This window comes from Nocardioides sp. NPDC006303 (genome assembly GCF_040613175.1).
Classification (GTDB): Bacteria; Actinomycetota; Actinomycetes; order Propionibacteriales; family Nocardioidaceae; genus Nocardioides.
The window spans coordinates 1-56075 of record NZ_JBEXRR010000033.1 but is presented as its reverse complement, the minus strand read 5'-3'; the positions used below and the strand labels follow the sequence as shown (position 1 = coordinate 56075).

Below are 56075 nucleotides of genomic sequence, written 5' to 3'. Positions count from 1 at the left end.
GAGATTTGGGTTGGGCGGGGGATTGGGAGCTCGGGCGGTCGGGTCGACCAGTGGAAAGAATTTTCTTTCCGCCCGGGGACCAGCTCGGCAGACGGGTCGGGGAGGCGAACGAATTTTCGTTCGCCTCCAGATGCTGCCTCGGCTGGGGTGGGGTTGGCGGGGTGGAAGAAATTTTTCTTTCATGCGGAGACCCCATGATTGGCGTAGGCGTGGAAGGGTCACCTTCCGTGGGTGAGTGTGCCGTGGCCACACCCGGGCCGCCGCCCCGATAGCCAGCCAAGTCTTTCTCGATCTGGTCCGGTGTCAAGGACCGCGAAGCGGCCGGCGAAGCCGGCGCCCGAAGGGCGTCCTTGACGCCGGTCCAGATCGAGAGACCCTCAAAGAACGGGTCGGCGGCCCAGACCAGCCACAAAATCTCGGTACCAAAGCGCGCCGGTACGAGAAAGACTCGCCCTCAAGGCTGATAGCGCGGATCGACATCCTCGGCGGCGATCCCGAGCAGGTCCGCGATCTGCTCGACCACGACCATGAGCACCATCGCCTCGACCTCGGAGCGGGTGTTGCAGCGGTGCTCGATCGGCCGCCGGTAGATCACCAGCCGCGCGGGTTTCGCGCCCGAGCCGCGCTCGAGCGACCCGAGCGGGATGTGGTCCTCGACGGTCCACTCCTTGGGGATGTCCGGCGACTCCTCGACGGCGTACTCGATCAGGCCCAGCCGTGACTGCCAGCGACCATCGATCTCGGTGACGATGGCGAGCGCGATGTCGTCGAAGCGCTCGCGGCGGGTGCGCAGGACCGGCACCTTCGGGTCGGTCGGGACGGCCATCGGCCCGCGAGTCCCACGGCCGTGCCGATCCCTGTGCCTGGTCATGTACGCGAGCCTAACTGCGCGGCTGGCCTCAGGGGAGTACGGTTCACCCGTGACTGCTCGTCGTTGTTCGCGTACCGCCTGCCAGCGTCAAGCCGTCTGCACGCTCACCTATGTGTACGCCGACCAGACGGCCGTTCTCGGCCCGCTGGCGACCTATGCCGAGCCGCATGCCTATGACCTGTGCGAGGAGCATGCCGAGCGGCTGTCCGCGCCTCGGGGCTGGGAGGTCGTCAGGCTGGCCCGTGAGCCCGTCGACCCGCAGCCCAAGGGCGATGACCTGCTGGCTCTGGCCGATGCCGTCCGTGAGGCCGCGAGGCCGCCGGCTCCGTCCCCGCGAGGACCCGTCGGGGCACCCGCGCAGGACGACGCCGACGAGCCGGGGGCGAACGACGGCCAGCCCCGCCCCGGCGGCACCCGCCGCGGGCACCTCCGCGTGCTGACGTCGGAGTAGGACGACTAGAGTTCCGGACATGCCGGAGAGAGTCGACCCCGACATCGCCAACGCCGTCTTCAAGGCGTACGACGTCCGTGGCACCGTCCCTGACCAGATCGACGAGAACCTCGCCCGACTCGCCGGGCGGGCCTTCGTGCACGTCGTCGGCGCCCGCGGTGGCGAGATCGTCGTCGGCCACGACATGCGCCCCAGCTCTCCGGCGCTCTCGGGAGCCTTCGCCGACGGTGCGACCGAGGCGGGCGCCGACGTGACGATGATCGGGCTGGCTTCGACCGACGAGCTCTACTTCGCCTCCGGTCACCTCGGCCTGCCGGGCGCGATGTTCACCGCGAGCCACAACCCGGCGCAGTACAACGGGATCAAGCTGTGCCGGGCCAACGCGGTCCCGGTCGGCGCCGAGACCGGGCTCGACGAGATCCGCGACCTGGTCATCTCCGGCGAGGCCCCGATGGCCGACGTCTCCGGCGACATCAGCGAGACCGATGTGCTGGAGGCGTACGCCGCGCACCTGCTCGGCCTGGCCCCGGTCAAGGGTCGCCGGCTCACCGTCGTCGCCGACGCCGGCAACGGCATGGCCGGCCACACCGCGCCCGCGGTCTTCGGCCGCCTGGGTGAGGAGGCCGTCGAGCTGATCCCGATGTACTTCGAGCTCGACGGCACCTTCCCCAACCACGAGGCCAACCCGCTCGACTCGACCACGCTGGTCGATCTGCAGGCCAAGGTGCGCGAGACCGGCGCCGACGCCGGCCTGGCCTTCGACGGCGACGCCGACCGCTGCTTCCTGGTGGACGAGAAGGGCGACGTGGTCAGCCCGAGCGCGATCACCGCCCTGATCGCCGAGCGTGCCCTGGCCCTGGAGCCCGGCGCGACGATCATCCACAACCTGATCACCTCCCGCGCGGTTCCCGAGATCGTCACCGAGCTCGGCGGCACCCCGGTGCGCACCCGCGTCGGCCACTCCTACATCAAGGCCGTGATGGCCGAGTCCGAGGCGGCCTTCGGCGGCGAGCACAGCGGCCACTTCTACTTCCGCGACTTCTGGCGCGCCGACTCCGGCATGCTCGCCGCGCTGCACGTCCTCGGCGCCCTCGCCGAGACCGACAAGCCGCTGAGCGAGCTGCTGGCTGCTTACGCTCGCTATCCGATGAGCGGCGAGATCAACTCCACCGTCCCCGACCAGGCCGCCACCGTGGCCGAGATCGAGAAGGCGTACGCAGGTCGCGACGGTGTCACCGTCGACAAGCTCGACGGCCTGACCCTCTCTCACGCCGACTGGTCGTTCAACGTACGCGCCTCCAACACCGAGCCGCTGCTGCGGCTCAACGTGGAGGGCAAGGACACACTCACCATGGAGCGCGTGCGCGACGAGGCGCTCGCGATCATCCGAAAGACTCCACCGAACGAAAGGCGAGGCGCATGACTGGCGCAACGACCCCTCTGGGCCTGAGCGAGAAGCTGCTCGAGATCATCGTCTGCCCGCAGTGCCACGGCGACCTCCTGCCCGTCGAGGCCGACAGTGAGCTGGTCTGCCAGGGGGAGTGTGGGCTGGCCTACCCGGTCCGCGACGGCATTCCCGTCCTGCTCATCGACGAGGCCCGTCCCACCAAGGGCGAGTGAGGCCGCGATGACCTGGTTCGACGAGTCCAGGCTGGACGACGAGCGGGCGCTGGCCGGTATCGACCTGCTGCTGCGGTCGCTGGCCGAGTCCGGAGCCCGGGTCCGCCGGGAGGCTGCGGGGGCCGCAGAGCCCCTGCAGGAGGCCGTACGCCGCGCCGCGGAGACCGGCCGACCCCGGGCCGTCGTCGCCGCAGGTCCCGACTCGCGCCTGCTGCGCGCGGTCCTCGAGCCGTTCTGCCCGGTGCCGTTCGTTGCCTGGCCGGCCCCGGGCCTGCCGGGCTGGGCCGGGAGCCTCGATCTCGTGGTCGTGCTGGCCCCGACCGGCTCCGACCCGGGGGAGGCCTCGGCCGCCGCCGAGGCCGTCCGCCGTGGCGCCCAGCTGGTCGTGGCCGCTCCGGAGAAATCGCTGGTCGCCCAGCACGCCGAGGGGCGCGACAGCACCCTGCTCCCGGTCGAGGGCGGCGACACGCTCGCGATGGCGATCCTGATGCTCACCTATCTCAACTCGGTCGGTCTCGGTCCGGAGGCCGACGCGGACAAGGTGGCCGACGCACTCGACGACGTCGCCACCGCCTGCTCGCCGCATCGCGACATCTCGGTCAACCCGGGCAAGATCCTGGCGATCTCGCTGGCCGACTCGCTCCCGGTCGTGTGGGGTGGCTCCGTCCTGGCCGCCCGCGCCGCCCGGCGCGTCGCCGAGAACCTGCGCCGGGCCAGCGGCCGCGGTGCCATCGCCGGTGACGCCGACGACCTGCTCCCGGTCCTCGAGGCGGCGCGGCCGCGCAACGTCTTCGATGACCCCTTCGCCGAGGAGGAGGCGTCCGTACGTCCCGTTCTGGTCATCCTCGACGACGGCGCGACCGATCCGATCATGGTCGAGCAGCGACGCCTGCTCACCGAGGCGGCGGACACGCGCGGCGTACGGGTGGAGGTCGTCGAGGCGAACGCGACCACGGAGGTCGCCCGCTACGCGTCCCTGCTGCTCCAGGGCACATACTCCGCGGAGTATCTTCGTTTGGGTCTGGTTAACGACGGTTAATTCCGAATGACGGACCGAACCGTGTGATCTGGCTCATATCGCACGGTCAGGGTCGTTGGTGACGTCTCGCTATGGGCTGAAGACCCTGGACGTCGGGGAGTGGCCTGCTGTTCGATTTGGCAACAATTCAGCCACATCGAAGGCTGGCCCCCTCCCTGGAACAGGATCCCCCTCCCATGAGCCAGACCAAGTTCGTCGTCGCCGGTGCCCTTGCCGTCCTGGGCGCGTTCGTCTTCAGCGGACGACTCTCCGACCCCGCGCCGCCCGCGGCCGACGAGGCGAGCGCGGCGGCCGGCGGCACCCTCCGGATCGGCGTCGACAGCGCCGAGCCGGCGTACTACAAGGTCGACGGCGTCACCAAGGGCTTCGACTACCAGATGGCGCGCAGCGTCGCCGAGGGCATGGGCGCGGAGCCGGAGTTCGTGGAGATGGAGTTCAACGAGCTCTTCCCGGCCCTCGAGGCGGGCAAGATCGACATGATCGGCGCCCAGGTCACCAAGACCGACGAAGCGGAGAGGAAGTACGACTTCAGCGCTCCGTACTTCGTGACGTACGTGTCCTTCCTCGCCCCGAAGAACTCGACCATCAAGAGCCGCGACGACATCGACGGCAAGAAGGTCGCCGTCGTCGAGGGCACCGTCCAGGAGCGCTACCTCGAGGAGCAGTACGAAGACGTCACCGTCATCAAGACTCCGAACGCGGACGCCGCGGTCAGGTCGATGGGGCGGGGCGAAGCCGACGCGTTCTTCTACGGCGCTCCCTACTCCGAGTCGGTCATCAAGGGCGCGCCGATCCCGCTGACCGAGCCGATCGTCTACCAGGCCGAGGACGCCCCGATCGGGTTCGTGGTTCGGGAGGGTGATCAGCGCAAGGAGCAGATCGACGGGGTCATCGAGGACATGGTCCTCGATGGGGAGTGGGTGAAGATCAAGACGGACTACTTCGAGGCGGTCCCGCTCTCCGAGGTCTTCAGGGAAAAGGGCGCCTGATGCGCGAGTGTCTGTGTTTGATTCCGTTCACCTGGGCCGGCTTCTCGAAGGTGAATGATGCGCGTGATCTGTGTCACGCACTGCGGTGAAGGTTGGGTCACGGATCGTGACCGATCGTGACGACGATGGACGAAAACCTGGACGCGGGGGAGCAGACAGGTGTTTGATGCAACATCGTCCGGCCACTTGTGGCCAGCACGTCTCGGATTCTCGGCGCCGACGTGACGGGCATGCCCCACCATCCCGAAAACACAGGACTTCCGCATGAATCACATCAAGTTTGTCGTCGCCGGCGCCCTGGCCCTCCTAGGGGTCCTGGTCATCGGCGGCTACTTCGCCGACCCAGCCCCGAAAGCGACCGACGAGAAGAGTGCCTCCGCGGGAGGCACGCTGCGGATCGGTGTCGACGGCACCGAGCCCGCCTTCTACAAGGTCGACGGCGTGACCAAAGGGTTCGACTACGAGATGGCGCTCGGCGTCGCCGAGGGTCTGGGTGCCAAGCCGGAGTTCGTGGTGATGGACTTCAGTGACCTCTTCACCGCCCTCGAGGCCGGCGAGATCGACATGATCGGCGCCCAGGTCACCGAGACCGCGGAGCGGAAGCAGGACTTCGACTTCACCGCGCCCTACTTCGTCACCTACCTGTCCTTCCTCACCCCGGAGGGCTCGGCGATCAAGACGCGCGACGACATCGACGGCAAGAACATCGCGGTCGTCGAGGGCACGATCCACGAGCGCTATCTCGACGAGCAGTACGACAACGTCAACGTCGTCAAGGCCAAGGACGAGGACACCGCGGTCAAGGCGATCCAGGACGGCAAGGCGGACGCGTTCTTCTACGACGCCCCCTACACAACGCCGATCATCGCTCGCTGGCAGGACAGGTTCCCGCTGAAGGAGGCGATCGTCTACCCGGCGGACGATGCTCCGATCGGGTTCGTCATGCAGAAGGGTGACGAGCGCAAGGAGACGATCGACGGGGTCATCGAGGAGATGATCCTCGATGGGAAGTGGTTGAAGATCAAGAAGGAGTATTTCAAGGAGTACCCCCTCTCGGAGGTCTTCAAGGACAAGGGCGCCTGAGCCTGACGCGGCTCGCCCCACTTTGGGGCGCCTGAAGTCCAGTAGCCTACGATGCCCGCTGGCCCGGCTCAGCCAGGTCACAGTGTCTCGGCGCACCCCTCCCCCCAACCAGGACGTCGTATGAAATCCCTGAAGTTCATCCTTGCGGGCGCGGTCACCCTTCTGGTGATCCTGATCGTGGTCTCCAACACGGTTGAGACGACCGGCCCCTCCTCCGCCAGGCGCAGCAGCGCCGCCGATGACGGCCAGCTCAAGATCGGTGTGCTGGACAGCGCGCCGGTCTACTACACCGATGGCTCCACCGTGAAGGGCTTCGACTACGAGGTGGCCCTCGGCGTCACCGAGTCGCTCGGCATCAAGCCGTCGTTCATTCCGATGGACTTCGCCGACCTGTTCACCGCGCTCGACGAAGGCAAGATCGACATGATCGCCTCTCAGGTGAGCGTGACCGAGGAGCGCGAGGAGGCGTACGACTTCTCGCACCCCTACTTCGTCACCTACCTGTCCTTCACGACGCCGAAGAACTCCCCGATCAAGAAGCTCAAGGACATCAACGGCACCCGGGTCGCCATCGTGGACGGCACCGCGCAGGAGAGCATCCTCAAGGCCCGCTTTCCCAAGGCCGAGATCGTGAAGCGGAAGAACGAGGCGGCCGCGCTCGAGGCGGTCGCCGAGGGCAAGGCGGACTCGTTCTTCTACGACGCGCCGTTCACCGAAGGACTGATCAAGAGCGCCCCGATCACGATGGAGGAGCGGATCGTCTTCCCCTCCGACAAGGCACCCATCGCCTTCGTCTTCCGCAAGGGCGACGGGCTCAGGGACCAGGCCGACAGCGCGATCGACGAGATGATCGTCAACGGGGACTGGCTGCGGATCAAGACCGACTACTTCAGGGAATACCCGCTCTCGGAGCGGTTCCGGGAGCAGGGCGTCGAGTAGCACGACCCGCCCGCTAAGGTTCGAGTTATGAGCGCCGGACTCTTCGCACTCCTCGACGACGTAGCCGCCATCGCCAAGCTGGCGGCTGCGTCCGTCGACGACGTCGGCGCTGCCGCCGGCAAGGCCTCGGCCAAGGCCGCCGGTGTCGTCATCGACGACACCGCGGTGACGCCGCAGTACGTCCACGGCATCGCCGCAGAGCGCGAGGTGCCGATCATCAAGAAGATCGCCTTCGGCTCGCTGCGCAACAAGCTGCTGATCATCCTGCCGGTGGCGCTGATCCTGGCGCAGTGGGCGCCGTGGGCGATCACGCCGATCCTGATGCTCGGTGGTGCGTTCCTCGCCTTCGAGGGTGTCGAAAAGGTCCTGGAATGGGTCCGGCCGCGCGAGGAGACCCACGAGACGCCGGTCGTCCTGGAAGGGCCCGAGGCCGAGAAGACGATGATCGCGGGTGCCGTACGCACCGACCTGATCCTCTCCACCGAGATCATGGTGATCGCGCTCAACGAGGTCATCGACCAGGGCTTCTGGATGCGGCTCGGCGCCCTGGTGGCGGTCGCCTTCCTGATCACGATCGTGGTCTACGGCGTGGTCGCCCTGATCGTGAAGATGGACGACGCCGGCCTGTCGCTCTCCCAGCGCCCCGGTGCCTTCGCCCAGCGGCTCGGCCTGGGCATGGTCTCGGCGATGCCGAAGGTGCTCGCCGTGATCTCGGTGGTCGGCACCATCGCGATGCTCTGGGTCGGTGGCCACCTGATCCTCGTCGGTGTCCACGACGTCAACGGCCTCGCCGCCGGCCACCCCGGCTGGGCGTGGCCCTACGACACCGTCCACCACCTCGAGGAGGAGGTCCACCACGCCCTCGGCGCCGTCGGCGCGGCCGCGGCCTGGCTGGTCAACACCTTCTTCTCCGCCCTTGTCGGCCTCATCGTCGGCTCGGTCGTGGTCGGCGTACTCCACCTGCTGCCGATCAAGAAGAAGCACTGACGCCACCTGCATCTACCCGGCCGCGGCTGCTCGTGCCTCGCCGGCCTCGATCTCGGCCATCAGGTCGATGACGTAGCGGGCGAAGTCGATCTGGATGGTGTGGCGTGGGGCGGCGTAGTACTGCTCCAGGTGAGCCTCCTCGTCTGCCTTCAGGATGCGCTCCTGATCCTCGACGGGTGGAAGCACATAGCTCCCGGTGAGCAGGCGGGCCAGGAGCTTGGACTGCTGCTCGGCGAGGTTGACGATGGTGGGGGAGGACTGGGCGAGCCCCATGAAGTAGAGGTGGTCGGCGCCCGGCTTGATCATCCGCTTGAACAGCGGATAGCGGTGGTCCGCGTCGGGATGCAGCGAGACCTCGGCGGGGTCGAAGAACGGGAACGACATGTCGTAGCCGGTTGCCGCGATCACCACGTCCGCCTCGACCGACGAGCCGTCGACGAGGTGCACCGTCGATCCCTCGAACCGAGCGATCTCGGGGAGCATGTGGATGTCGCCCGAGCCGGCTTTGGTCAGGAAGTCGGCGCTGACCGACGGATGCGCGGACAGCGGCTCGTGGTCGGGCTCCGGGAGCCCGTACGTCGACATCGACCCGACCAGCCCGCGGATCAGCTCGCGGGAGGCCGCCAACGCCTGTTCCTTGGGGATGTCGGGCGGCGCCATCACCTTGTCGGCAGGCTGCCCGTTGCGATACTTCGGCAGCACCCACACGCCCCGTCGCGCGGAGACGTACAGCTTCGACGCCATCCAAGGCGAGGACAGCTCCGAGGCGATGTCCATCGCCGAGTTGCCCATCCCGACCACGATCACCCGCTTGCCGCGGATCTCGACGGGCTCGAACGGGGAGACGTAGGAATGGCTGTGGACGATCTCGCCGGCGAACTCGCCTTCCCACGCAGGCAGCCGCGGTGACCAGTGGTGGCCGTTGGCGACCACCAGATCGGTGTAGGAGCGGGTCTCCCCGGTCGACAGGGTGACCTCCCAGGACCGGTCCTCGCGCTGCGTGGCTCGTTCGACTCCGGTGTTGAACGTGATCTGCTCCCGCAGCCGGAAGTGGTCGGTGTAGTCGCGGAAGTACTGGTGGATCAGGGTGTGGTGCGGGAAGTGCGGGAACGACTCCGGCGCGGGGAAGTCCTCGAACTCCAGCCGGCTGGTCGAGGTGTCGATGTGCAGCGACTCGTAGACCGAGGAGAGCCCGTTGGGGTTGCGGAAGTACCAGTTCCCGCCGACGTCGTCGGAGAGCTCGAACTGGTCGTAGGCGACCCCGAACTCCTTGAGCCGCTTGGCCGTCGTGATCCCCGAGCAACCGGCGCCGATGATGCAGACTTTGACCTCGCTCATCGGGCCACCTCCGTGCCGGCCGCCCCACGCACTCGAAGGCGATGCGTTCGTAGGCGTCGGTGGTCGGGTGTGGGTGCTGTCATGTCCGCCAATAATAGGAACTTGTTCTAGTTTTCGACAGGGTTACGGGCGAACTGTTGGTTCCGGATTACCGCTCCCGTCAACCAGCGCTTGTAGTCTGAGAGCAACCTGCGTGGGAGATCCCGCTGATGCGCAGATGCGCGACGCAGGCCCGCATTAACTTCGGTAAGGAATAACCATGGACTACAAGGTTGCCGACCTGAGCCTGGCCGAGTTCGGCCGCAAGGAGCTCTCCCTCGCCGAGCACGAGATGCCGGGCCTGATGGCCATGCGCGAGCGCTATGGCAAGGACCAGCCGCTCAAGGGCGCCCGCATCGCCGGCTCGCTGCACATGACGATCCAGACCGGCGTCCTGATCGAGACGCTGACCGCGCTCGGCGCCGACGTGCGCTGGGCCACCTGCAACATCTTCTCTACCCAGGACCACGCCGCCGCTGCCGTCGTCGTCGGCAACGGCACCGCCGAGGACCCCCAGGGCACCCCGGTCTTCGCCTGGAAGGGCGAGACCCTGGCGGAGTACTGGGACGAGGCCGAGAAGGTCTTCGACTTCACCGACGCCGACGGCAACAAGGTCGGCCCGAACATGCTCCTCGACGACGGCGGCGACATCACGCTGCTCGTCCACAAGGGTGTCGAGTTCGAGAAGGCCGGCGCCGTGCCGGGCCAGGACTCCACCGACAACGAGGAGTTCAAGGAGGTCCTCCGGGTCCTCGACCGCTCGCTGAAGAACGACCCGCAGCGCTGGACCAACATCGCCAACGGCATCAAGGGCGTCACCGAGGAGACCACCACCGGTGTCCTGCGCCTCTACGACCGGTTCAAGGAGGGCTCGCTCCTCTTCCCGGCGATCAACGTGAACGACTCGGTCACCAAGTCGAAGTTCGACAACAAGTACGGCTGCCGCCACTCGCTCATCGACGGCATCAACCGCGCCACCGACGTGATGATCGGCGGCAAGGTCGCGGTCGTGTGCGGCTACGGCGACGTCGGCAAGGGCTCCGCGGAGTCGCTGCGCGGCCAGGGTGCTCGCGTCATCGTCACCGAGATCGACCCGATCTGCGCGCTGCAGGCGGCGATGGACGGCTACGAGGTCCGCCGCCTGGAGTCGGTCGTCGAGACCGCCGACATCTTCATCACCACGACGGGCAACTTCGACATCATCCGGGTCGAGCACTTCGAGAAGATGAAGAACCAGGCCATCGTCGGCAACATCGGCCACTTCGACAACGAGATCGACATGGCCGGCCTCGCGAAGATCCCGGGCATCGTCAAGGACGAGATCAAGCCGCAGGTCCACCAGTGGATCTTCCCTGATGGGAAGAAGATCATCGTGCTCTCCGAGGGCCGCCTGCTCAACCTGGGCAACGCCACCGGTCACCCGAGCTTCGTGATGTCGAACTCGTTCACCAACCAGACGCTGGCCCAGATCGAGCTCTTCACCAAGACGGACGAGTACCCGATCGGCGTCTACGTCCTGCCCAAGGCGCTCGACGAGGAGGTCGCCCGCCTCCACCTCGGCGCCCTCGGTGTCGAGCTCACCGAGCTCAAGCAGGAGCAGGCCGACTACCTCGGCGTCCCGGTCGAGGGTCCCTACAAGTCGGACCACTACCGCTACTGATCAACCCTCGCCGAGTCGGCTCGTTCTGACCGAAAACCTCGCCGAGTCGGCTCGTCATGACGAGCCGACTCGGCAGGGAATCGGGTCAGGACGAGCCGACTCGCGCGTTGTGGGGTGGCTCATGTGACGCGTCGCACGCACTGGGTGACAGAATCGGACACATGGCCGATCGCAGCGCTCCCGACCAACCCGCCAAGGGAAAGGTCCTCGTCGTCGATGATGATGCCTCGCTGAGCGAGATGCTTGCGATCGTGCTGAGACAAGAGGGGTTCGACTCACAGCTCGTCGCTCGTGGTGACATGGCGCTGCCGGCGTTCCACGACTACAAGCCCGACGTGGTGCTGCTCGACCTGATGCTTCCCGGGATGGACGGCATCGAGGTGTGCAAGCAGATCCGCAAGGAGTCGGGTGTGCCGATCGTCATGCTCACCGCGAAGGGCGACACGGTGGACGTGGTGGTCGGGCTCGAGTCCGGGGCCGACGACTACGTGGTCAAGCCGTTCAAGCCCAAGGAGCTGATCGCCAGGATCCGGGCGCGGGTCCGCAGGCACGGCGACGCCGTGCCCGAGGTGCTGGAGATCGGCGACCTCACCATCGACGTGGCCGGCCACCAGGTGACCCGTGGCGAAGAGCAGATCCAGCTCACGCCGCTGGAGTTCGACCTGCTGGAGTGCCTGGCCCGCAAGCCCCACCAGGTCTTCTCCCGCGAGGTGCTGCTGGAGCAGGTGTGGGGCTACCGCCACGCCGCTGACACCCGGCTGGTCAACGTGCACGTCCAGCGGCTGCGCTCCAAGGTCGAGCACGACCCGGAGAACCCCGAGATCGTCGTCACCGTCCGCGGCGTCGGCTACAAGGCAGGGCCCGTGTGACACTCCAGCAGGTCGTCCGCACAGCATCCCGGACGCCCAAGAAGCTCCTGACCACCTGGCGCCGGTCGATCCAGACCCGCGTCGTGGTCTACACCGTGCTCCTCACCGCGGCCGCCGTCAGCCTGGTCGGGCTGATCCTGCTCGAGCAGATCGGCGACGAGCTGGTCCAGGACCGCGTCGCCGCGGCGAAGGCGGAGGCCTCCGAGGAACTCTCCGCGGCCCGCGCCAGCATCGCGGAGACCTCAGGCGCCAACGGCGGCACCCCGCTGCAGCGCAACGACCTGGGCGACCCGATCATCCAGCGCAGCGTCTCGCGCGGCTACGGCGTCGTCATGGCCGGTCCGGTGACCTCGACCTCCGGCCGGATCAGCGACGACGGTGTCGAGTGGACACCCGGTGTGGACGTACGCAGCGTCCCGCGCACCCTCGAGGACCGCTTCCAGACGATCCGCGCCGAGCCGGCCTGGACCTACACCCGGATTTCCTACGACGACGGCGAGCGGTCCACGACCCCCGGCATCGTGATCGGGTCGCAGCTGGAGCTGCACGACGACACGTACAACATCTACTTCCTCTTCCCGATGGACCAGGAGCAGGAGACGCTCGGCGTCATCACGCGCGGGCTGCTGGCCGCCGGCGCGATCCTGATCCTGTTGATCGGTGTCGGCAGCTGGATCGTGACCCGCCACGTCGTCACACCGATCCGGATCGCCCGCAGGACCGCCGAGCGGCTCGCCGCCGGCCGCCTCGAGGAGCGGATGGTCGTCCACGGCGAGGACGACCTCACCGGCCTGGCGCTCTCGTTCAACCAGATGGCCAGCGGGCTGCAGAACCAGATCCGGCAGCTCGAGCACCTCTCCCGGGTCCAGCGACGGTTCAGCTCCGACGTCTCCCACGAGCTGCGTACGCCGCTCACCACCGTCCGCATGGCCAGCGACGTCCTCTACGAGGCCAGGGACACCTTCGACGCCCCGACGGCCCGGGCCGCCGAGCTGCTGCAGACCGAGCTGGACCGGTTCGAGACCCTTCTGAGCGACCTGCTCGAGATCAGTCGCTTCGACGCCGGAGCGGCCGTGCTCGACCTCTACGACACCGACCTGACCGCTTTGGCCCACGCCGTCGTCGAGGCCTACACGCCGCTCGCCGACAAGCGTGACATCGAGCTGAAGGTCGTCGCTCCGAGCCATCCGTGCATCGCCCAGGTCGACCATCGCCGGGTCGAGCGGATCGTACGCAACCTGGTGGCCAACGCCACCGACCATGCTCTGGTGGGGCAGACCGTCACCATCCGGATCGACAGCGACGAGCACGCGGCGGCGCTGACCGTGCGCGACCACGGTGTCGGGCTGGCCCCGGGGGAGACCGCCCTCGTCTTCAACCGGTTCTGGCGTGCCGACCCCGCCCGGGACCGTTCCAGCGGCGGCACCGGCCTGGGCCTGTCGATCTCGCTCGAGGACGCCCATCTCCACGGAGGCTGGCTGCAGGCCTGGGGCCGCCCGGACCAGGGTGCGCAGTTCCGGCTCACGCTTCCGCGCTATGCCGGCGCGGCGCTCAGGCACAGCCCGCTCCCGCTCGTCCCGGCGGACGCCCGCGACACCGTGGAGGCATCGTGAGACCCGTCTTCGCCGTCTTCCTGGCCGCGCTCGCGCTCCTCGTCTCGGCATGCTCGGGCGTGCCCGACTCCGGCCCCGTCCAGAGCGTCGACCTGGCCGCGCCGGACGCGCAGGAGGAGGTCATCCCCTACAACCCCGGCGCCCCGCGCGCGGGAGCGTCCCCGGGCGAGATCGTCGACGGGTTCCTCGACGCGATGAAGGCCACCCCGATGAGCACGGCCTATGCCCGCCGCTACCTGACCAAGGACGCGGCGATGAACTGGGCACCGGCCGGCCGCACGCTGGTCTACGGCGAGCTCGGCAGCCACGTCAGCTCCTCGCCGCGGGTGTCGGTGGAGCTGGAGGACGCCGGCTGGCTCGACGACCGGGGCGTGTGGCGCGGCAAGCTGGCCGCCTCGCAGGCGATCCTCGACTTCGAGCTGACCCGCGCCGAGGGCGAGTGGCGGATCAGCTCGGCGCCCAACGCTCTGGTGGTCGAGGAGGACTGGTTCCTGACCCACTTCGCCCGCAGCAACCTCTACTACGTCGAACCGACCGGCCACACCCTGGTGCCGGAGCCGATCTTCGCCCCCAAGGGCACCTCCTACGCCACCACCCTGGTCTCCAGCCTGCTGAGCGGCCCGGGGGAGGAGGCGCAGGGCGTGATCCGCAGCGCGCTCCCGCCCGAGGCGGACGAGCCCCGCTCGGTGGACGTACGCGACGGGGTGGCCGAGGTCGACCTCGCCGGCGACCTGGACGACCACAGTTCCGAGGACCTCCAGCTCATGGGCGCCCAGCTGGCCTGGACCCTGCGGCAGGACGCCAGCGTGGAGCGCATCCGGCTCACGATCGACGGCGAACCGGTGGTGCTGCCGGGCTACGGGGAGACGTTCGACGTCGACAGCGGAGGCGGCTACGACCCCAACGGCAACACCGCGAGAGTCGACCTCTACGCGCTCCGTGGCGGAGCGCTGGTGACCAGCACCGGCGAGAACGGCGACCCGTGGGTGCCGGTGCTCGGCGCCTGGGCGAAGTCCCACGGCGTCACCGATGTCGCCGTCGACGCCGACGGATCGACCGCCGCCGCGATCACCGCCGACCGCACCGGCGTCGTCGTCGGCCAGCTGACCAGCGACGGCGAGCTGACCAGGGCTCCGGTGAAGGGCACGCGCCTGCTGAGGCCCTCCTGGGACCTTGCCGGCCGGCTGTGGCTGGTCGACAAGGACTCGACCGGCGCCCGGGTGATGTACGTCGACGGCGACCGCCGCGTCCGCGTCGCGGTGCCCGGCGTGACGGGGGAGAACGTGACCCGGTTCCTGGTCTCCCGCGACGGCACCCGGTTCGTGGCGGTGATCGACGGCGAGTCCTCGGACCGGATCGTGGTCAGCCGCCTGCGGGCCAGCTCGAAGGGCGAGATCACCACCGCGACGTCGGCCGTCCTGCTGCCGCACCCGGACTCCGCGACGATGCGGGTCACCGACATCGCCTGGACCTCGCCGACCACCATCGTCGCGGTCCAGCAGATCAGCTCGACCGCGCTCTTCCAGTCGGTCTCGCTCGACGGCGCCCCCAGCGGCGAGCGCTACACGCTCAGCGACCGGGTCACCGGCGTCGTCGGCTCCCCGGTGGCCTCGGCCCGCCTCTACGCGATCTCGGGCTGGACCCTCCTCGATCCCCTCGACAGGTTCGACCTGGGCCTACCCTCCGACCTCTCCGACGTCACCTACCAGGGCTGAGTCTCCACAGCCTTATCCACAGGTACGCCGCCCCTGGTTGCCCCGTGGCACGCACCCTGGTCGACTCGGGCCCATGGGCTTCGCAGTGCTTGATCGTCTCGGGCTTCGCTTCGCTGCGCTTGATCGTCTCGGGCTCCGCTTCGACTTTGCCGACGCGTGGCACGACCTCGTCGTCGGCGGCCGCTGCGTCGGCTGCCGACGACCCGGCAGGCTGCTCTGCCACGACTGCCGGGCCGACCTCCCGGACACGGCCCGGCCGAGCCCGCCGAGCCCGGCGCCGACGGGGATCGCCCCGGTCTTCGCGGCAGGGCCCTACGACGGCACGCTGAAGCAGCTCGTCATCGGTCTCAAGGAACACCAGCTCCTCGGCCTCCGCGTGCCTCTGGCCGGCCTGCTCGCGCTCTCCGTCCTCGAGGCGATGGCGACGACCGGTGCCGGCCCGACCGTCCTCGTCCCGGTCCCGTCACGCCCGGCCTCCGTGCGCGAGCGCGGCCTCGACAGCACCGCGGCGATCACACGCGGGGCAGCCGCGATGCTGAGGCGGCACGGGCTCGGCGTACGCCATCACCAGCTGCTCCGCACCAGACCGGGCGTCGCGGACCAGGCCGGCCTCGACTCCCGGCAGCGACAGGCCAACCTCGACGGTTCGATCACCTGTCCTGCGTCCGGCATCCGGACACTTGCCAGGAAGATCCCGCGAGCGACGCTCATCGTCTGCGACGACGTGATCACCACCGGCGCGACCGCGCGGGAGGCTCAACGAGCGCTGGAATCGGTCGGTCTCGGCGTGAAAGCGATCGCGACCGTAGCGGCCACCCAGCGTCGGTCTCGCGTTCAAATGTAGGAAACCGTCATGTAATTCTGTTGAAGGGCTTTCGTGGCGCAGATCGGCGAACTACCGTCACTACATGGAGTCCGCCTGGGTCCGTGGTTGCGTCGCAGAGAGGTCCGCATTGCGGGCATCCGAGCGGCAAGCCGATGCCAGTCGCAGGCGAAACGGTCCACGTAACCCTGGAGACAGGGGATCACGGTGCGGCTTAGAGATAAGTCCTGCCCTTGCCCTCCCGTCAGATACGGGAACCAGCAAGGAGAAGGTGGAGTGGCATCAAGCTGCTAAGCCTCAGCAGGCGATTGTGGGGTCGAAGACCAGGTCGGCCGGGCGGACTCCGTACCCCGGAGGTCACATGCGCTGACTGTCCGGGATCCCGCCAACCCCGAAACACCGGGAGGTACCGATGGAAGTTGTCGTCACGGCTCGCAACGCCGAGGTCTCAGACCGCTATCGCGCTCACGTAGCAGAGAAGCTCGCGAAGCTCGAGAAGCACGACCACCGCATCATCAGGATCAACGTGGAGGTCGACAACGAGCCCAACCCGCGCCAGCACAAGGGCGCCGTACACGTCGAGCTCACCGCATACTCGAAGGGTCCGGTCATCCGGGCCGAGGCGTGTGCCGAGGACAAGATGGGGGCGCTGGACCTGGCTGTCGACAAGATGGCTTCGCAGATGCGCCGGGCCGCCGACCGCCGCAGAGTCCACCGCGGCCGTCGTACGCCGGTATCCGTCGGACAGGCACTCGCGGGCATCGAGCCCGACGGCCTGGCCAGGACGTCCGAGTCGGAGCAGCTCGAGGAGGAGACCGTACGCGAGCACCAGGTCGGTCCGATCACGGTGACGGGGGAGGGGCCCTTGGTGGTCCGGGAGAAGACGCACACCGCGGAGCCGATGACGCTCGACCAGGCCCTCTACGAGATGGAGCTGGTCGGACACGACTTCTACCTCTACATCGACAAGGACTCGATGCGGCCGGCGGTCGTCTACCGTCGGCGGGGATACGACTACGGGGTGATCGCGCTCAACCGCGCAGACCTCGTCTGACGGCTGTGACGAGCAACCGCTCGTAAGCACGTCGGCCGGGACTTATCCATCCCTCAGGTGGATGAGTCCCGGCCATTCTCTTTGTCATCATCAGTTACGTGCCATGATGCATTCGTGTCATCTACATCTGGTGCCGATCGTGAGCCGGTCCGCGTCTTGGTTGTCGACGACCAGGAACTCTTCCGAAGGGGCCTGGTCGCGCTGCTGGCGAGCGAGCCCGGCATCGAGGTCATCGGAGAGGCGACCAACGGCATCGAAGGCACCGAGCGCGCCGCGGCTTCCGCTCCTGACGTCGTGCTGCTGGACGTACGCATGCCGAAGCAGACCGGACTGGAGGCCTGCGTCGCCATCAAGGAGGCCGTCCCCTCGGCCAACATCATCATGCTGACCGTCTCCGACGAGGAGGCCGACCTCTACGACGCGGTCAAGGCCGGTGCCATGGGCTACCTCCTCAAGGACTCCTCGATCGACCAGGTCGCCCAGGCGATCCGGGTCGTCGCCGACGGCCAGTCGCTGATCAGCCCCTCCATGGCGGTCAAGCTGATGGAGGAGTTCAAGCAGATGTCCCGGCCGGACCGCTCCCCGGTCCCCGGTCCCAAGCTCACCGACCGCGAGCTCGAGGTCCTCGGCCTGGTCGCCAAGGGCCTCAACAACCGCGAGATCGCCAAGCGGCTGTTCATCTCGGAGAACACGGTCAAGAACCACGTACGCAACATCCTGGAGAAGCTCCAGGCCCACTCGCGCATGGAGGCGGTCATGTACGCCGTGCGCCAGAAGCTCCTCAACGTGGACTAGGCTGACGCCAGCGTCGCGTGTCGGTGGCAGACCGTGTCAGGCATGGAGGCGCCGGAATCGAAGGAGCACGACTGATGTTGTCGTCCCCTTCGCCCTCACGTGACTGAGGGCGAGAAGACCAGGCTGATCGCCTGGAGCAACGAGATGCGCGACGTGCACGAGCGTCTGCGCAAGGCCCTGCGGGTGGCGCAGGAGGCCATCGCCGCGGGAGATCCCGCCGAGCCGGCGGCTCGTGACCTGCTGCTGTTCTGTCATGGGTTCTGTGCGGCCCTGACCGGCCATCACGAGGGCGAGGACCGGGAGCTCTTCCCGGCGATCGCCCGGTCGCACCCGGAGCTGCGCGAGACGATCCGCTATCTCGAGCAGGACCACTCCATGATCGGCCACCTCCTCGGCGGCCTCCAGGCCGCCGTCGATCGGGCCGCAACCCCCGAAGACCTCGGGAAGCACCTCGAGGGCATCGCCGCGATCATGGAGTCCCACTTCCGCTTCGAGGAGCGCAAGCTGCTGAGCGTGCTCGACACCTTGAGGCTCGATGCGGACGTCGGCGAGGTCTTCGGCCCGCTGTGAAAGAAATTTTTCTTTCACCGGCCGAGCGCTGCGACCGTTCGGCGGGCATCGTTCCAGGCGATCCACGCCGTACGCAGGCGGGGCAGCGGCGCCGGGTCACCCCGGCGCCGTGCCCGGAGCCGGTCACGTAGCCACGCCGGTGCGTCGACCTCCTCGATCGCTGCCGTCTTGGTGAGCAGCCGGCCCTGGTCGGCCGCGTGACGGCCTCGGGCCATCGCGGTCAGGCTCAGCTCTGCGATCTCGGGCTCGAGGACCCACCAGGTGGGATGTCTGACCGCCCGCGCCCAGTAGCCGCATACCTCGCTGCGCGCGGCTTCGCGGATGTCCTCCTCGCTGGCGGGTGGGAACGCCGTCCGCACGTCGTCGCCGAACACCGTCTGGCCGTGGACGGCCAGCTCGACGCGGGGGATCGTGGTCAGCGGCCGGTGCACCAGCCGGCCGTGGGTCCACGTCGGGTGCGGCGCCTCGTGCTCATGTCGCCGGTCCAAGGCGACATAGGCACAGCCGAGATCGGCGCCCGCCGCGACACCGGCGTCGAGGTCACTGTGGATGGACGAGATCAGGTCCGTGTCCGGCGGCCCGTCGGTGAGCGCGACCAGGTCCAGGTCGCTCACGCCCGGGACGTAGTCGCCGGTGGCGAGGGATCCCGCGACGTACAGGCCGGATACCCAGGACAGGGTCGCGAGCCGGTCGGCAAGAGCTGCGATCGCGGGGTGGCTTGCAGGGGCTCCCATCGTTCGCACCGTACCCCGATTCAGGTCGGCGAACGTCCGGAACCGGCTCTAGAGTCGGACTCGTGCCCCGCTCTCAGACACTCAGCCGCTCCCAGGCCCGCCGGATCGCGCTGGCGGCGCAGGGGTTCGCCGACAAGCCCCACACGACGCCGACGATGCGTACGTTCCAGCGCACGCTCGAGCGCACCGGAGTCCTCCAGGTCGACTCGGTCAACGTCCTGCAGCGCGCGCACTACATGCCGCTCTACAGCCGGATGGGGGCGTACGACACCGGGCTCCTGCACCGCGCCAGCAAGGGGCTCGAGGACCGCCGGATGGTCGAGTACTGGGCCCACGTGCAGGCGTTCATGCCGGTCGAGCTGTGGCCGCACATGCAATGGCGGATGGACCACTACCGCGCCCAGAAGGGCTCGAAGTGGTGGGGGAGCGTGCCGGACGGGATGAAGGAGAAGGTGCTGGCGCTGGTGGCCGAGCAGGGAGCGCTCACCGCGCGCGAGGCGGCAAAGGTGCTCGACGACGCCGGCCCGCAGACCAAGGACCACTGGGGCTGGAACTGGTCCGACTCGCGCAAGACCCTCGACATCCTCTACATGTTCGGCGAGCTGGCGATCTCGCACCGCAACGACCAGTTCGAGGTCGCCTACGACCTGCCCGAGCGCGTCATCCCGCGGATCCACCTGGACGCGCCGACGCCGTCGAAGGAGGAGGCCCACCTCGAGCTCGTACGCCGCGCCACCCGGTCCCACGGGGTCGGCACCGCCAAGGACATCGCCGACTACTTCCGGATGCGCGTCGACGACACGACACGCGCGCTCAACCAGCTCATCGACGCCGGCGAGGTGGAGCCGGTCGCGGTCCAGGGCATCCGCAAGCAGGCGTACCTCTTCTCGGGGTCCCGCCTCCCGCGGCGCGTCGAGGCCCGCGCGCTGCTGAGCCCGTTCGACCCGCTCGTCTGGGAGCGGGAGCGCACCGAGGCGCTCTTCGACTTCTTCTACCGGATCGAGATCTACACGCCGGCGCACAAGCGGATCCACGGTTACTACGTGCTGCCGTTCCTCCTCGGCGAGCACATCGTCGGCCGCGTCGACCTGAAGGCCGACCGCAAGAGCGGAACGCTCCAGGTCAAGGGCGCTTATACGGAGGAGGGCGCGCCCGTGGAGACGGCCATCGAGCTGGCGGCCGAGCTCGAGCGGCTCGCCGGATGGCTCGGCCTGAGTGCCATCGAGGTCGAACCCAAGGGCGACCTCGCGCCGGCCCTGGTCACGGAGATCGTCCGCTGAAGGCGGCGACCGGATCCTGCTCGGGGGATTAGTCTGCGGGCATGTCGTTGCGGTTCACCACGCGGGAGTCCGAGTCGCCATGGGTCGACTCGGTGTGGACCTGCGAGAGCGACGGCGTCGAGACGATGACCTCGGTGGCCGCCAGCCGATGGGGGCTGGTCTTCTGGGAGCAGAACGGCGAGACGTACGCCTCGGTCACCGGCCCTGAGACGGCCACCGGTCGTGCTCCGGTGCCTGAGGGAGCCAGGTTCGTCGGCATCGAGTTCGCCCACGCGACGACGTTGCGGACCATGCCGACGAGCGGGCTCGTCAACGGCGGGATACTGCTCCCCGATGTGACGGCCAGACGGTTCCGTCTCGACGGCAGCTACTGCGAGACTCCGCAGCCGGACGACGCCGAGGCTCTGGTCGACCGGCTCGTACGCGACGGGGTGATCCTTCGCGACCCGCTGGTCGCCGGGGTTCTGCGCGGTGACCGGGCCGGTGTCTCCGACCGCACCGTGGAGCGCAGGTTCCGCGCGGCTACCGGTCTGTCCCGCGGAGCGCTCCACCAGATCGACCGCGCCCGTGAGGCGGCGACGTTGCTTGCCACCGGTGCGATCACCGCCGACGTCGTCGTCAAGCTCGACTACTTCGACGAGCCGCATCTTGCCCGGGCTCTGCGGCGCTATGTCGGCCGGACGGCGGGGCAGCTGCGCGAAGGCTCCGGCGGAGCCATCGCGCTCGATCTCCCTCAGCCGACGGTGTAGACCAGCTTCACGACGCCGTTCGCGTAGGTCTCGCTGTCGGCGAGCGTCAGCTGCTGCTTGTCACGGTCGGCGTCGCTGAACGGACTCCGGCCCGCGCCGAGGAGCACGGGGAACATCAGCAGGTGGTAGCGGTCGACCAGGTTCGCGTCGGAGAGCCGCCGTGCGAGCTCGAGGCTGCCGTGGATGTAGAGCGACCCGCCATCTTCCTTCTTCAGAGCCGCGACCTCGTCGACCGTACGCAGGATCGCCGTCGGCCCCCAGCCGTCCAGGAGGTCGTCCTCCTCGAGCGACGTCGACACGACGTACTTCGGCAGGTCGCGGTAGACCGCGTGGTCCTCTGAGTCGCGCCAGACCGGCGCGAAGATCTCGTAGCTGTTGCGCCCGAGCAGCAGGGCGGAGGTGTCCGCCATCTCCTCGCCCTTGAGGGCGAACGCCTCGGGCAGGAACTCCGTGGCCATCACCCAGCCCCCGCTGCGGTGCCCCTCCGCTTCGCTGCCGGGGGAGTCGGCCACGCCGTCCAGCGATACGAACCCGGTCCAGACGATGTCGCGCATGTGCTTCTCCTCGTGTGTTCTCTGCCTCTGAGCAAGCACCAACCTAGGGACGTACGGGCCACGCGTCTTGTACAAAACCGACAGACCCGATCCGGCATCCGGGCAAGCGACCAGACATCGAGATCAGGTCGTTGTGGTCGTCGCCGTACGGTGACGACCGGCAGGTGGGTAGAGTGAGCGTGCTATCTGTCTGCCGCTAGTAGGAGCCCGCCACCGTGGCAATTCTCGACAAGATCCTTCGCCTCGGCGAAGGCAAGATCCTTCGCGAGCTCGAGGCCATCTCGAAGGCCGTCAACGCGATCGAGGACGAGTTCGTCGCGATGAGCGATGACGAGCTGCGCGGGATGACCGACGAGTTCAAGCAACGCCTGGAGAACGGCGAGGATCTCGACGACATCATGGCCGAGGCCTTCGCCACGGTCCGCGAGGTCACCAAGCGCGTCCTGGGCCAGCGTCACTACGACGTGCAGATCCAGGGCGGCGCGGCGCTCCACCTCGGCAACATCGCCGAGATGAAGACCGGTGAGGGCAAGACCCAGACCGCGGTGCTCCCGGCCTACCTCAACGCGTTGGCCGGCAAGGGCGTCCACGTCGTCACGGTCAACGACTACCTGGCCAAGTTCCAGGCCGAGATGATGGGCCGCATCTACGGCTTCCTCGGCCTCACCGTCGGCGTGATCCTGCCGCAGATGACCCCGGCGCAGCGCCGCGAGGCCTACAACTGCGACATCACCTACGGCACCAACAACGAGCTCGGCTTCGACTACCTGCGCGACAACATGGCCTCCTCCATGGCCGACCTGGTTCAGCGCAGCCACTTCTTCGCGATCGTCGACGAGGTCGACTCGATCCTGATCGACGAGGCCCGAACCCCGCTGATCATCTCGGGCCCGACCGAGGACGACGTGAAGTGGTACGACGAGTTCGCCACGATCGCCAAGACGCTGACCAAGGACGTCGACTACGAGGTCGACGAGAAGAAGCGCACCATCGCCGTTCTCGAGCGGGGCATCACCCGGGTCGAGGACCACCTCGGCATCGAGAACCTCTACGAGGCGGTCAACACCCCGCTGATCTCGTTCATGAACAACTCGATCAAGGCCAAGGAGCTCTTCCGCCGCGACAAGGAGTACGTCGTCGCCAACGACGAGGTCCTGATCGTCGACGAGCACACCGGCCGCATGCTCGCCGGTCGCCGCTACAACGACGGCCTGCACCAGGCGATCGAGGCCAAGGAGGGTGTGAAGGTCCGCGAGGAGTACCAGACCCTGGCGAGCATCACCCTGCAGAACTACTTCCGCCTCTACGAGAAGCTCTCCGGCATGACCGGTACGGCGATGACCGAGGAGTCGGAGTTCGACAAGATCTACAAGCTCGGCGTGGTCCCGATCCCGACCAACAAGCCGATGATCCGCAAGGACCAGCCCGACCTCGTCTACCGCACCGAGGAGGCGAAGTACGAGGCCGTCGCCGACGACCTGGTCGAGCGCCACAAGAAGGGCCAGCCGGTGCTGGTCGGCACCGTCTCGGTGGAGAAGTCCGAATACCTCGGCAACATCCTCAAGAAGCGCGGTGTCCCGCACACCGTCCTCAACGCGAAGTACCACGCCGACGAGGCCAAGATCGTCGCGCTGGCCGGCCACAAGGGCGCCGTCACGGTCGCCACCAACATGGCCGGTCGAGGCACCGACATCATGCTCGGTGGGTCCGTCGACTTCCTGGCCGACCAGGAGCTCCGCAAGCAGGGCCTGGAGCCCACCGGCGAGACCGCCGATGCGTACGAGCAGGCCTGGGCGCCGACCGTCGAGCGGATCAAGGCGCAGGTCGCCGCAGAGCACGAGGAGGTCACCGAGCTGGGTGGTCTCTACGTCCTCGGTACCGAGCGCCACGAGTCCCGCCGCATCGACAACCAGCTGCGTGGTCGTTCCGGCCGTCAGGGTGACCCGGGCGAGTCCCGCTTCTACCTGTCGCTGGAGGACGACCTGATGCGCCTGTTCAAGGGCGAGTGGGTCGACCGCATCCTGACCACGCTGAAGATCCCCGACGACGTGCCGATCGAGGCCAAGTCGGTGACCAAGTCGATCGCCAACGCGCAGACCCAGGTCGAGGGCCAGAACTTCGAGTCCCGCAAGAACGTCCTCAAGTACGACGACGTCATGGACCGCCAGCGCAAGGTGATCTACGCCGAGCGCCGCGAGGTGCTCGAGGGCGCTGACCTCGAGGACCAGATCCGCACCTTCATCGACGACGTCGTCACCGGCGTCGTCACCGGCGCGACCCAGGACTACGCCGAGGAGTGGGACCTCGACCAGCTGTGGACCGACCTCAAGCAGATGTGGCCGGTCTCGGTCGAGCCCGAGAAGCTGATCGCGGACGCCGGTGGCAGCAAGGACGACCTCGACCGCAACGAGCTGATCGAGATCCTCAAGAAGGACGCCCAGGAGGCGTACGACCGCCGCGAGGAGGAGATCGGCTCCGAGGGCATGCGCGAGGTCGAGCGCCAGGTCGTCCTCTCGGTGCTGGACCGCAAGTGGCGCGAGCACCTCTACGAGATGGACTACCTGCGTGAGGGCATCGGCCTGCGGGCCTACTCGCAGCGTGACCCGCTGGTGGAGTACCAGCGCGAGGGCTACGACATGTTCACCGCGATGATGGACGGCATCAAGGAAGCCGCGGTCGGCTACCTGTTCAACCTGGAGGTCCAGGTCGAGCAGGCGGAGCCGGAGTTCCACTACCACCCCGACGGCACCCGTCACGCCGGTCCGATGCACGAGGGCGCGCTCGCCGAGCCGCCCGTCGGTGTCGGTCAGGCCGGCGGTCTCCAGGACATCTCCGAGGCCCTGAAGGCACAGCCGGCCGCCGCTCCCGTGAGCAGCCCCGGCGCGCCCCAGATCCACGCCAAGGGCCTGCAGAAGCCTGCCACCCCCAAGCACTTGGCCTTCTCCGGCCCGGACGAGCAGGGTCAGGCCGAGGCGCAGGGCAACACCGTCAGCAACGCCGACGACCCCTACGCCAAGGTCGGCCGCAACGAGCAGTGCCCGTGCGGCTCCGGCAAGAAGTTCAAGCAGTGCCACGGCCGCCCCGGCGGCCCGACCGGCCTCACCACTCGCGTCAACGGCTGAGGCCCCTCAGCGCACAACCCGTGGAGCGCTGTACGTACCCAGGTACGTACAGCGCTCCACGGGTTCATGTGTACGGCCCGAAGTTGAGGACCGTGCAGATCCAGTTCTCGCTGCTCTGCTCGAAGCGGAGGGCCATCGCACGGTAGCCGTGGCCGTACTTGATCGTGGCGGTGGCCTCGACGATGGTGTCGGTGACGACGTGAAGGTGCCACCGATAGACGCGGGGACGGACCGGCTGGTGGCGGCCCAGGCCGGGCTCGTACGCCCCGCTACGGGCGGTCAGAGCGGCGCGGTAGCGCAGGTCGGCGACGACCTCCTTGGTGGTCCAGCGGACCAGCTGGCTCGCCGGACGGTCCCCGCCGACGACCTCGGCGATCTTCTGGGCGAACTGTGGGATCCACGCGTTCAGATGGCCGCGGGCGGGGACGATAGGGATCGGCTCGGCCAGCAGGGCGTCATCCTGCCCGCTCCGGTCCGGCTGCGGCGGGTCCAGGCGTGGCTGTAGGTCGAAGGCGAGCGTGCCCTGGACATCGGCCAGAGGCACCTCGGCAGGGCGTTGCGGATCCGGCTCCGCAGGATCAGGGTCCCGAGATGGTAGAGCGCTCATGGGCGCAAACTCCTTTCTACGCAGGCAACCTTCTCTTACCCGTTATTCGTCGTTCTAAACCGGCGAGTAACAGAAGGTTCTGCTGTGACAAAGGAGACTGGAGGGACGGGCTACGTTGCCTGGTCGTCGTAGGGCGGCTTCTCACCGGCCAGAAGAGGCCTCGGCGCCTTGGCGCGCGCCTCTTCCTCCTCGATGTCGGCGAGAGCTTCCTGGATCTGTCTGCTGACGATGCGACGCGGGTCGAGGTCGCGCAGCTCGAGGTCCTGGTAGGCGGGCCCGAGCTCTCCGCGCAGATCGTCTCGCGCGTTGTTGGCCAGGTTGCGCACCTGGTGGAGGAGGCGGGCGATCTGCCGTGCCATGTCGGGGATCTTGTCCGGCCCGAAGACCAGGATGGCGATCACGACGATGACGGCAAGCTCCGCGAAGCCGATGCCGAACACGGAGGTGAACCTACAGGCTCAGAGCTTGGAGGTGGGAGTGAGGCCCAGTTGCATGCCCGCGAGCCCGCGGCCGCGGCCCGAGATCGTACGTGCCACCTCGGCCAGGACCTTGGCTGACTCGGCGGTCGGGTCGGACTCGACGATCGGCTTTCCGGCGTCGCCGGCCTCGCGCAGGGTCTGCTCCAGCGGGATCTGGCCGAGCAGCGGCACCTTCGAACCGAAGCGCTGGGAGAGGGTGTCGGCGACCCGCTGGCCACCGCCGGAGCCGAAGACCTCCATCTTGGAGCCGTCGGGCAGCACGAGCCAGGACATGTTCTCCACGACGCCGACGACGCGCTGGTGCATCATCTCGGCCATCGTGCCGGCCCGCTCGGCCACCTCGGCGGCGGCCTCCTGCGGGGTGGTGACCACGACGATCTCGGCGTTGGGCAGGTGCTGGCCCAGCGAGATCGCCACATCGCCGGTGCCGGGGGGCAGGTCGAGCAGCAGCGCGTCGAGGTCGCCCCAGTAGACGTCGGAGAGCATCTGGACCAGGGCCCGGTCGAGCATCGGTCCACGCCAGGCGACGACCTGGTCACGGCGCGGCTTGAGCATCCCGATCGAGATCACCGAGACGCCGGAGGCGGTCGGGACGGGCATGATCAGGTCGTCGACCTGGGTCGGCCGGGAGTCGGCCACGCCCAGCATCGCGGGCACCGAGTGGCCGTAGATGTCGGCGTCGACGATGCCGACCTTGAGACCCTGGCTGGCGAGCGAGACGGCCAGGTTGACCGTGACCGACGACTTGCCCACACCGCCCTTGCCCGAGGCGATCGCGAAGACCTTGGTCAGCGAGCCCGGCTGGGCGAAGGGGATCTCCCGCTGCGCCTGGCCGCCGGTGAGCCCGTTGCGCATCTCGGTGCGCTGCTCGTTGGTCATCACACCCAGCTCGAGGTCGACGCCGGTGACGCCGTCGACCTTCTCGAGCGCCGCGGTGGTGTCGCGGTTGATGGTGTCCTTGAGCGGGCAGCCGGCGACGGTCAGCAGCACCTTGACGCTGACGAGACCTGCGTCGTCGATCGACACGGAGTCGACCATCCCCAGCTCGGTGATGGGACGTTTGATCTCCGGGTCCTGAACGGTCGCCAGGGCTGCGTTGACACGGTCGAGAAGCGGGCTACTCACGGTATGCAAGCCTACGTCGTACGTGGGGAGTCTCCAGCATCGCCCGAGGGCTGGTCGATCGGGCCGCGGTGACGGTCACGCTCGTCCAGCTCCTCGAGGAGCAGCCGGAGCTCGGAGCGGAGGTAGTCGCGGGTGGCGACCTCGCCGAGGGCCATCCGCAGCGACGCGGTCTCGCGGGCGAGGAACTCCATGTCGGCCTTCGACTGCGAGGCGATGCGTCGGTCCTGCTCGGCGATGGCCCGGTCGCGGTCCTCCTGGCGGTTCTGCGCGAGCAGGATCAGCGGCGCGGCGTACGAGGCCTGCAAGCTCAGAGCCAGGGTCAGGAAGATGAACGGGAACTCGTCGAAGCGCCACTCGTTCGGAACCAGGAGGTTCCAGGCGACCCAGATGACCACGACCATGGTCATCCAGGCGATGAACCGGGCGGTGCCCATGTAGCGGGCGAAGGCCTCGGCGAAGGAGCCGAAGGCGTCGGCGCGGAAGGTGGGCCGCCGGACCAGCGGGCGGCGCAGCTCGCGCGGGGTGTCGAGGCGGCCGCGGGCGGCGCGGGTGTCAGCCACGGCGCACCATCTCCGGCGTGATCACCTTGTTGGGACGGGTGTCGGGCCTGGTGTCGGGCCGCGGCTCGGTGGGCGACTCCTGGCGGGCGAGGTTCTCGCGCCAGTTCTCCGGGAGCAGGTGGTCGAGCAGGTCGTCGACGGTGACCGCGCCGGCCAGATGGCCGTTCTCGTCGACGACGGGAGCGGCGACCAGGTTGTACGTCGCCAGGTGCGCCGCGACCTGCTCGGTGCTGTCCTCGGGGCGCAGCGGCTCCAGGGACTCGTCGAGCGCGCCCGCCACCAGCGTGGACGGCGGCTCGCGCAGCAGCCGCTGGATATGGGCGATGCCGAGGAACTTGCCGGTCGGCGTCTCCAGCGGAGGGCGGCAGACGTAGACCAGGGCCGCCTGGGCCGGGGTGAGGTCGGGGTTGCGTACGAGCGCGAGCGCATCCGCGATGGTCGCGTCGGGGCCGACGATGACCGGCTCGGGGGTCATCATCGAGCCGGCGGTGTCCTCCTCGTAGGACATCAGCCGGAGTACGTCCTTGGCGTCCTCGGGCTGCATCAGGTCGAGCAGCAGGGTGGCGGTCTCCTCGGGCAGCTCGGCGATGAGGTCGGCGGCGTCGTCGGGCGACATCTCCTCGAGCACGTCGGCGGCACGCTCGGAGTCCAGGGCCCGCACGATGGCGACCTGGTCGTCCTCGGGCAGCTCCTCGAGCACCTCGGCGAGGCGCTCGTCGTCGAGGGCGGCGACGACCTGTCGCTGGCGCTCGGGCGGGAGCTCGTGGATCATCGTCGCGGCATCGGCCGGGCGCATGTCGTGGATCGCCTGGACCAGATGGGTCGCGGCCTGCGTGGGGGAGCGGCTGGCCAGCCCCTCGGTGTCGCTCCACTCGACCACGTGGGTCTGGCCGCGGCGGCGCAGCGCCTTGGAAGGCTCCTGGACCGCGACCCGGGACAGCAGCCAGTCGCGGTTGCGGGCCTGCTCCATGCCGACGTCGTAGACGGTCCCGACGACGCCGGTGGGGCGGATGGTGACCTGACGGTCGAACATCTGGCCGATCACCAGGGTCTCGGTCGAACGCTGCTGGAAGCGGCGCATGTTGAGCAGACCGGTCGTGTAGATCTGCCCGGCGTCGATGCTGGTCACCCGGGTCATCGGCACGAAGATGCGCCGGCGCCCGAAGACCTCGACGACCAGCCCCAGCACGCGCGGCTGCCGGGCGTCGGATCTGACCGTGACCACGAGATCTCGCACCTTGCCGACCTGCTCACCGAGCGGGTCGAAGATCGGAAGGCCGACCAGGCGTGCCGCGTAGACGCGGTTGGGCGAGGTGCTCACGGCCCAACGTTATGACATAGGCCCCAGCAGGTCGCTTCGACGCTCAGCCGGTGGCACTGAGCGTGAATTCGATGAGCTATCAGAACTGCACCGGAAGGGGAACCGCGATCCAGGTGAGGCTTGTGTTACAAAAGTTATCTATGTGACCAGCGTGATCGGTCACCGCTGCTGTGAAAGGGGTCCGAACGGATGCGTACGCAATCTCCCGTCACGTCTCGCGGGGGCCGGGTGGCCAAGGCCCTGCTCTCCGCAGGACTTGTCATCGGCCTCTTCGGCGGGGCTCTCGTCGCCGTGCACGACCCGTCCGATCCGGTCGAGACAGACCTGGAGACGGTCGCATACTCGCCGCCGCGCTACCGGATGGTCCAGGCCAACATCAGGGCGAGCATGAGCACGGCGAGGTTCAAGAAGGACGTACGCGAGGTGGTCGGCACCTCGCCCGACTTCATCACCTACAACGAGGTGAACGGCCGCCGGAGCGCGAGTCTCGAGCCGGGGCGCTATCGCGTCTGGCGCAAGGGTGGCGACGCGTACAGGTCGGCGACGGCGGTGGCCTGGGACAACGACGAGTGGGCAGCGACCTCGAAGGGCATCCACCAGATCAGCAACAAGCGCGGCAAGCCGGCCGACCAGAAGCTGCACTGGGGCATCAGGTTCGCCAACTGGGTCACCCTCGAGAACCGGGCGACCGGCCGGAACGTCTCGGTGGTCGCGGTGCACTTCGCGCCCAAGTCCAAGTACTACGGCGACCTGGTCCGTCCCTCGGCCCGCGCGCTCAACGTGCTCGTCAAGGCGCTGGCCAAGCGTGGGCCGGTGATGGTCGGCGGCGACCTGAACGTGCAGTACGAGGGCTCTCGCTACCCGACCGACATCTTCGCCGCGCAGCACCTGACCCCGAGCTACGACGTCACCCAGCAGGCACCGGTCACGCACGGCCGGGCCTCGACCATCGACTACGTGCTGGCCCGCGGGATCGCGCGGTTCGCCACCGGCAACCAGCGCGCCTTCGGGCTCGAGTCCGACCACCACGCGGTCCGCGTCGACTTCTCGCCGCTGCCGGTCACCTCCACCGAGGGCTCCTCTCGGGTCCGGTTCGGGCCGGGTGTCGTGGTCACCGACCCGGGACTGAGCACCGCCGAGGAGCAGAGTGTGCTGCGTACGGTCCTGAAGTCGATCAACAGCACCAAGCGGGGTCAGGTCGTCCACCTGGCCACCCGTGCGCTGAGCAACGCCAAGGTGCTCCGGGCGCTGAAGCGGGCCAAGTCCCGCGGTGCACGGGTCCAGGTCGTCACCGCGGAAGGGACCACGACAGCCGAGATGCGCTCGCTGCAGCGGATCCTCGGCAAGGACGTGAACAAGGAGAGCTGGGCCGTGCGGCGCCCGAGCGGCTATGACCGCGCCGGCCTGCGAGCGACCGTGCTGCTGATCAGCAGGACCGGTGCGACCCCGGCGTTCGCCTTCAGCTCCAGCACCCAGATGTCCGCCTCGGCCGGCACCGGCAAGCGGTCGGGCTACGTGAGCGTCACCAAGGCGTCGTACGACAAGCTCTTCAAGCCGTTCTTCTCGGCAGTCGGACGGCGGGTTTGAGGGACGTAGGATCGCGATGTGGTGGGAGTCACCCTGTCACTGATGGTTACTGATTGGTAACCTGCCGCAGTGACACGTACGCGTGGTCTCGTCGGGTCGAAACGTTGTGGCCCCGACCACCGAGAGTAGGAGTGAAGCATGGGTCGCCTTGCCGAGACCGAAGGTCTCACCGATATTCAGGAAGAGATCCTGAAGACCGTCCGTCAGTTCGTGGACGAGAAGGTCATTCCGGTGGCCCAGGAGCTGGAGCATGCCGATGAGTATCCGACCGAGATCGTCGAAGGTCTCAAGGAGCTCGGCATCTTCGGTCTGATGATCCCGGAGGAGTACGGCGGGCTGGGTGAGTCGCTGCTGACCTACGCGCTGTGCGTCGAGGAGATCGCGCGCGGCTGGATGTCGGTCTCGGGTGTGATCAACACCCACTTCATCGTTGCCTACATGCTGATGCAGCACGGCACCGAGGAGCAGAAGCAGAAGTACCTGCCGAAGATGGCCACCGGCGAGGTACGCGGTGCGTTCTCGATGTCCGAGCCCGGTCTGGGCTCCGACGTGAGCGCGGTGTCCACGAAGGCGACCAAGCAGGCCGATGGGTCTTACGAGATCACCGGCCAGAAGATGTGGCTGACCAACGGTGGCTCCTCGACCCTGGTCGCGGTGCTGACCAAGACCGATGAGGGCGCCGAGAGCGTCTACAAGAACATGACCACCTTCCTGGTGGAGAAGACCCCGGGCTTCGGTGAGACCGCGCAGGGCGTGACCGTGCCCGGCAAGATCGACAAGATGGGCTACAAGGGCATCGACACGACCGAGATGATCTTCGAGGCTCACAAGATCTCGGCCGACCAGATCCTCGGTGGCACCCCGGGCAAGGGCTTCTTCCAGATGATGGACGGTGTCGAGGTCGGCCGCGTCAACGTCGCCGCCCGCGCCTGCGGCCTGGCGATCCGTGGCTTCGAGCTCGGGATCGCCTACGCCCAGCAGCGTCAGACCTTCGGCAAGAAGATCGCCGAGCACCAGGCCATCCTGTTCCGCCTCGCGGAGATGGGCACCAAGGTCGAGGTCTCCCACAACATGATGGTCCGCGCCGCGCGTCTGAAGGACACCGGCAAGCGGATGGACGTGGAGGCCGGGATGGCCAAGATGGTCGCCTCCGAGTACGCCAACGAGGTCGTGGAGGACTCCTTCCGCATCCACGGCGGCTACGGCTACTCCAAGGAGTACGAGATCGAGCGGATCATGCGCGAGGTCAAGTTCATGCTGATCGGTGAGGGCACCAGCGACATCCAGAAGATGATCATCGGCCGCAGCCTCCTGAAGGACTACAAGTCCTGACCCTCCAGCCGGACCTTCCGCCGAATCTGTAGAAGTGGGCGACGAGACAGTGGTTTCGTCGCCCACTTCTGCTGTCTCGGGTGCATGCTCAGCCGGCGGAACCGGACCGGAGGGTCGCGTTGTGGCGGCGATTCGTGGCGATCAGCTCGTCGAGCATGTCGCGGGTCTGAAGCAGGCCCTCGATGTGCGCGCTGAGCCGGTCGCGCTCGCTGACCATCATCTCGAAGGCCGACTCGGAGGTGTCGGCGCTCGGCCGGTCGACGCAGGGAAGGACCTCGCCGATCGTACGGCTCGAGAGTCCGCCCGCGTAGAGCCGCTGGAGGAGGATCACCCGGTCGACGGCCGCCTCGGGGTAGTGCCGCTGGCCGCTGCCGCTGCGTTCGGACACGAGCAGCCCCTGCTCCTCGTAGTAGCGCAGTGAGCGGACGCTCACGCCTGCCCGACGCGCGAGCTCTCCGATCCGCATCGAACTCCTCCTGGGGTGATCTCCGGCACAAGACTTGCCTCTGACGTCAGTGTCAGGTTCTAGCGTACGTGGCGAACCACTGCCACTCCCAAGGAGCTCACCTGTGACCAGCCTCTTCGACCGCCACCACCTGGGCCCGCTGACACTGCCGAACCGGATCGTGATGGCGCCGATGACCCGCGCCCGAGGCACCGCGGACGGCCTGGCAACGCCGTCGATGGCGACGTACTTCGCTCAGCGGGCGACCGCCGGCCTGCTCATCTCCGACGGGATCGCCCCCAACCACGTCGGCACCTCGAACCCCAACACCGCGGGACTGCGTACGGAGGAAGAGGCCGCCTCCTGGCGGCAGGTCACCGACGCGGTCCATGTCAACGGTGGCCGGATCTTCGCCCAGCTGATGCACGGAGGCCGGATCTCGCACGTGTCGATCTCCGGGCACCGACCGGTGGCCCCGTCAGCTGTCGCCGCGGCGGCCGACGTCTTCACCCCGACCGGGCCCCAGCCCGCGCCGGTGCCACGTGCACTGGAGACCGCAGAGATCGCGGAGCAGGCCAAGTCCTACGCCGAAGCCGCCCGCCGCGCGGTCGGCGCCGGGTTCGACGGTGTCGAGCTGCACGGGGCCAACGGCTACCTGATCAGCCAGTTCCTCTCGACCAACGCCAACGTGCGCACCGACCGCTACGGCGGCACGGTGGCAAACCGCATCCGGTTCGCCGTCGAGGCAGTCGAGGCGACGGTGGAGGCTGTCGGCGGCGACCGCACCGGCATCCGGCTCTCGCCCGGCGCCGGGATCTGGGACGTGACCGAAGCCGACCATGCCGAGCTCTATGCGGCTCTGGTCACCGAGCTCAACCGGCTCGGGCTGGCGTACGTCCACATCGAGGCCACCACCGAGGAGGAGACCATGCTCGACCTGCGCAAGCGATGGGACGGGACCATGATCGTCAACCCGAGCTCCTGGTTGACCCGCGGCGAGGCGGCGTTCGGGGCCAGGCCGACGGATCTGGACTCCGCGGACCGCTGGCTGGACCTGGGTGCTGACCTGGTGAGCTTCGGCCGGGCGTACCTAGCCAATCCGGACCTCGTCGAGCGCCTTCGTCGTCGGCTTCCTCTCGCCGAGGCCGACCCGGCGACCTACTACACCGGTGGTGACGCCGGCTTCCTGGACGTCCCCGCCCATCACCAGGTCGCCTGACTCGCCTCGATCGAGTCCGCACGAACGGACGCCGATTCCGTAGTTGTGGGCGACGAAAGTAGACCTTCGTCGCCCACAACTACGGTCTCGTCCGGAAAACCTGAGGTTTTCGCCGTTGTCGTTGTCGTAGGTTGGGGTTTACCCGACCAACGATCCAGCAACGCAGATTTAGGGAGAGCGATGACCAACGACGATCTCAAAGCCAAGATGCGCGAGGCGCTGGAGAAGAAGAACAACCACGACCACGCACGCGCCGAGAGCGCGGGGGCCAAGGAGAAGGCGCACGGGTCCGAGGTAGTCGGTGGCGCACCGAAGATGCACCGCCGGAAGGCGGGCGGCGGCGGGTCCTGACGCTACGATGCCCCTTCGGGGGTGTCGGGTCGGTCTGGTCGAGAGGTATTGAACGTTGGCGCGCCGCGTAGTGCTCCATGTCGGGGCGATGAAGTCGGGGACGACATATCTGCAGGGTGCCCTGTACAAGAACAAGGCTCTCCTCGCGGAGCGTGGGTTCCTGGTCCCCGGCGCGCGCTGGCGCAACCAGATCGAGGCCGTTCTCGACGTGAAGGGCCGCCGGAAGCACCCCCAGGGGAACTCGGTCGCCGGAGCCTGGGACCGGCTGGTCGCCGAGGTCGACGAGTGGGACGGCACAGCGCTGATCTCCGTCGAGCTGCTCGCGCCGGTCGGGCCGGAGACGGTCGAGCGGGTGGCGACGAGCTTCAAGGGCGTGACCCCCGAGATCGTGCTCTCGCTGCGTGACATCAACCGGCAGATCCCGTCGATGTGGCAGGAGCTCGTCCAGAACGGCGTGGACTGGACCTGGGGGGACTTCCTCACCGCGGTCAACAAGAGCCGTCCGGGCTCTCCCGAGCGCCGTCACTCCGTGCCCGGTAAGCGGTTCTGGTCCGAGCAGGACATGGTCGCCATCGCCCGGCGCTGGGCCCAGGCCGGGCCTCTGCACCTGGTCACCGTGCCGCCTCCGGGCAGCCCGGCGACCCTGTTGCTGGAGCGTTTCGGTGTGGCGATGGGCTTCGATCCCGAGGGGATGAAGAGCCCGCCGCCGAAGAACACCTCCCTCGGCTCCGCGACCGTCGAGGTGCTGCGCTGCCTCAACGCCGAGCTGGACCGGCGAGGCCTGGCCTACCCGGCGGCGATGGGGCTGCGCAAGCACGTCCTCGGCAAGCGCCTGATGCCGGAGCTGACGGTCGACGACCCGCGTATCGGGCTCCAGGCACCGCGCTGGACCGCATCGTTCACCCGCGACCAGGCAGCCGAGCTGAGCGGTCTGGACGCGACCATCCACGGGGATCTCGATGACCTGGCTCCTGTGGACGTACGCGGGATCGACCCGCGCAAGGTCACCGACAAGCAGGTTCGAGACGCCGCGGTGGCCTCCTATGCGGCGCTGCGTACGGACCTCAACAAGAAGCTCGCCGACCCGACCATCCCTGGTGAGGCCATCGACCCGGGGGAGGGCCGCAAGGCCCCGGCGCGCGCCGTCTCCGCTCTGGCCGACCTCGTGGAGTGGTCCGTCCGGCGAGAGGAGCTGGTCCGCACGTAGGGCCTCAACACACACATATTCGGGGGAACTCTTTGTCAAGCAGCTGGAGCCTGCGCCGTCGTCGCAGACTCGTCGAAGAGGCGAGCGGCACGTCGGCCGCGCCGCCACGGATCGCGGTGCTCACCATCGCCCGCGACGAGGGGGAGATGCTCGCCCGCTGGGTCGACCACTACGGCCGAGCGGCGGGTCACGAGAACCTGATCGTCTTCGACGACGGTTCGACCGACGGTTCCACCGACGACCTGTCGTGCACGGTCCAGCGCCTGCCGGGCTTCCGGAAGGGCAACTTCGAAGCCGGCCGGATGGGCCTGGCCAGCGGGGTCGCCCACGGTCTCCTGGGGATCTACGACGTGGTCATCTTCACCGACGTGGACGAGTTCCTCGTCCCGGACCCGGCGAAGTACGCCAACCTGTCCGACTACCTGAGCCGGCGGCCCGAGCGGGTGATCGCCCCGTTCGCCCTCAACGTCGTCCACCACACCGCGGTCGAGGGACCGATGGTCAGCGGCAAGCCGATCGTCGGCCAGCGGGCGTACGCCCAGTTCGCGCCGTTGATGTGCAAGCCGTCGGTCAAGCGGGTGCCGGCCGCCTGGACGCTCGCCTCCCACGGGATCAAGGCGCAGTACGTGCCCGATCCCGGGCTGTTCATGCTCCACATGAAGTTCGCCGACCTGGATCTGCTGCGCCGACAGGCCGACCGCCGCAACGAGCTCGCCAAGGCGGTGGGCCGCGGCAAGGGCAGCTCCTGGGGACGCTCCGGTGACGATCTCGCCGGCCTGCTGACCACCGCGACCGCCTCGGTGAGCGCTGACGTCGAGGAGTTCGACCCTGCCTCGGTCCTGCCGGCCAGGCTCGTCCGTGAGGAGGACGGAGTGCACCGCGCCGTCGGCCCGGGCCACATCGACAACCTCCGCAACCAGCCGCTGTTACGCATCCCGGAACGCCTCCACGGGATCGTCTGAACTAGGTTACCGTCCGGTAATCCACGCACCGCCAGACTCACCGACGAGAGGCCGCAGATGAGCAAGACGAACCCCGGCAACTTCTTCGAGGACTTCCAGGTCGGCCAGGTCATCGAGCATGCCACGCCGCGCACGGTGACCGAGGGCGACCGGGCTGCGTACGGATCGCTCTACCCGACCCGCTTCGCGGTGCCCTCGAGCGCTGCCTTCGCGGCCTCCGTCGGGCTCGAGCAGCACCCGGTCGAGGAGCTGATCGGCTTCCACATCGCCTTCGGCAAGACCGTGCCGGACGTGTCGCTGAACGCGGTCGCCAACCTCGGCTACGCCGAGTGCCGCTTCCACCAGCCGGTGGTGCCGGGCGACACGCTCTCGACGAAGTCCGAGGTCATCGGCCTGAAGCAGAACTCCAACGGCAAGTCCGGCGTCGTCTACGTACGCTCGACCGCCACCAATCAGCGTGGCGAGGTCGCCATCGACTGGGCGCGCTGGGTGATGGTGCACAAGCGGGACCAGGCGGCCGCCGCCCCCGAGACCGTGATCCCGGAGCTGGCGAAGGCGGTCGACGCGAAGAACCTGATCGTGCCCAAGGGCCTGGACTTCACCGCGTACGACTTCACCGCCGCCGGTGAGCCGCACCGGCTGACCGACTACGAGGTCGGCGAGAAGATCGACCACGTCGACGGGGTCACCCTCACCGCGTCCGAGCACCAGCAGGCCACCCGGCTGTGGCAGAACACCGCGAAGGTGCACTTCAACGTCGAGGCGCGGCCCGACGGCCGCAACCTCGTCTACGGCGGCCACATCATCTCGTTGGCCCGTGCGCTGTCGTTCAACGGCCTCGCCAACGCCCAGCTCGTCGCCGCGATCAACGCCGGCGCCCACACCTCTCCGGCCTTCGCGGGCGACACCGTCTACGCCTGGTCCGAGGTGCTCGACCGGGTGGAGACCGACGCTCCCGGTGTCGGCGCCCTTCGCCTGCGTCTGGTCGCCACCAAGGGCCGCGACGAGTCGATGACCCTGCGCGGCGAGGACGGAAAGTACGCCCCCGGGGTGCTGCTCGACCTCGACTACTGGGCGCTCATCCCTGCGTAAGGAGCACGTCATGGCAGTGAAAAAGGCTCTCTTCGTCTCCGGCTCCGCCCAGGGGATCGGCAAGGCGATCGTCGAGAAGTTCGCGGCGCAGGGCTGGTTCGTCGGGATCTACGACATCGACGCCGACCGGGCCCGCGACGTCGCGGCTCTCCTCGGCTCCGACTCGGCCATCGGTGGCGCGCTCGACGTCACCGACCCGGCGTCCTGGAACGCGGCGCTGGAGGAGTTCGCCACCGCCGCCGGCGGTCGCCTCGACCTGCTGGTCAACAACGCCGGCATCCTGCGCGCCGGCCGCCTGGCCGAGGTCGACCTGGCCCAGCACCACCAGACCATCGAGATCAACGTCAACGGCGTGATCAACGGCTGCCACACCGCCTACCCGTATCTTCGCGCCACCCCTGGCTCGGGCGTCATCAACGTCTGCAGCGCGAGCGCGATCTACGGTCAGCCGGAGATCGCCTCCTACAGCGCGTCCAAGTACGCCGTGCGCGGGCTCACCGAGGCCCTGGAGCTGGAGTGGCGCAAGGAGGGCATCCGGGTGCAGGCGGTCTGGCCGCTGTGGGTGAAGACCGCGCTGCTCGACGGCAACGCCGCCTCCTCCCACGAGACCCTGGGCATCCGGCTCACCGTCGAAGACGTCGCCGACCAGGTCTGGGAGATGGCGCAGCCGCGCAAGGGGCTGCGTGGGCGAGTGCCGAAGGTCCACACGACCGTCGGGTTCCCGGCCAGGGCGCTCTCGACCGCTGCCGACCTGGCGCCCAACGTACTCGTCCGCGAGGTCAATCGGTTCATCACTCGGGCGTGAGACAGCGGCCGGGCCGACGGCTGGTTGGATGGGGGCATGGCCCTCTACCTCGTCAGGCACGGCACCACCGAGTGGTCCCTCAACGGCCGGCACACCTCCCACACCGACCTTCCTCTCCTGCCCGAGGGGGAGGAGGCCGCCAAGGTGCTCTCGTCGCGGCTTCACGACCGGGAGTACGCCGCGGTGCTGACCTCCCCGCGACAGCGGGCGCTGCGTACGGCTGAGCTCGCGGGCTTCCCCGACGCGGTCGTCACCGACGACCTGGTCGAGTGGGACTACGGCGACTACGAGGGCATCACCACCGACGAGATCCACCGCACCGATCCCGGCTGGAGTCTGTGGACCGGAAAGACGCCCGGGGGAGAGGCCGCTGCCGCCGTCCAGGAGAGGCTGGGCCGGGTCGCCTCGGCCGCCCGCGAGCGCGACGGCGACACCCTGGTCTTCTCCCACGGACACGCGCTGTGCGCCCTGGCTGCGGTGTGGCTGGGACTCCCGGTCACCGAGGGTCGTCTCTTCCGGCTCGACACCGCGACCGTCTCGATGCTCGACGCCCACCACGGGCAGCCGGTCGTCAAGCACTGGAACACATAGTCACCTCCGACGCTTGACCAGACGGATGGCACGGGTCACCGTTGTGGGGTGGCTCTTGCGGTTGGCTGTCCACGCTGCGCGACGCCGGTGGCGAGCATCGGTGCCGGCGGCAGCAAGTCCTGTCCCGAGCATGGTGTGGTGACGCCGGTGTGGCGTTCCGACGCGGCCTCCTACGAGGACCTGGTGCAGGTCCTCTCGTTGGCCGGGGAGGTGCCCACCTACGTTCCCTGGCCGGTCGAGTCGGGCTGGTCGATCGCCGACCTCGCCGTGGTCGGCGACGAGAACAAGGGCGCGGCGACGCTGCTCACGCTGACGGGTGTCACCCCCGACGACGGACCGGTCGAGATGACCGTCGTCACCGAGGAGGCCGGCGTCGGGCTGGGCGCGCGGTGCGCGCGTACGGAAGGACCGGACCCGGGCATCGACGCCTGTGCCGGCCCGCCCACGACGAGGGTCCGGGTCGCCGGGCAGCGGCAGCTGGTGCCGCTGTGGCCGATCACCCAGTGGACCAACGGTGCCGAGGAGTGGGAACGGTCCGTGGTCGTCGGCGAGGCGGCCGGCCGCTGGTTGTGGCTGGTCTTCCGCCCGGCCACGGCGATGCTGATGCTCCAGGACGGCTGGCACCTGCGCCAGGTCCAAGACCTGGGCGTACAGATGGTCGAGCTGCCCTTCGGAGGGCCCGGTGGATCTTGGTGGAAGTCGCCCTAGGATGGGCGGGTGCGCATCGACCTCCATACTCACTCGCGAGTGAGCGACGGGACCGATTCGCCCACCGAGCTGGTCCAGGCGGCGAAGGCGGCGGACCTCGACGTCGTCGCCATCACCGACCACGACACCGCTGCCAGCTGGGACGAAGCTGCAGCCGCTGCCACCGAGGCCGGGATCGAGCTGGTGCGCGGCATGGAGATCAGCACCGACCACGTCGGCCACAGCGTGCACCTGCTGGCTTACCTGCCCGACCGGACCCACCCGCCCCTCGTTGCCGAGCTCGCCCGAATTCTGGCAGGCCGGGACGGACGGCTGCCGCTGATGCTTGCCCGGCTGGCGCGGCTCGGCATCGAGGTGTCGCTCGAGGACGTCGCCGCCGTCTCCGGCGATGCCGCCGCCTCGGGACGCCCGCACCTGGCCGACGCGCTCGTCGCCAAGGGGTACGTGGGCAGTCGCGACGAGGCGTTCAACCGCTACCTCGGGGCCGGCAAACCGGCGAACGTCAGCCGTTACGCGGCCCCGCTCGAGCCGATGATCCGCACCGTCGCCGCTGCCGGAGGAGTCACCGTGATCGCCCACCCGTGGGGCCGGTCCGGACGCGAGCAGCCCGACGAGGCAGCCATCTCCGCACTGGTCGATGCGGGCCTGTCCGGGCTCGAGGTCGACCACCAGGATCACAGCCCCGAAGTGCGCGAGAAGCTGCGGGTGATCGCCCGCAACCTCGACCTCGTGGTGACCGGATCCAGCGATTACCACGGCACTGGGAAGGTGGGTCACCATCTGGGAGTGAACACCACTGCACCCGCTGAGTACGAGCGGCTCCTGGAGCGCGCCGCCGCAGCCGCGGCCGCCTCCGGACGAGCCACCCCCGAGGTCGTACGTTGACCGAGATCTTCGTCTCCACGTTCGTGACGCTCTTCGTGATCATGGACCCGGTCGGCACGATCCCGATCTTCCTGTCGCTGACCGCGGGACAGTCCCCGGGCAAGCAGCGCCGGGCGGCGCTCCTCGCGGTCGCGGTCTCGTTCCTGGTGATCACGATCTTCGCGCTCTTCGGGCAGGCGATCCTGCACTTCCTGCACATCTCGCTCGAGGCGCTGCAGTGCGCCGGCGGCCTGCTCCTGCTGCTGGTCGCCCTCGAGCTGCTCACCGACAACTTCGACGACCCCGTCGCCGCCGCCGGCGCCAACGTTGCCATGGTGCCGCTCGGCACCCCGCTCCTGGCCGGCCCCGGCGCGATCGTCGCCACGATGGTCTTCACCCAGGAGGTCGACTCGGTCGGGACCGCCTTCGGGCTGGGCCTTGGGCTCGTCGTCGTCCACATCGCCCTCCTGGTCGCGATGGTCTTCTCCATCCCGATCCTGAAGGTCCTCAAGGAGTCCGGCGTCCTGCTCATCACCAGGATCGCCGGTCTGCTCCTCTCCGCTATCGCCGTTCAGATGGTGGCCGACGCGGTCACGACCTTCATCGCGAACGCCTGAGGCTGGGTAGTCCGAGACGTTCGGGCCCGTCTACCGGGCGGTAACGGGCCGGATCGTCTCGGACTACCCGGTGGTCGGCAACATGTCGGTGGTCGCGGCCATCATGAGGGTCGTGGCTTCCCGCGCCTCTCACTTCAGGCCGCCCGACGTTCTCGGGCGGCCTGGGCTGGTTCGCCCCGTGCGGACGGATCCGTCCGGTGTGCTCGGACCGACGCCCAAACAGGCGAGGGGACGGGCGTGGCGGCGTTCGTCGCGGGGGCTCTACGTGCCTGCGTACGTCCCGGCCTCACCACAGCAGCGGGTTCTCGAGGCCTCCGTGGTGGTGCCTGCGGACGGCGCGGTGACGGGCTGGGCCGCCCTGGCATGGCAGCGGGTGCGCTGGATCGACGGCTGTGACGCGGACGGGAGCGAGCTGCCGGTGACCATCCTCACTCCGGGATCGCAGGCACGCGTGCAGGCCGGGATCGAGGTGAGCAAGGAGCGCATGCTGCCGAGAACGCGCCAGATCGTGGACGGGGTGACGCTCACGGATCCGCATCGGTCGGTGGCCTTCGAGGTTCGTAGAGCGGAGACGCCGTTGTCGGCCGTACGCTGGCTCGATCTCGTCGCGGCCAGCGACCTGATCTCATTGGCGGAGATGGCGGTATACGCCGAGACGCTCAGCGGTTGGACCGGCATCGATCGCCTGAGGCGTGCGATCTCGCTTGCCGATGAGAATGTGTGGTCGCCGTCGGAGACCGATCTGCGGCTCACCCTCAAGGTGCGGATGGGGATCGCGGGCGTGGTCACCAACCGTCCGGTCTTCGACCTCGATGGCCGCCACATCGGAACCCCGGATGTCCTGGACCTGGAGCGAGGGGTGGTTGCGGAGTACGACGGTGTCCTGCACTTGGCGGGTAAGCAGCGGGCCAAGGACCTGCGGCGTGAGGGTGCCTTCCGGCGGGTCGGCCTGGAGTACGTCACCATGGTCGCCGCCGACCGCCGCGACCCCGCCGACTTCATCAGAAGGACGTACGAGGCTCGGGCGCGAGCAAGCCGGACACCGATGGCGGACCGACGGTGGACGATCGACCCGCCACGTTGGTGGACCCCCACCCACACCGTCGAGATGCGCCGAGCGCTGGCGGACTGGCAGCGTGAGCGCTACCTGAGGGCCCGCGCTGGGTAGTCAGAGACCTTCGGGCCCGTCTACCGGGCGGTAACGGGCTGGAACGTCTCGGACTACCTGCGGCCTCGCCTACTTTCGGCCCAGCGACTGGAACTTCTGGAGTACGCCGGACGGGACCACCCGCGCCATGGTGGCCAGGGCCTTGTAGCGCTTGCTCGGGATCGAGAAGGTCTTGTCGGCGTCGTAGTCGTCGAGCGCCTCACGGACCAGGTCGTTGACGTCGAGCCACATCCAGGAGGGGGCCGAGTCGTAGCCGGAGCCCAGGCGCTCGTGGAACTCGGTCTTGGTGAACCCCGGCAGCAGGGCCATCACCTTGATGCCCTGGCCGGCGTACTCGTTGTGGGCCCACTCGGTGAAGGAGTTGATCCACGCCTTGGCGGCCGAGTAGGTGCCGCGGGGGAGGTAGGAGGCGACCGAGCCGACGTTGATGATGCCGCCGTGGCCGCGGGCCGCTTGGGCGCCCAGCGCGGCGTGGGAGAGGCGCAGCGGGGCGATGATGAGCACCTCCGCCATCGCGGTCTCCTCGTCGGCGGTGTTGTCGAGGAAGCGGTGCTTGAGGCCGTGACCGGCGTTGTTGACCAGCAGGTCGACCGGGTGGTCGGCGTCGGCCAGGCGGGCCTCGACCTTGGCCAGATCGGCGCTGTCGGTCAGATCGGCGCGGAGCACCTCGACACCGATGCCGTGAGCGTCCGCCAGGTCCTTGGCGACGCCGTCGAGGCGCTCCTCGTCACGGGCGACGAGGACGAGGTCGTGTCCGCGGGCGGCGAGCTGCTGGGCGAAGGCGAGTCCGATGCCGGCGGTTGCGCCGGTGACCAGGGAGGTGGGGTTCGACATGGGGCAATCCTGCCACCACCGGTCGCGAGGCGGATCCAGGCGCCGCCCGTCGGTTCACACGCGGAATCACGGTTTCTGTCTGTCGTGTGACAGTTGACTTGCGGTGATACGTGTTTGGATGATGTTCGACGTGGATTTCGTAGGGGGACTCGGGCGCGTGATGAAGAAGTGAGCCGCAGTGCGCGCCACATGAGATCTCGGCCTCTTCGGCGCACCAAGATGCTCTTCGCCGCGTCCTTGCTGACGTCGGCCGGTCTGTTCGTCGGGATCGAGGTCATCGCCGAGCCGGTGGCCAACGGCCGGCCCAGCGTGGCCGACAGCGGGATGAAGCTGGGCGCGGACGCCGGGGCACGCACCCCGGTCTGGCCGCACGACAGCCAGCGTGAGGCCGCGATCGACCGTCACATCGACGCGCGGATCGCCGCCGCGGAGAAGGTGCTTCCGGACGACTCCGGCACCGGTCGCCGGGCGGTCTTCTCGATCAGCCGCCAGCGGGTCTGGATCGTCTCCGCGGCCGACCGGCCGCGGCGTACGTATCCGGTCTCGGGCAGCATCTACGACAACCTCGAGCCCGGCACCTACAAGGTCTTCTCCCGCTCCGAGCACGCGAGGGGCATCGACGACTCGGGCCGGATGAAGTGGTTCGTACGCTTCACCAAGGGCCCCCGCGCCGCGATCGGCTTCCACAACATCCCGGTGGACAAGGGCAAGCGCGTGCAGAGCCGCGCCCAGCTCGGCACCCCGCTGTCGCACGGGTGCATCCGCCAGGCCGAGCCGGACGCGAAGGCGATGTGGCGCTTCGCGCGGCTCGGCACCAAGGTGGTCGTGATCCCTTAGGCGGGCTCAGGCAGGATCAGGCGTCGGCCTTGGGCGCGGAACCGCCCGAGCCCGAAGAACGGCGGCGCCGGCGGCGACGTGGTGCGGAGCCCTCGGACTTGGCCTCGCCGTCGGCGGGCTTCGTGGACTCAGCAGACTCGGCGGCAGCCGGAGCAGCGGACTTGTCGACGACCTGGCCGCCGCGCGAACGGGTGCGCTGACGGTCGCGGTTGCGGGGAGCGCGCTCGCGCTTCTCGCCGTCCTTGTCGGAGTCCTTGTCCTTGGGCTTCGCGGGCGCGGCGGCCTTGACCCGGCCCTTGGTGCCCTTCGGGATGCCCATGTCGTGGAGGAAGTGCTCCGAGGACGAGTAGGTCTCCTGCGGCTCGTCGAACGGAAGGTCGAGAGCCTTGTTGATCATCTTCCACTTGTGGAGATCGGCCCAGTCGACGAACGTGACCGCGACACCGGAGGCGCCGGCGCGGCCGGTGCGGCCGATGCGGTGGACGTAGGTCTTCTCGTCGTCGGGGGTCGTGTAGTTGACCACGTGGGAGACGCCGGTGACGTCGATGCCGCGGGCGGCGACGTCGGTGGCCACCAGGACCTCGACCTTGCCGTCACGGAACTTCTGCATCACCCGCTCGCGGGCGGCCTGCTGCATGTCGCCGTGCAGGGGAGAGGCCGGGAACCCGCGCTCGGCGAGGTCGTCGGCCACCCGCTGTGCCTGCCGCTTGGTGCGGGCGAAGACGACGACCTTGTCGTGGTCCTCGCACTGCAGCAGGCGGCCGATCATCTCGGGCTTGTCGAGGTCGTGGGCCTGGTAGACGAACTGCGCGGTCGCGGGCACGGTCTCGCGCTCGCTCGCGGACTCGGCGCGGATGTTCATCGGGTGGCGCATGTAGGAACGCGCCAGCGCCACGATCGCACCCGGCATGGTGGCCGAGAAGAGCAGCGTCTGGCGGGTCTCCGGGGTGAGGGTGACGAGCTTCTCCACGTCGGGCAGGAACCCGAGGTCGAGCATCTCGTCGGCCTCGTCGAGGACGAGGGCGTGCACGTGGGAGAGGTCGAGGACCTTCCGGTTGGCCAGGTCGATCAGGCGGCCGGGGGTGCCGACCACGATGTCGACGCCCTTCTCCAGCGCGTCGAGCTGGGGGTCGTAGCCGGCGCCGCCGTAGACGGTCAGCACGCGGAGGCCGCGGTCCTCGGAGATCAGCGAGATCTCGGCGGAGACCTGCATGGCCAGCTCGCGGGTCGGAGCCACGATCAGCGCCTGCGGCTTGCCCTGCGGAAGGTCGATGTAGTCGCGGTCCTTGGGGGACACGCTGCGCTGCACCACCGGGATGCCGAAGGCCAGCGTCTTACCGGAGCCGGTGCGGGCCTGGCCGATCAGGTCGGTGCCCTGCAGGGCGACCGAGAGGGTCATCTCCTGGATGGCGAAGGGGGTGGTGATGCCTTTGCGCTCGAGGGGAGCGCAGATCTCGGGATGTACACCGAGGTCCTTGAACGTTGTCATGATTCGTCGCTACTCGCTTGTCTCATCGAATGCGGCGAGCGACTCACGGGTGTCTCGAGCTTGCCAAGCGAGTGCCACGCCGCGCACATACGGGATCCAGACCACCGCGATATGAAGTGCATTACAGCGGCGCTGGGTCGGTCAAAAGGCATTCTATCGGTAGGGTTCTCCCGTGGTTGCATCGTCAGAGTTCACGGGTCCTCAGGATCCGTTCGGTGATCCTGTTTACAAGGCCGCCGTCATCGACCTTCTCGGAGCCGTCGCCTATGGCGAGGTCTCGGCTGTCGAGCGGCTGACCGACGACGCCAAGATGGCGCCCTCGTTGGAGGACAAGACGGCTCTGCTCGGGATGGCGGCCGCTCAGCACGCCAAGATCCAGCCGGTCCTCGACCGGCTGGTGGAGCTCGGGACCGACCCGTACGCGGCCATGGAGCCGCTGCGCGAGGGGTTCGACGAGTTCCACATCCACACCAAGCCCGCGGACTGGTGGGAGTCGCTGGTCAAGGCGTACGTCGGTGACGGGCTCGCCAACGACTTCTACCGCGAGGTCGCCGGCTTCCTCGACGAGGACACCCACAAGCTCGTGGTCACCACCCTCGAGGACGCCGGGCGGGCCGACTTCATCGTCGACCGGGTGCGGGCCGGCATCGAGGCCGATCACCTCATCGGCGGACGCCTGGCGCTGTGGGGCCGTCGCCTCATGGGCGAGGCGATCACCCAGGCGCAGCAGGTCGCCGCCACCCGCGAGGGGCTCAGCGAGCTGATCGCCGGTGACCACCTCCCCGGTCTCGACCTCGGCGCCATCGGAGAGATGCTCACCCGGCTCACCCAGCGTCACGTCGAGCGAATGGGCAAGCTCGGGCTTGAGCACTGACATCCGCTGGACCGGCTGGGCAGGGACGCAGATCGTCCCCGAAGCCGGTGTGTGGACGTCTCCCGAGGTCAGCCCCGGGTTCTGCTTCGACGAGCTGGTCGCCTCGTGGAACGTGGTGACCCCGCCCGGGACCTGGGTGGAGGTCGCGGCTCGGGTGGTCGCCAAGTCGGGGGAGCGGAGCGGCTGGCTGACTCTGGCTCGCTGGTCCTCGGACCCGGCCTTCACCTCCACCTCCGTGGCCGGTCAGGACGACCCGGTCGCGGTCGCGTCCGATGACACCATCCTGGGGCGGGACGGGCGCAGGTTCACGCGGTTCTCGTTGCGGCTGAGCCTGCACGGCCCCGTCGGGAGCCTGCCGCGGGCGAGCCTGCTCGGGGCGATGGTCTCGGCCGACGCCCGGGACTCGGCGCCGGCGCCGGGGGTGGTGCCTCGCGGGACGGTCGTGGGTGGCGTACCCGCCTATTCGCAGCAGCTCCACCGGGACCGCTATCCGCACTGGGACGGTGGCGGGCAGTCCTGGTGCAGCGCCGCCTCGACCGCGATGATCGCCGACTTCTGGGGTGCCGGGCCGACGCCCGCCGAGACGGCCTGGGTGGACTACGAGACTCCCGACCCGCAGGTGCCGTTCACTGTTCGAGAGGTCTACGACGAGTCCTTCGGCGGTGCCGGCAACTGGGCCTTCAACACCGCCTATGCGGGCGCCCGGGGGCTGGTCGCGTACGTCAGCCGGCTCCGCTCCTTCGCCGAGGCCGCCCGCTTCCTCGAGGCCGGGATCCCGCTCGTGCTGGCGGTCTCGCACCAGGCCGGCGAGCTGACCGGCGCCGGGTACGTCACCAACGGTCATCTGCTCGTGCTGACCGGCTTCGACGAAGGTGGCGACCCCGTCGTCCACGACCCCGCCTCCCACAGGATCGTCAGCGATGCGGAGGTGCGGGCGACGTACGACCTCGGCGAGCTCGACCGTGCCTGGGCCCGCTCCGGGCGGATCGTCTACGTCATCCGGCCCTCGGACGTGGCCCCGCCGGAGCCGCCGGCGCAGCCGAACTGGTGAAGCCGGCTGCAACAACAGAAGCGGTCCCACCCCACAGGGGCGGGACCGCTTCGAAGTGACCTGGATGAGGCTCAGGCCTTGGACTTTCCGGTGACACCGGAGGCGATGACCACCAGAACGGCGGCGATCACGACCTGCCAGATGTGACGCCACCAGTCGATGCCGTTGGTTGCGTTGTCCCACGTGGCCGCATGTCCGTCGAACGGTCCGTTGTTCTGGCCGAAGACGAACCAATAGATGAAGCTGCCGATCAGCATGCCGCCGATACCGCAGACAATCGTCAGCCAGAACGGAATGTTGTCCTTATCGCCCGGCGCGAAGAACTTGCCGAGGGCACCAATGATGACGCCGCCGATGAGGGTGACGAGGATCGTAGAGATCATGCCTTTTCCCTTCAGGTTGTGAGTGGCGCCATGAACGCGCCCATCGTTTGATATTGCACCTGTTGGGACTGGAATGCACGGACAACATGGCTCAAAACCGGAAGTTCGTCACCGGAATCAGGGCCATCCCTGAGTAGTAGTGCAGCCCGGAGTGGTTCAGCCGGCGAAGCCGACCTTGCCGACCTTGGCCGGGCCGATCTCGATGTAGGCGAGCTTCTCGGTCGGGACGATGACCTTGCGGCCCTTGCTGTCGGTCAAAGCGAGCACAGCACCGCCGCCGAGGGCGTCGGCGATGAGCTTCTCCACCGATTCGCTGGACTCCTCGGTCTCTACGACGAGCTCACGGGCGGCCTGCTGGACGCCGATCTTGACCTCCACGGGTCCTCCTTGCGATGGGTCGATCAATGCTCCGGAATCCTCTCACACGGACCGTGAGGAACCCCGTCGTTGCGCTACGAGCGGAATCAATCAGTCTTGGGATAGCCGCCGATGCCGCGCCAAGCGAGCCCGGCGACGAGACGAGCCGCGTCGGCCTGGGAGAGCTCGCCGTTGTTGTGGAGCCAGTAGCGGGCGCTGACCTGGATCTGGCCGACCAGACCCACGGCGAGCAGGTGGGAGGCGGTGGGAGCGAAGCCGGTGTCCTCGGCGATGACCTCGGCGATGACCTCGGCGCACTCGTTCGTGACCCGGTCGACCTGCTCGCGTACGGCGGGGTCGTTCGTCAGGTCGGACTCGAAGACGAGCCGGAAGGCGCCGGACTCGGAGGCCACGTAGTCGTAGAAGACCTCGACGGTGCGGGCCACGCGTTCCTTGTTCTCGTCAGTCGAAGCCAGGGCCTCCCGGCAGCGATCGATGATCTCGTTCGCGGACTTCTCCAGCAAGGCGAGATAGAGATCGAGCTTGCCGGGGAAGTGCTGGTAGAGAACGGGCTTCGAGACTCCTGCCCTCTCGGCGATGTCGTCCATCGCGGCGGCGTGGAAGCCGTAGGCGACGAAGACCTCGAGAGCGGAATCGAGAAGCTGGGCTCGTCGTTCCGTCCGGGGCAGTCTCGCCCCTCGCGGTCGAGTGGGGTCGAGCTCGGATTGGTGCGTGGTCACCCCAGCAGCCTACCCGCTGGTACTCGGATCGCGGGACGCGTCGTTGTCTCGTCCACGGATGAGGGAACATGGAGAAGTGCCTGCGGTGTTCAAGTAGGCATACGTACGTCCGAACTGAGGAGCAGTTGTGTCCCTAGCCCCGCTCGTGGAGCCCGCTGACGAGCTGACGATCGACGAGGTGCGCCGCTACAGCCGCCACCTCATCATCCCCGACGTCGGCATGGCCGGGCAGAAGCGCCTGAAGAACGCCAAGGTGCTGGTAATCGGCGCCGGCGGTCTCGGCTCGCCTGCCCTGCTCTACCTGGCCGCCGCAGGCGTCGGCACCCTCGGCATCGTCGAGTTCGACGAGGTCGACGAGTCCAACCTGCAGCGCCAGATCATCCACAAGCAGTCGACGGTGGGCCAGCCGAAGGCCGAATCCGCCGCGGCGGCGATCAAGGAGGTCAACCCGTACGTCAACATCGTGCTGCACGACGTGCGGCTCGACAACGACAACGTGCGCGAGATCTTCACCGGCTACGACCTGATCGTCGACGGCACCGACAACTTCGCGACCCGCTACATGGTCAACGACGCGGCGTACTTCCTGGGCATCCCGTACGTCTGGGGCTCGATCTACCGCTTCGACGGGCAGGCTTCGGTGTTCGCGCCGACCCTGACCGACGACGCCCCGTGCTACCGCTGCCTCTACCCGGAGCCCCCGCCCCCGGGCATGGTCCCCTCCTGCGCCGAGGGCGGCGTGCTGGGCGTGCTCTGCGCCTCGATCGGCTCGATCCAGGTCAACGAGGCCATCAAGATGCTGACCGGCATCGGTGAGCCGCTGGTCGGCAAGCTGATGATCTACGACGCACTCGAGATGGAGTACCGCAAGCTGAAGGTCCGCAAGGACCCCAACTGCGCGCTGTGCGGCGAGAACCCGACGGTCACCGACCTGATCGACTACGACGCCTTCTGCGGTGCGATCTCCACCGAGGCGGCCGACGCCGCTGCCGGCTCAACCATCTCGGTCAACCAGCTCTCCGAGATGATCAAGGAGCGCGAGGAGGGCAGCCGCGACTTCGTCCTCGTCGACGTGCGCGAGCAGAACGAGTACGAGATCAACAAGATCCCCGGCGCCGTCCTGATCCCCAAGGGCGAGTTCCTCAACGGCAACGCGATCCCGCAGGTCGCCGAGCTCACCGGCGATGGTGCCAAGCCGCTCGTGTTCCACTGCAAGAGCGGCGTACGCAGCGCCGAGGTGCTCGCGATCGCCAAGGGCGCCGGCTACGCGGACGCGGTCCACGTCGGCGGTGGCGTGGTGGCATGGGTCAACCAGATCGACCCGTCGCAGCCCTCGTACTGAATCAGTACAGCTGAGCATTACTGAACTGTTGGCCAGCGGTGGCTCCTCTGGGGCCGCCGCTGGCTTTATCTGTACGTGGAGATACCGATAGTTTTGCGATCGCAGCTGCGGGGGGCGGAGTTGCATCAATGCCCGAACCTCGGAGGATTCGACGTTGTCCACACGCGCTCGTCTCAGCGCGACGCTCGCCGGTGCCACCCTGGCCGGCGGACTGTTTCTCGGTGCCCCTGCCAACGCGAGCGACCAGGCCCCGGAGCCGGCCTCCGGCGCGGCCGTAGGCTCTGCGATCGACCCGGAGAGGCTGGAGTCGAACGTCGCGGACCCGACCCCTGGCGTACCTCCGTCCTATGTCTTCGCCGGGGTCGGTGCGCTGCTGATGGGGGCGGGGGCCGGACTGGCCTTACGTCGCAAACGGGCTGAGGCTGTGGCACGCTCGGCCGAGTGAGCAACGGTCAACCCAGCCTGAGGACCTTCCTCGGCGAGATCTTCGTCGTCGTTCTCGTGGTCGCGGTCGCTGTGCTCGGCTATGCCGCCTACGACTACTACACCAAGCTCGACGACGCTAAGAAGACCAACGCGACCCCGCCTGGGACGACCTCCTCGATCCCGGCCGAGGCGCTGGCCGAGGTGCCGAAGAAGAAGGGCAAGGTACGCGGCGTCTCGATCGAGTCGCTCAACGTGCATGCCGACGTGGTGCCGCTGGCCATGGAGGGCGGCACGCTCACCCCGCCCGCCGACGCCTCGCTCATGGGCTGGTGGAAGGGCGGCGCGAAGCCCGGATCGGATGACGGCTCGGTGCTGATCGTCGGCCACACCCTGCACAACGGCGGCGGCATCCTCGATCGGTTGGGCGAGGTGAACGAGGGCGACGAGATCGTCGTGCGGACCAAGGACGAGGAGTTCAGCTACACCGTCCGGTCGGTGCGCGACCTCTCCAAGGAGCAGGTCGCCAAGCGCAGCAAGAAGCTCTTCGACACCGATGGCGAGCCGAGACTGGTCGTGGTGACGTGCGACGACTGGGACGGCACCTCGTTCCAGGGCAACACCGTGGTGGTGGCCGTCCCGTAACCCAGGGCAGTCGAGCCTCGTTACTTGTGAGTCACATCACCTACAGACCGAGGCCCCCACATGCTCCGCACACGCCGTTCCGTACGCCGCGCCGCAGCCGTCGCCGCCGGCACCCTGACCGCCGCGCTCGTCCCGGCCCTGATCCCGTCCGCGGCCCACGCCTGGGCCCCGGCCGACACGGCCACCATCACCCCGGGCGTGCAGATGTACACCGACGGTGCCCAGTGCACCGCCAACTTCGTCTTCGCCGACTCCGCCGCGAACGTCTACGTCGGCTACGCCGCCCACTGCGCCGGTCTCGGTGAGGCCACCGACACCAACGGCTGCGCCGCCAAGTCGCTCCCGCTGGGCACCGAGGTGACCTTCAACGAGGGCGGCTCGCTGCTGAGCGAGGGCACCGTCCTGGGCAAGGGCAAGCTGGCGTACTCCTCCTGGGAGACCATGCAGAAGTCGGGCACCAAGGACGAGAACACCTGCGCCTACAACGACTTCGCCCTGGTCAAGGTGAACGCCGCCGACGCCGGCAAGGTCAACCCGAGCGTGCCGATCTGGGGCGGTCCGACGGGCATCGACACCGACGGCACCGTGGCGGGCGACAAGGTCTACTCCTACGGCAACTCCTCGGTGCGCGCCGACCTCGACCTGCTCTCGCCGAAGATCGGCCTCTCGCTCGGTGACAGCGTCAACGGCACCCGCTGGTCGCACCCGCTCTACAACCTCACCCCCGGCATCCCCGGTGACTCCGGCTCCGGCTTCCTGAACGCCGATGGCAAGGCGGTCGGGACGCTGTCGACCCTGGGCCTGCTCCCGCTCGCCGGGTCCAACAACATCGGTGATATGGACCTCGAGCTGAAGTACGCCCAGGCGAACTCCGGCATCTCCGGTCTGCGTCTGGTCCAGGGCACGGAGCCGTTCAGCCCCATTCTGTGACACCGCGCTAATCTGCGCGACATGGCGGACCGGGAGGCGTACGTAGAGGCCGTTCTGCGTCTTGTCGAGCAGATCCCACGCGGGCAGGTCACGACGTACGGCGCGATTGCCGATGCCCTCTTCGACGAGTTCGGAGGCGGGCCTCGGCAGGTCGGCTCGGTGATGGCGCGCGAGGGCGCGGGGATGCCGTGGTGGCGGGTGGTGCGGGCCGACGGCTCGCTCCCCGCCTCCCACGGTGAGGAGGCGCGGCAGGCCTATCTCGAGGAGGGCACCCCGCGCCGCGTCTCGGGGGCGGTGGACCTGCGCGCGGCGATGTGGCTGCCGCCTACGATGAGCACGTGATGTATCGCGTCCTCCACGCCGTCGTGCCACCCCTTCTACGGGCCGTCTGGCGCCCCACGGTGACGGGGGCAGAGAACGTCCCGCGCACCGGTGGCGTGCTCCTGGCCAGCAACCACCTCAGCTTCGCCGACTCGATCGTGATCCCGTCGGTCTCGCCCCGACCGGTGCACTTCCTGGCCAAGTCCGACTACTTCACCGGCACCGGCCTCAAGGGCGCTGCCCAGAGGGCATGGTTCGAGGGCATGGGGATGCTGCCCGTGGACCGCGACGACCCGCAGGCCGCGCTCGGCTCGCTGGAGGTGGCCCTGGAGGTCCTCAACAAGGGCGAGGCGTTCGGGATCTACCCGGAGGGCACCCGGTCGCGCGACGGCCGGCTCTACCGCGGACGCACCGGGGTGGCGCACCTGGCGCTGACCGCCGGCGTGCCCGTGGTGCCGGTGGGCCTGCGGGGGACCGCGGAGCTCCAGCCGGTCGGGTCGAGCCTGCCGCGGCTGGCGAAGGTCACCGTCGAGTTCGGGCAGCCGATCCAGGTGGCCGGCCGCTTCGACGGCGTACCTCTCGGCAAGGCCCGCCGGTCCCTCACCGACGAGGTCATGGAGGCGATCGCCGCGCTGAGCGGCCAGGACGTGGCCGGGATCTACAACGAGCGGCCCGCCGACGTCTGATCGCCCGTTTGCCTGTTGCGCGGGGGCGAGAACGGGCGCATTCTGGAGGGTGACCCTGCAAATTAATGGGCTAGCAGCCGAGGTGAGGCAGATGGCCACCACGACCGTGTTGCAGGACGAGCTGCGACGCAAGCACGACGAGCTCGCTGGGCGCCTGGCCCACGCTCGGAGCATCATCGCCAGGCCGGAGCAGACCCGCCGGGGCTGCCCGCCGATCGACCAGTTCAACGCCGGTACGTCCCGCCACCTGCACGCGGTGGACGAGGCGCTGCTCCCGGCCGTCTCCGCTCACTGCGAGGGTGGCGCCGCTCTGGTCCATGACTACCTCCCCATGGCGCGGCACCTGGAGGTGCTCCTCTTCCACGTGAAGGCGCACGAGTACGGCTCCACCTGGGAGACCACCCACGGGTGGCCGACGCTGTGGGGCGAGGTCGAGGAGGCGCTCATCGACCAGGAGGAGCGGGAGGGCGAGCTGGTCTCGCGCCTCACCGAGGAAGCCTCCGACGACGAGCTTCTCCTGATCGCGGAACGGATGGCCGCGGCCGGGCGGAGGGCGCCGTCGCGTCCGCATCCCCATCTCCCGCACACGGGTCTGCCCGGAAAGGTCGTACGCCGCCTGGCCCGCCCCGTCGACGCCGTCTGGGACGCGGTCGAGAGCCGCTCGGTCGGTGGTCCCAAGCCGGTGCCGCACAAGAAGCCGGGACTGATCTGGCAGTACCTGCTCGGCGACCCGCGGTTCCCCGACGACCCGGCCAACGAGACCCGGCACAATGAGCCGGGTGACCGCTGACTCCATCACCTCCGCTCTTGACCTCGCGCCGCACCCCGAAGGCGGGGCGTTCCGGCAGACCTGGGCCGCTGCCGAGACCGTCACCCTGCCCGACGGGCGGGTGCGCCCGACCGCGACCTTGATCTATTTCCGGCTCCTGGCCGGAGAGTCGTCCGCGTGGCACCGCGTCACCTCGGACGAGATCTGGCTGGCGCACACCGGCGTCGTGTCGCTCCAGTTCGGCGGCGCCGGTTCGGCGCCGGTCGAAGGGGAGACCGTGCTCGTCGGGGTGGACGTCGCCGCCGGCCAGGTGCCGCAGGCGGTCGTGCCGGCGGGGGTGTGGCAGCGTACGGTCCCCTCGGCCGAGGACGCGCTGGTCTCCTGCGTGGTCTCACCAGGGTTCGACTTCGACGACTTCGAGCTTGCCCCAGAATCAGGCGCTGCGGAGTAGGAGATGGAGTACGCGTTCGAAGGAGCCGTCATCGAGTGGCGCGGACCGGCGCCGTTCTACTACGTGCCGATGCCCGTCCAGGACGCCGAGGACCTCAAGGAGGACGCCCGGGGTCTGGAGTACTGGGGCCAGGTCGCCGTCACCGCCACCATCGGCGCGACCACGTTCACCACCGCGCTCTTCCCCAAGGACGGCACCTATCTGCTGCCGTTGAAGGTGGTCGTCCGGAAGGCGGAGGGTCTCGATCTCGACGACGTGGTCGCGGTGAGGATGCGGCTCGGGCACGAGGCTCGAGGGGACGCCTGAAAACTGTCGGCGCCGTCTGATTGGGTGGGACCCGTGAGTGTCGCCTACCGCCTTGCCCCGCCGCCGAGTGCTGTCGGCGTGCCGGTTCTCGACGAGCACCAGCGGTCGGTCGTGGAGCATCCCGGCGGACCGCTGCTGGTGCTGGCCGGACCAGGCACCGGCAAGACGACCACGCTGGTGGAGGCCGTGGTCGACCGGATCGAGAACCGCGGCGTACGTCCTGACCAGCTGCTCGCGCTGACCTTCTCCCGCAAGGCCGCCGAGCAGCTGCGCGACCGGGTGACCGCGCGGCTGGGGCGGACGCTGTCCGGGGCGGTCTCCTCGACCTTCCACTCCTTCGCCTACGGACTGGTGCGCCGCTACGCACCGGCCGAGCTCTACGCCGCCCCGCTGACCCTGCTCTCCGCGCCGGAGGCCGACGTGGTGCTGCAGGAGCTGCTGGCCGACCACCCGGAGTCGGTGAGGTGGCCGGAGCGGTTCCGGATGGCGATCGGCACCCGCGGGTTCGCGCGTGAGGTGCAGACCGTGATCGCGCGGGCGCGCGAGCGCGGGCTCGACCCCGACCAGCTGGTGGCGCTCGGCAAGGAGGAGGGCATCGAGGAGTTCGTTGCCGCCGGGTGGTTCCTGGAGCAGTATCTCGACGTGCTCGGTGCGCAGTCGGCCATCGACTACCCCGACCTGATCATGCGCGGGGTGATCGAGGCCGAGCGGCATGCGGCCGAGCTCCGGGCCGAGTTCGCCTGCGTCTTCGTGGACGAGTATCAGGACACCGACCCGAGCCAGGTCGCGCTGCTGCAGGCGCTCGCCGGCGACGGGCGCGACCTGATCGTGGTGGGTGACCCCGACCAGTCGATCTACGGGTTCCGGGGCGCGGACGTCAACGGGATCCTCGACTTCCCCTCGCAGTTCCTGACCCGGGAGCGCCGGCACGCACCGGTGGTGGCGCTGGGGACGACCCGCCGGTTCGGGTCGCGGCTGCTGCGGGCGTCGCGGTCGATCGCGGCGGGCATCTCGGTGCGCGGCTCGATCCCGGCCGCGGCCTACGACACCTTCCGCAACCCGCATCCGCTGGCCCAGGATCCCGGCCGGGCCGAGGTGCTCACCTTCGACACCGACCGCGCCGAGACCGAGCACATCGCCGACCTGCTCCGGCGGGCGCATCTCGAGGACGGCATCGACTGGTCCGACATGGCCGTTCTGGTGCGCTCGGGCCGCACCTCGATCCCGCAGCTGCGCCGGTCGCTGACCGCCGCCGGCGTACCGGTCGAGGTCGCCGCCGACGAGACCCCGCTGGTCCGTGAGCCAGCCGCAGCGGTCCTCCTCGACGCGCTCGGGATCGTCGTCGACGCCGACGTCGAGTCCGACCTCGATGAGCGCTACGTACGCCCCGATCGCTGCGAGGAGCTGCTCACCGGTCCTCTCGGCGGCCTCGACGCCACCGACGTCCGCGCGCTCACCCGCACCCTGCGGGCGAGGTTCCCCGACGTCGCCGCGCACGACCTCGTACGCCGCGCCGTGCTCGATCCGTCGCTGCTGGTCTCCGCCGTCGGTCGAGCCGCGAGCGCTAGCGAGCGTGTCGAGACCAACACAGTCGATGCGAGCGCCGAAGCGGACCGTGTTGGTCTCGACACGCCTCCGCCTAGCGGCTCCGGCGGCTCGACCAGTGACCCTGGAACCCTTGATCAATCGGCGGATGTGTTTCT

Annotated in this window: 60 protein-coding genes; 45 read left to right on the top strand and 15 right to left on the bottom strand. The window is 68.6% G+C overall.

Annotated features, from left to right (window positions below; genetic code table 11):
• Positions 1-454: 454 nt before the first annotated feature.
• Complete coding sequence (locus ABZY89_RS21855) at positions 455-871, bottom strand: metallopeptidase family protein (RefSeq protein ID WP_355230570.1); 417 nt, start codon at positions 869-871, stop codon at positions 455-457.
• Between ABZY89_RS21855 and ABZY89_RS21850 the strand changes: the two genes are divergently transcribed.
• From ABZY89_RS21850 to ABZY89_RS21815, 8 genes are all read left to right on the top strand, one after another.
• Entirely contained in the window at positions 870-1322 is a 453-nt protein-coding gene (locus ABZY89_RS21850; protein ID WP_355230568.1) for a DUF3499 domain-containing protein, read from the top strand. The two genes, ABZY89_RS21855 and ABZY89_RS21850, sit on opposite strands and share 2 nt — an antisense overlap.
• Before the next feature lie 19 nt (positions 1323-1341).
• Positions 1342-2745 carry a phosphomannomutase/phosphoglucomutase gene (locus ABZY89_RS21845; protein ID WP_355230566.1) on the top strand — a complete coding sequence of 468 codons (1404 nt, stop codon included), beginning with the start codon at positions 1342-1344 and terminating at the stop codon, positions 2743-2745.
• Complete coding sequence (locus ABZY89_RS21840) at positions 2742-2942, top strand: Trm112 family protein (protein WP_350659366.1); 201 nt, start codon at positions 2742-2744, stop codon at positions 2940-2942. The genes ABZY89_RS21845 and ABZY89_RS21840 overlap by 4 nt, the downstream gene beginning before the upstream one ends.
• Before the next feature lie 7 nt (positions 2943-2949).
• Positions 2950-3981: an SIS domain-containing protein gene (locus tag ABZY89_RS21835; protein WP_355017886.1), complete on the top strand. Its 1032-nt coding sequence runs from the start codon at positions 2950-2952 to the stop codon at positions 3979-3981.
• A gap of 176 nt (positions 3982-4157) precedes the next feature.
• Positions 4158-4970, top strand: coding sequence for an ABC transporter substrate-binding protein (locus tag ABZY89_RS21830; RefSeq protein ID WP_355230565.1), 813 nt, complete (start codon positions 4158-4160; stop codon positions 4968-4970).
• A gap of 264 nt (positions 4971-5234) precedes the next feature.
• Complete coding sequence (locus ABZY89_RS21825) at positions 5235-6053, top strand: transporter substrate-binding domain-containing protein (RefSeq protein WP_355230563.1); 819 nt, start codon at positions 5235-5237, stop codon at positions 6051-6053.
• 120 nt (positions 6054-6173) lie between these two features.
• The gene (locus ABZY89_RS21820) at positions 6174-6992 is read left to right on the top strand and encodes a transporter substrate-binding domain-containing protein (protein WP_355230561.1); all 819 of its coding nucleotides are present in this window, start codon (positions 6174-6176) and stop codon (positions 6990-6992) included.
• Between the two features lie 27 nt (positions 6993-7019).
• On the top strand, positions 7020-7979 hold the full coding sequence (locus ABZY89_RS21815; RefSeq protein WP_355230559.1) for a DUF808 domain-containing protein: 960 nt from the start codon (positions 7020-7022) through the stop codon (positions 7977-7979).
• Between the two features lie 12 nt (positions 7980-7991).
• Here ABZY89_RS21815 and ABZY89_RS21810 read toward each other — a convergent pair whose 3' ends face one another.
• Positions 7992-9317 (bottom strand): NAD(P)-binding domain-containing protein, encoded by a 1326-nt coding sequence (locus ABZY89_RS21810; protein WP_355230557.1) that lies wholly within the window; start codon positions 9315-9317, stop codon positions 7992-7994.
• A 259-nt stretch (positions 9318-9576) separates the two neighbouring features.
• On the opposite strand from ABZY89_RS21810, the gene ahcY reads away from it, so the two are divergent.
• The 8 genes from ahcY to ABZY89_RS21770 all read left to right on the top strand — a co-directional run bounded on the left by ahcY (position 9577) and on the right by ABZY89_RS21770 (position 18455).
• Positions 9577-11016, top strand: a complete 1440-nt coding sequence (ahcY, locus tag ABZY89_RS21805; protein ID WP_355230556.1) for an adenosylhomocysteinase — start codon at positions 9577-9579, stop codon at positions 11014-11016.
• A gap of 161 nt (positions 11017-11177) precedes the next feature.
• Positions 11178-11885, top strand: a complete 708-nt coding sequence (gene mtrA, locus ABZY89_RS21800) for an MtrAB system response regulator MtrA (RefSeq protein WP_160027305.1) — start codon at positions 11178-11180, stop codon at positions 11883-11885.
• On the top strand, positions 11882-13498 hold the full coding sequence (mtrB, locus tag ABZY89_RS21795) for an MtrAB system histidine kinase MtrB (protein ID WP_355230553.1): 1617 nt from the start codon (positions 11882-11884) through the stop codon (positions 13496-13498). The genes mtrA and mtrB overlap by 4 nt, the downstream gene beginning before the upstream one ends.
• Positions 13495-15213 carry an LpqB family beta-propeller domain-containing protein gene (locus ABZY89_RS21790; RefSeq protein ID WP_355230552.1) on the top strand — a complete coding sequence of 573 codons (1719 nt, stop codon included), beginning with the start codon at positions 13495-13497 and terminating at the stop codon, positions 15211-15213. The genes mtrB and ABZY89_RS21790 overlap by 4 nt, the downstream gene beginning before the upstream one ends.
• A 73-nt stretch (positions 15214-15286) precedes the next feature.
• Positions 15287-16057 (top strand): ComF family protein, encoded by a 771-nt coding sequence (locus tag ABZY89_RS21785; RefSeq protein WP_355230550.1) that lies wholly within the window; start codon positions 15287-15289, stop codon positions 16055-16057.
• Between the two features lie 391 nt (positions 16058-16448).
• On the top strand, positions 16449-17090 hold the full coding sequence (gene raiA / locus ABZY89_RS21780; protein WP_355230548.1) for a ribosome-associated translation inhibitor RaiA: 642 nt from the start codon (positions 16449-16451) through the stop codon (positions 17088-17090).
• 114 nt (positions 17091-17204) lie between these two features.
• Positions 17205-17885, top strand: coding sequence for a response regulator transcription factor (locus ABZY89_RS21775; protein ID WP_045547972.1), 681 nt, complete (start codon positions 17205-17207; stop codon positions 17883-17885).
• 99 nt (positions 17886-17984) lie between these two features.
• Positions 17985-18455 carry a hemerythrin domain-containing protein gene (locus tag ABZY89_RS21770; protein ID WP_355230547.1) on the top strand — a complete coding sequence of 157 codons (471 nt, stop codon included), beginning with the start codon at positions 17985-17987 and terminating at the stop codon, positions 18453-18455.
• Positions 18456-18469: 14 nt separating this feature from the next.
• Here the strand turns inward: ABZY89_RS21770 and ABZY89_RS21765 are convergent, their stop codons facing one another.
• Positions 18470-19189 (bottom strand): nucleotidyltransferase domain-containing protein, encoded by a 720-nt coding sequence (locus ABZY89_RS21765; protein WP_355230545.1) that lies wholly within the window; start codon positions 19187-19189, stop codon positions 18470-18472.
• Positions 19190-19251: 62 nt separating this feature from the next.
• Here ABZY89_RS21765 and ABZY89_RS21760 point away from each other — a divergent pair, with 62 nt between their 5' ends.
• Together ABZY89_RS21760 and ABZY89_RS21755 are read left to right on the top strand one after the other, a co-directional pair.
• Positions 19252-20469, top strand: coding sequence for a crosslink repair DNA glycosylase YcaQ family protein (locus ABZY89_RS21760; protein WP_355230544.1), 1218 nt, complete (start codon positions 19252-19254; stop codon positions 20467-20469).
• A 41-nt stretch (positions 20470-20510) separates the two neighbouring features.
• Positions 20511-21218 carry an AraC family transcriptional regulator gene (locus ABZY89_RS21755; RefSeq protein WP_355230543.1) on the top strand — a complete coding sequence of 236 codons (708 nt, stop codon included), beginning with the start codon at positions 20511-20513 and terminating at the stop codon, positions 21216-21218.
• Here the strand turns inward: ABZY89_RS21755 and ABZY89_RS21750 are convergent.
• Positions 21203-21772: a dihydrofolate reductase family protein gene (locus tag ABZY89_RS21750; RefSeq protein ID WP_355230541.1), complete on the bottom strand. Its 570-nt coding sequence runs from the start codon at positions 21770-21772 to the stop codon at positions 21203-21205. The genes ABZY89_RS21755 and ABZY89_RS21750 overlap by 16 nt on opposite strands.
• A gap of 215 nt (positions 21773-21987) precedes the next feature.
• Here ABZY89_RS21750 and secA point away from each other — a divergent pair, with 215 nt between their 5' ends.
• Positions 21988-24894 carry a preprotein translocase subunit SecA gene (gene secA, locus ABZY89_RS21745; RefSeq protein WP_355230540.1) on the top strand — a complete coding sequence of 969 codons (2907 nt, stop codon included), beginning with the start codon at positions 21988-21990 and terminating at the stop codon, positions 24892-24894.
• Positions 24895-24958: 64 nt separating this feature from the next.
• Here secA and ABZY89_RS21740 read toward each other — a convergent pair whose 3' ends face one another.
• The 5 genes from ABZY89_RS21740 to ABZY89_RS21720 form a co-directional block, all read right to left on the bottom strand.
• Complete coding sequence (locus ABZY89_RS21740; protein WP_355230538.1) at positions 24959-25501, bottom strand: Rv3235 family protein; 543 nt, start codon at positions 25499-25501, stop codon at positions 24959-24961.
• Positions 25502-25611: 110 nt separating this feature from the next.
• On the bottom strand, positions 25612-25941 hold the full coding sequence (locus tag ABZY89_RS21735; protein WP_355021999.1) for a sec-independent translocase: 330 nt from the start codon (positions 25939-25941) through the stop codon (positions 25612-25614).
• A gap of 18 nt (positions 25942-25959) precedes the next feature.
• On the bottom strand, positions 25960-27105 hold the full coding sequence (locus ABZY89_RS21730) for a P-loop NTPase (RefSeq protein WP_355230536.1): 1146 nt from the start codon (positions 27103-27105) through the stop codon (positions 25960-25962).
• 11 nt (positions 27106-27116) lie between these two features.
• Positions 27117-27665, bottom strand: coding sequence for a DUF1003 domain-containing protein (locus tag ABZY89_RS21725; RefSeq protein ID WP_355230534.1), 549 nt, complete (start codon positions 27663-27665; stop codon positions 27117-27119).
• The gene (locus tag ABZY89_RS21720; RefSeq protein WP_355230533.1) at positions 27658-28986 is read right to left on the bottom strand and encodes a CBS domain-containing protein; all 1329 of its coding nucleotides are present in this window, start codon (positions 28984-28986) and stop codon (positions 27658-27660) included. Before ABZY89_RS21720 ends, ABZY89_RS21725 begins: the two co-directional genes overlap by 8 nt.
• Before the next feature lie 189 nt (positions 28987-29175).
• On the opposite strand from ABZY89_RS21720, the gene ABZY89_RS21715 reads away from it, so the two are divergent.
• Together ABZY89_RS21715 and ABZY89_RS21710 are read left to right on the top strand one after the other, a co-directional pair.
• Complete coding sequence (locus tag ABZY89_RS21715) at positions 29176-30573, top strand: endonuclease/exonuclease/phosphatase family protein (RefSeq protein ID WP_355230531.1); 1398 nt, start codon at positions 29176-29178, stop codon at positions 30571-30573.
• Positions 30574-30711: 138 nt separating this feature from the next.
• A complete protein-coding gene (locus ABZY89_RS21710; protein WP_355230529.1) occupies positions 30712-31905 on the top strand; it encodes an acyl-CoA dehydrogenase family protein in 1194 nt (397 codons plus the stop codon).
• 88 nt (positions 31906-31993) lie between these two features.
• Here ABZY89_RS21710 and ABZY89_RS21705 read toward each other — a convergent pair whose 3' ends face one another.
• Complete coding sequence (locus ABZY89_RS21705) at positions 31994-32371, bottom strand: MerR family transcriptional regulator (RefSeq protein ID WP_355230528.1); 378 nt, start codon at positions 32369-32371, stop codon at positions 31994-31996.
• A gap of 103 nt (positions 32372-32474) precedes the next feature.
• On the opposite strand from ABZY89_RS21705, the gene ABZY89_RS21700 reads away from it, so the two are divergent.
• The 11 genes from ABZY89_RS21700 to ABZY89_RS21650 all read left to right on the top strand — a co-directional run bounded on the left by ABZY89_RS21700 (position 32475) and on the right by ABZY89_RS21650 (position 41934).
• A complete protein-coding gene (locus tag ABZY89_RS21700) occupies positions 32475-33569 on the top strand; it encodes an alkene reductase (RefSeq protein WP_355230526.1) in 1095 nt (364 codons plus the stop codon).
• Positions 33570-33749: 180 nt separating this feature from the next.
• Positions 33750-33920 (top strand): DUF5302 domain-containing protein, encoded by a 171-nt coding sequence (locus ABZY89_RS21695; RefSeq protein WP_160027349.1) that lies wholly within the window; start codon positions 33750-33752, stop codon positions 33918-33920.
• 55 nt (positions 33921-33975) lie between these two features.
• The gene (locus ABZY89_RS21690) at positions 33976-35127 is read left to right on the top strand and encodes a hypothetical protein (protein ID WP_355230524.1); all 1152 of its coding nucleotides are present in this window, start codon (positions 33976-33978) and stop codon (positions 35125-35127) included.
• Between the two features lie 32 nt (positions 35128-35159).
• Complete coding sequence (locus tag ABZY89_RS21685; protein WP_355230522.1) at positions 35160-36089, top strand: glycosyltransferase family 2 protein; 930 nt, start codon at positions 35160-35162, stop codon at positions 36087-36089.
• 57 nt (positions 36090-36146) lie between these two features.
• Positions 36147-37181 carry a MaoC family dehydratase gene (locus ABZY89_RS21680; protein WP_355230520.1) on the top strand — a complete coding sequence of 345 codons (1035 nt, stop codon included), beginning with the start codon at positions 36147-36149 and terminating at the stop codon, positions 37179-37181.
• 10 nt (positions 37182-37191) lie between these two features.
• On the top strand, positions 37192-37986 hold the full coding sequence (locus tag ABZY89_RS21675; protein ID WP_355230518.1) for an SDR family oxidoreductase: 795 nt from the start codon (positions 37192-37194) through the stop codon (positions 37984-37986).
• Between the two features lie 36 nt (positions 37987-38022).
• Positions 38023-38577 carry a histidine phosphatase family protein gene (locus tag ABZY89_RS21670; protein WP_355230516.1) on the top strand — a complete coding sequence of 185 codons (555 nt, stop codon included), beginning with the start codon at positions 38023-38025 and terminating at the stop codon, positions 38575-38577.
• Positions 38578-38625: 48 nt separating this feature from the next.
• Positions 38626-39285 (top strand): DUF6758 family protein, encoded by a 660-nt coding sequence (locus ABZY89_RS21665; protein ID WP_355230514.1) that lies wholly within the window; start codon positions 38626-38628, stop codon positions 39283-39285.
• Between the two features lie 9 nt (positions 39286-39294).
• The gene (locus ABZY89_RS21660; RefSeq protein ID WP_355230512.1) at positions 39295-40170 is read left to right on the top strand and encodes a PHP domain-containing protein; all 876 of its coding nucleotides are present in this window, start codon (positions 39295-39297) and stop codon (positions 40168-40170) included.
• Positions 40167-40766, top strand: a complete 600-nt coding sequence (locus tag ABZY89_RS21655) for a MarC family protein (RefSeq protein WP_355230510.1) — start codon at positions 40167-40169, stop codon at positions 40764-40766. The genes ABZY89_RS21660 and ABZY89_RS21655 overlap by 4 nt, the downstream gene beginning before the upstream one ends.
• Before the next feature lie 265 nt (positions 40767-41031).
• Entirely contained in the window at positions 41032-41934 is a 903-nt protein-coding gene (locus ABZY89_RS21650) for a hypothetical protein (protein ID WP_355230509.1), read from the top strand.
• A gap of 69 nt (positions 41935-42003) precedes the next feature.
• On the opposite strand, the gene ABZY89_RS21645 is transcribed toward ABZY89_RS21650, so the two are convergent.
• Positions 42004-42768 carry an SDR family oxidoreductase gene (locus tag ABZY89_RS21645; protein WP_355230507.1) on the bottom strand — a complete coding sequence of 255 codons (765 nt, stop codon included), beginning with the start codon at positions 42766-42768 and terminating at the stop codon, positions 42004-42006.
• Positions 42769-42957: 189 nt separating this feature from the next.
• Between ABZY89_RS21645 and ABZY89_RS21640 the strand changes: the two genes are divergently transcribed.
• Positions 42958-43605, top strand: coding sequence for a L,D-transpeptidase (locus ABZY89_RS21640; RefSeq protein ID WP_355230505.1), 648 nt, complete (start codon positions 42958-42960; stop codon positions 43603-43605).
• A 16-nt stretch (positions 43606-43621) separates the two neighbouring features.
• On the opposite strand, the gene ABZY89_RS21635 is transcribed toward ABZY89_RS21640, so the two are convergent.
• The gene (locus tag ABZY89_RS21635; protein ID WP_355230503.1) at positions 43622-45094 is read right to left on the bottom strand and encodes a DEAD/DEAH box helicase; all 1473 of its coding nucleotides are present in this window, start codon (positions 45092-45094) and stop codon (positions 43622-43624) included.
• Positions 45095-45266: 172 nt separating this feature from the next.
• Between ABZY89_RS21635 and ABZY89_RS21630 the strand changes: the two genes are divergently transcribed.
• Together ABZY89_RS21630 and ABZY89_RS21625 are read left to right on the top strand one after the other, a co-directional pair.
• The gene (locus ABZY89_RS21630) at positions 45267-45968 is read left to right on the top strand and encodes a ferritin-like fold-containing protein (RefSeq protein WP_355230501.1); all 702 of its coding nucleotides are present in this window, start codon (positions 45267-45269) and stop codon (positions 45966-45968) included.
• Entirely contained in the window at positions 45958-47019 is a 1062-nt protein-coding gene (locus tag ABZY89_RS21625; RefSeq protein WP_355230499.1) for a C39 family peptidase, read from the top strand. Before ABZY89_RS21630 ends, ABZY89_RS21625 begins: the two co-directional genes overlap by 11 nt.
• Before the next feature lie 71 nt (positions 47020-47090).
• Here ABZY89_RS21625 and ABZY89_RS21620 read toward each other — a convergent pair whose 3' ends face one another.
• The 3 genes from ABZY89_RS21620 to ABZY89_RS21610 form a co-directional block, all read right to left on the bottom strand.
• On the bottom strand, positions 47091-47402 hold the full coding sequence (locus tag ABZY89_RS21620) for a hypothetical protein (RefSeq protein WP_350721129.1): 312 nt from the start codon (positions 47400-47402) through the stop codon (positions 47091-47093).
• Between the two features lie 156 nt (positions 47403-47558).
• Complete coding sequence (locus ABZY89_RS21615; protein WP_091052608.1) at positions 47559-47780, bottom strand: DUF3107 domain-containing protein; 222 nt, start codon at positions 47778-47780, stop codon at positions 47559-47561.
• Between the two features lie 86 nt (positions 47781-47866).
• A complete protein-coding gene (locus ABZY89_RS21610; RefSeq protein ID WP_328529078.1) occupies positions 47867-48499 on the bottom strand; it encodes a TetR/AcrR family transcriptional regulator in 633 nt (210 codons plus the stop codon).
• 127 nt (positions 48500-48626) lie between these two features.
• On the opposite strand from ABZY89_RS21610, the gene moeZ reads away from it, so the two are divergent.
• The 10 genes from moeZ to ABZY89_RS21560 form a co-directional block, all read left to right on the top strand.
• A complete protein-coding gene (gene moeZ / locus ABZY89_RS21605) occupies positions 48627-49841 on the top strand; it encodes an adenylyltransferase/sulfurtransferase MoeZ (protein WP_355230497.1) in 1215 nt (404 codons plus the stop codon).
• 154 nt (positions 49842-49995) lie between these two features.
• Positions 49996-50286, top strand: a complete 291-nt coding sequence (locus ABZY89_RS21600; RefSeq protein ID WP_355230495.1) for a hypothetical protein — start codon at positions 49996-49998, stop codon at positions 50284-50286.
• Positions 50283-50909, top strand: a complete 627-nt coding sequence (locus tag ABZY89_RS21595) for a class F sortase (RefSeq protein ID WP_355230493.1) — start codon at positions 50283-50285, stop codon at positions 50907-50909. The genes ABZY89_RS21600 and ABZY89_RS21595 overlap by 4 nt, the downstream gene beginning before the upstream one ends.
• A gap of 60 nt (positions 50910-50969) precedes the next feature.
• Positions 50970-51839 carry a hypothetical protein gene (locus ABZY89_RS21590; RefSeq protein WP_355230491.1) on the top strand — a complete coding sequence of 290 codons (870 nt, stop codon included), beginning with the start codon at positions 50970-50972 and terminating at the stop codon, positions 51837-51839.
• Positions 51840-51860: 21 nt separating this feature from the next.
• Entirely contained in the window at positions 51861-52181 is a 321-nt protein-coding gene (locus tag ABZY89_RS21585; RefSeq protein ID WP_355230490.1) for an MGMT family protein, read from the top strand.
• A complete protein-coding gene (locus tag ABZY89_RS21580) occupies positions 52181-52846 on the top strand; it encodes a lysophospholipid acyltransferase family protein (RefSeq protein ID WP_355230578.1) in 666 nt (221 codons plus the stop codon). The genes ABZY89_RS21585 and ABZY89_RS21580 overlap by 1 nt, the downstream gene beginning before the upstream one ends.
• A 91-nt stretch (positions 52847-52937) precedes the next feature.
• Positions 52938-53636, top strand: a complete 699-nt coding sequence (locus ABZY89_RS21575; protein ID WP_355230489.1) for a hypothetical protein — start codon at positions 52938-52940, stop codon at positions 53634-53636.
• Positions 53617-54066, top strand: coding sequence for a cupin domain-containing protein (locus ABZY89_RS21570; protein ID WP_355230487.1), 450 nt, complete (start codon positions 53617-53619; stop codon positions 54064-54066). The genes ABZY89_RS21575 and ABZY89_RS21570 overlap by 20 nt, the downstream gene beginning before the upstream one ends.
• A 3-nt stretch (positions 54067-54069) precedes the next feature.
• Positions 54070-54372 (top strand): DUF1905 domain-containing protein, encoded by a 303-nt coding sequence (locus ABZY89_RS21565; RefSeq protein WP_355230485.1) that lies wholly within the window; start codon positions 54070-54072, stop codon positions 54370-54372.
• Positions 54373-54405: 33 nt separating this feature from the next.
• The coding region (locus ABZY89_RS21560; protein WP_355230483.1) for an ATP-dependent helicase at positions 54406-56075 on the top strand (1670 nt) is incomplete at its 3' end.

Bases quoted from the DNA above. Each gene is read 5' to 3' on its own strand.
- ABZY89_RS21850 (WP_355230568.1), top strand. From the start codon at position 870: ATGTACGCGAGCCTAACTGCGCGGCTGGCCTCAGGGGAGTACGGTTCA.
- ABZY89_RS21855 (WP_355230570.1), bottom strand. From the start codon at position 871: ATGACCAGGCACAGGGATCGGCACGGCCGTGGGACTCGCGGGCCGATG.
- ABZY89_RS21845 (WP_355230566.1), top strand. From the start codon at position 1,342: ATGCCGGAGAGAGTCGACCCCGACATCGCCAACGCCGTCTTCAAGGCG.
- ABZY89_RS21840 (WP_350659366.1), top strand. From the start codon at position 2,742: ATGACTGGCGCAACGACCCCTCTGGGCCTGAGCGAGAAGCTGCTCGAG.
- ABZY89_RS21835 (WP_355017886.1), top strand. From the start codon at position 2,950: ATGACCTGGTTCGACGAGTCCAGGCTGGACGACGAGCGGGCGCTGGCC.
- ABZY89_RS21830 (WP_355230565.1), top strand. From the start codon at position 4,158: ATGAGCCAGACCAAGTTCGTCGTCGCCGGTGCCCTTGCCGTCCTGGGC.
- ABZY89_RS21825 (WP_355230563.1), top strand. From the start codon at position 5,235: ATGAATCACATCAAGTTTGTCGTCGCCGGCGCCCTGGCCCTCCTAGGG.
- ABZY89_RS21820 (WP_355230561.1), top strand. From the start codon at position 6,174: ATGAAATCCCTGAAGTTCATCCTTGCGGGCGCGGTCACCCTTCTGGTG.
- ABZY89_RS21815 (WP_355230559.1), top strand. From the start codon at position 7,020: ATGAGCGCCGGACTCTTCGCACTCCTCGACGACGTAGCCGCCATCGCC.
- ABZY89_RS21810 (WP_355230557.1), bottom strand. From the start codon at position 9,317: ATGAGCGAGGTCAAAGTCTGCATCATCGGCGCCGGTTGCTCGGGGATC.
- ahcY (WP_355230556.1), top strand. From the start codon at position 9,577: ATGGACTACAAGGTTGCCGACCTGAGCCTGGCCGAGTTCGGCCGCAAG.
- mtrA (WP_160027305.1), top strand. From the start codon at position 11,178: ATGGCCGATCGCAGCGCTCCCGACCAACCCGCCAAGGGAAAGGTCCTC.
- ABZY89_RS21785 (WP_355230550.1), top strand. From the start codon at position 15,287: ATGGGCTTCGCAGTGCTTGATCGTCTCGGGCTTCGCTTCGCTGCGCTT.
- raiA (WP_355230548.1), top strand. From the start codon at position 16,449: ATGGAAGTTGTCGTCACGGCTCGCAACGCCGAGGTCTCAGACCGCTAT.
- ABZY89_RS21765 (WP_355230545.1), bottom strand. From the start codon at position 19,189: ATGGGAGCCCCTGCAAGCCACCCCGCGATCGCAGCTCTTGCCGACCGG.
- ABZY89_RS21755 (WP_355230543.1), top strand. From the start codon at position 20,511: ATGTCGTTGCGGTTCACCACGCGGGAGTCCGAGTCGCCATGGGTCGAC.
- ABZY89_RS21750 (WP_355230541.1), bottom strand. From the start codon at position 21,772: ATGCGCGACATCGTCTGGACCGGGTTCGTATCGCTGGACGGCGTGGCC.
- ABZY89_RS21740 (WP_355230538.1), bottom strand. From the start codon at position 25,501: ATGAGCGCTCTACCATCTCGGGACCCTGATCCTGCGGAGCCGGATCCG.
- ABZY89_RS21715 (WP_355230531.1), top strand. From the start codon at position 29,176: ATGCGTACGCAATCTCCCGTCACGTCTCGCGGGGGCCGGGTGGCCAAG.
- ABZY89_RS21710 (WP_355230529.1), top strand. From the start codon at position 30,712: ATGGGTCGCCTTGCCGAGACCGAAGGTCTCACCGATATTCAGGAAGAG.
- ABZY89_RS21705 (WP_355230528.1), bottom strand. From the start codon at position 32,371: ATGCGGATCGGAGAGCTCGCGCGTCGGGCAGGCGTGAGCGTCCGCTCA.
- ABZY89_RS21695 (WP_160027349.1), top strand. From the start codon at position 33,750: ATGACCAACGACGATCTCAAAGCCAAGATGCGCGAGGCGCTGGAGAAG.
- ABZY89_RS21680 (WP_355230520.1), top strand. From the start codon at position 36,147: ATGAGCAAGACGAACCCCGGCAACTTCTTCGAGGACTTCCAGGTCGGC.
- ABZY89_RS21675 (WP_355230518.1), top strand. From the start codon at position 37,192: ATGGCAGTGAAAAAGGCTCTCTTCGTCTCCGGCTCCGCCCAGGGGATC.
- ABZY89_RS21670 (WP_355230516.1), top strand. From the start codon at position 38,023: ATGGCCCTCTACCTCGTCAGGCACGGCACCACCGAGTGGTCCCTCAAC.
- ABZY89_RS21645 (WP_355230507.1), bottom strand. From the start codon at position 42,768: ATGTCGAACCCCACCTCCCTGGTCACCGGCGCAACCGCCGGCATCGGA.
- ABZY89_RS21640 (WP_355230505.1), top strand. From the start codon at position 42,958: ATGAGATCTCGGCCTCTTCGGCGCACCAAGATGCTCTTCGCCGCGTCC.
- ABZY89_RS21635 (WP_355230503.1), bottom strand. From the start codon at position 45,094: ATGACAACGTTCAAGGACCTCGGTGTACATCCCGAGATCTGCGCTCCC.
- ABZY89_RS21620 (WP_350721129.1), bottom strand. From the start codon at position 47,402: ATGATCTCTACGATCCTCGTCACCCTCATCGGCGGCGTCATCATTGGT.
- ABZY89_RS21590 (WP_355230491.1), top strand. From the start codon at position 50,970: ATGCTCCGCACACGCCGTTCCGTACGCCGCGCCGCAGCCGTCGCCGCC.
- ABZY89_RS21585 (WP_355230490.1), top strand. From the start codon at position 51,861: ATGGCGGACCGGGAGGCGTACGTAGAGGCCGTTCTGCGTCTTGTCGAG.
- ABZY89_RS21580 (WP_355230578.1), top strand. From the start codon at position 52,181: ATGTATCGCGTCCTCCACGCCGTCGTGCCACCCCTTCTACGGGCCGTC.
- ABZY89_RS21575 (WP_355230489.1), top strand. From the start codon at position 52,938: ATGGCCACCACGACCGTGTTGCAGGACGAGCTGCGACGCAAGCACGAC.
- ABZY89_RS21570 (WP_355230487.1), top strand. From the start codon at position 53,617: ATGAGCCGGGTGACCGCTGACTCCATCACCTCCGCTCTTGACCTCGCG.
- ABZY89_RS21565 (WP_355230485.1), top strand. From the start codon at position 54,070: ATGGAGTACGCGTTCGAAGGAGCCGTCATCGAGTGGCGCGGACCGGCG.